Genomic DNA, 57,671 nt, shown 5'->3' on the forward strand with positions numbered 1-57,671 from the left:
GCCGCCGTTCGACCGTTCAGATTTATCTGGCAATATCCGATTCGCTGGGCATCGGCTTTCGCTGCAACGCGAGTGAGCGGGAGAGCATAGAGTTCTCTGCGGTATCGTTGAGAAGCCGCATTCAGCCCCGGCAAAATGTTTGCCAGCTCTTTCTAGGACTTGGCGTGACAAGGAAGAGCAGATATGCCTGAGAACACGACAAAGCGAGCGTTAATTACCGGGATTACCGGCCAAGACGGCAGTTATCTTGCCGAATTGCTGCTGTCGAAAGGTTATGAAGTTCACGGGGTCATTCGCCGAGCGTCTACTTTTAATACCTCGCGAATTGACCACCTTTACAGTGACCCTCACTTGGCTGGAACGAAGCTATTTTTGCATTACGGCGACTTGAGTGATGGCACGCGACTCGTTACGCTCCTCGATGCTGTAAAGCCTCATGAGGTCTACAATCTTGCCGCTCAGTCCCACGTTCGGGTTAGTTTTGATGAGCCTGAGTTCACTGGAAATACAACGGGTCTCGGCTCAATTCGGCTTCTTGAGGCAATTAGGATGGCGGGCTTCAACTCAAAATTTTATCAGGCATCTAGCTCCGAGATGTTCGGCGCAACAGCGCCGCCTCAGAACGAAGAAACTGCTTTTTACCCTCGCTCCCCTTATGGTGCCGCCAAATTGTATTCATACTGGATTACCCGCAATTATCGCGAGGGTTATGGGATGTTTGCCGTTAACGGCATTTTGTTCAACCATGAGTCTCCTCGACGCGGTGAAACTTTTGTCACACGCAAGATTACGCGGGCTGTCGCGCGGATAAAGGCGGGGGTGCAGGATTCCCTTTTCATGGGGAATCTAGATGCGGTGCGTGACTGGGGGTACGCGCCCGAATACGTTGAAGCAATGTGGCTGATGTTGCAAGTCGATCAGCCGGATGATTACGTCGTGGCGACAGGCACGGACTATACCGTGAAGGATTTTCTGAGATTCTCCTTCGAGCACGCGGGGCTGGATTGGGAAAAGTATGTCAAATTTGACGAGCGCTATCTCCGGCCAACGGAGGTTGACGCTCTTGTCGGTGACGCGACGCGTGCCCGAACCAAGCTCGGGTGGACCCCCAAGATTATGACGCCTGAACTCGCGCGAATCATGGTCGATGCTGATGTCGAGGAACTTGCAGTCACGGGGAAACCTTGGATCGACAAGGTCGTCAAACACTCGTGACAATTATTCGAAGGGTCCTCTAGATGTTTGCGGCAATCGGCAGATCCTTGAGCTTCATGTCGAAGCGAGAACGGATTGTGTTCTTCGTCCTTGTGGGGATTCGTGCATTGTCAGGCTTGCTTGACGTCTTGGGAATTGCGTTGATTGCACTACTCGCCGGGCTCGCTGCCAGCAATCTAGATTCTGCTCACCCTTTAGTGATTTTCGGTTACTCGCTTCCTGCCGTTTCGCAAGGAACTCTAGTAATTTTGGTTGTCTGCGTCTTGGCAGTTTTCGCCGTCAAAGCAGTTGTCGCCGTTTCTTTGGGACGAGCTATATCGACTTTCTTGGCGCGCATAGAAAGTGAGAAAGCTGTCGAAATTGCGCGTTATTTGTTCACCGGAAACTTGGCAAAGCTTCAACGGCTAAACAAGGGGGAGATTGTTTGGTCGGTCATGGGGTCGACGTCTTTTGCATTCTCGGGATTGCTGTCGAGCCTTTCGACATTTTTTTCTGAAGGCATTTTGCTGATTTTGGTTGCCGGTACATTTTTTGCCGTCGATCCGATTGCCACAATTTATGTTTTTCTTTACTTTGGCCTGATTATTGCAGCGATTCAACTTGTCGTTGGTCGCGCACTAAAGAAGGCGGGAAATGACTCGGCGAAGGGAAACATGCAAAGCATGGTCGTCATTGACGATGTCCTCGGTGCATTTCGCGAAGTTACAATTTTCAACAAACAGGATTTTTTCGTAGAAAAATTTGGGGTCGCTCGTTCTCGGCTTGCCTCAAGTACGGGGACGCTTAACTTTCTCGCAGGGATGCCGCGCTACGTTGTTGAAACTGCATTGATGCTCGGCGTTGTCATCTTTGTGGGCTTTCAATTCGTGTCGGGGCAACTCGGCTCGGGGCTTGTTACTGTCGGGGTATTCCTGACCGGGGGAGTTCGCATTATGGCATCCTTGCTTCCGCTTCAGAACGCGGTCGCAATGGTGACAAACCAAATTGACCAGTCGCGAATGGCGCAAGATTTGCTCATGGAGGCGAGAGCCGAAGTCCGCACACCTTCACAATCGTCGGAAGCGCACGAAACCTCCGAGGTGACTCAAGCGCAACCTAACTCAGCCAGTCCTCAAGTTGTTGGAGGGCTCGAGATTGTAATGGATGGGGTGACATTTAGCTATGCAGAGGCGAGTTCACCGGCGCTAAATGGTGTTTCTTTGCACATCACCAGTGGGCAACATGTAGCCGTTATCGGCCCGTCGGGTGCAGGTAAGACCACAATCGTTGATGTCATTCTCGGGTTGATTGAGCCAACAACCGGGAGAGTTTCGATCGTCGGACATTCTGTTGGGTCAGGTTCACTTATCGAACAGGGTCTTGTCGCTTACGTTCCACAGAGCCCAGGAATCGTCTCAGGTTCGATAGCGGAAAATGTTGCACTGGGGACGAAGGTCGAAAATATTGATGAGCAGGCTGTCCTGCGCGCACTTGACGCGGCGAATTTATCAGAATTTGTCAACGGCCTTCCGGAGGGAATGTACACATCGGTCGGAAACCAGGCCGATTCCCTAAGTGGTGGCCAAATTCAGCGGCTGGGACTCGCGCGAGCATTGTATGGAAAACCGAGACTCATCGTATTGGACGAGGCAACGAGCGCCCTCGACGCGGGATCAGAGGCGTTCATTTCTTCGAGTTTGAAGAACCTTGGAAACGAAGTCACGGTAATCGTCATTGCCCATAGGCTTTCGACGGTTCAGCACTCCGATGTGGTCTACGTTGTTGAAAATGGCCGCATAACTTCCTCAGGGTCCTTTATGCATTTGAGGAACACGGTACCCATGGTTGCGGAATATGTGAAGTTGATGTCGTTCGAGGAAACGTCGGATTAGGCGTTGGGGCGGAGAGCATTTCGGGAAGCAACCGCTATCAAAATGAGCGAGCTGATCCATAGTCTGCTGACGAAACCAATGAGGCCGTTGCCGCGTTTCTTCGCTCGTTTTTGAAGTGAGACATCGTTTTGGAGTAGGCCATCCATTCTTGCTAACGCGTTGACGTAGGGCTGGTACACCCCGTTTCGAAGCACGGAGTTCATGGGTGAGCCATAGGTGAGCTGACTAGATGTAAACCACGGTCCGACTTTGCGGAGACCATGAAAATGGAAAAAGATCAACATCTGCCCATCTGCGAACACTGACCCGCCGAGTTGGGTTGTCCTATGCCGGCGCGTGTTCCACGGTGCGAGATTGAACCCGGCAGACTCGAGTATTTTAACACCGGGAAAATTTGGGAACGAATTGAGGTAGCCTTGATCAGCGTACTTGTCGGCTTCGGGCTTATCTGAGCACCATTCCAATGTGCGATCTGAATACCAGTCGAGCACGGCTCTGCCCGCGTCGTCATCGCGAAAACCAACCCAGCCAACATTAAATCGACCATATTTTGCCAAGTTGGCTGCGACGTTGTCGGGATAACGATGTTCAATGATTCCGACAGACTCGCTGCCTAGGTCATTAATGACAAGGTTGGGGGAAGAGAAAAAGTACAAGTCTGCGTCGAGGTAGATCGCAATGGAACCAGGCGTTTCCAGCTTTTCCATGACGAATTTGATGAGCAGGGGAGTGCATGTGAAGTAGTACTCCATGTGGGAGCGTTGCGACCGCAGAGGTGCAAGACGCGGCTCGCTCTCTTCGATTTCGGTGATGCTGATGATAAATACGTTTTCAGGTGCGTGTGCCTTTAGGTACTCGCTTGTAGTTTCGTCAAGAGCGAGGACATAAATGGGTGAATTGTCTCCATGTTCCCGGAGCGATTCAATAAGTACTAGTCCACGTGAGAGGTAGCCACTATCAAAATAGGTGCAGTACACCCTTTCATTTGCCGATTCCGTCATAGCGCTACAGGCGTTCGATGTTAGAGCCGACGAACTTGCCCGTTGTGTCAAGGACCGCCGTGGCGCAGGCGCCGATTTCTGAAGCAGCGTCGATGAATTCCTTGTGAGCTTGAACCACGATGGCGATGTCGGAGCCGGACAGTGCGGCTGTCAGGTTTGGCTCTCGGGGAACGGTGAGGCCGTTGACTACCCAGGACGGAACGTGCGGATCAAAATACGAAAGTGTCGCTCCCATGTCAAGCAGACGTTGCGCTAAAGGGACAGCTGGTGATTCACGCTTGTCGGAAATGTTTGACTTGTAGGTAACACCCAAGAGGAGAACTTTCGACCCCTTTACGGCCTTTCCCTGGTTGTTGAGGAGGTCTTGAGCGCGACGGGCGACATAAGGAGGCATGCCGTGGTTTATTTCTTCGGCAAGTTCCACAAATCGGAAGGGCCTTTCAAGCTCGGCCCGAACCTTATACGCCAAGTAGTTGGGGTCAATTGGAATGCAATGGCCACCGACCCCAGCGCTAGGGGAGAACGATTGAAAACCAAACGGCTTTGTCTTGGCCAATTCGACGACATTCCAGATGTCGATGCCCATTGCGTGACAGAACTGAGCCATTTCGTTCACTAACGCAATATTGATGTGTCGGTACGTATTCTCCAGCAGTTTTGCGGTCTCGGCTTCGCGCGTGCCCTTGGCGCGAACCACCTCGTTGATAAATTTCTCGTAGAACTCAACGGCCTTATCACCGCACACCTCAGTCACCCCGCCGACAATTTTGGGGGTGTTCCGAATTCCATAGATTGAGTTGCCGGGATCAATGCGTTCGGGTGAGAATGCCAAGAAGATATTTTGCCCGATAACCCGACCGGTCGTCTCAAGCAGGGGCTTTAGAATCTCATCTGTTGTTCCCGGGTACGTTGTCGATTCAAGGACAACAAGGAGATCGTTGTGAGCGTTCGCGGCGATGTCCCGTGACGCCCCGATGACAGCCCCTAGGTCAGGTTGACCCGAAGCATCCAAAGGAGTGGGAACGCAGATAACAACGACATCGGTTGAGAAAATGCAGGAAGGGTCTGTGGTCGCAGAAAAACCCAAGCCAAGGAGTCGTGAAATATCTTGTGAATCTAGATCATCGATGTGGCTCACGCCGGAGTTGAGATTCTCGACAATCGTTGCGTTGCGGTCGAGCCCGGTGACAGTGAGGCCGGCTTCTGAAGCTGCCACAGCGAGGGGAAGCCCAACGTAGCCAAGCCCGACAATGACAACTTTCAATCCATTATCCTTAGGTTAGCCGGGTGCTCAAGAAGTAGGTTGTCTTTGAGAGCTAGCCGAGATTCAAGTCTATACAGATGGAGTTCGTTCATTGACCGAGACACCCGTGGTCGTCATCGCCTACAACCGACCGGATAAGGTTCGTCGGTTGATTACTCGGTTGAGCACATTGAAGCCTCCCACGATAATTTTTGCGGTCGACGGACCTAAGCCAGGTCGGCAAGAGGACGAACTCAAAGTTCAAGAAGTTCGTTCTCTCGTAGAGCTCATCAATTGGACCGACCGGGTGGAAACGCGTTTTCAACCAACAAATCTTGGGCTCCGGACCGCCGTCACAGATGTCGTCAGCCATGCTGTTTCATTGCACGGACAGGCAATCATCATGGAGGAGGACACACTTCCGGGCGCAAATTGGTTTCCTTACGCTCGAGAAATGCTTGAACGTCATCGTGATAACAGTCGAATCGAACATATCTCTGGATACAACCTTGTGCCGCAAAGATTTCTCAGCAATGGTTTGGAGGGTAGTCGCCTAACGCGTTACCCCGAGTCAATTGCATGGGCGACGTGGGACCGCGCCTGGGATAAGTTTGATGGTTCACTCGACTGGGCGCTCAACGCCAGTGTTGCTGAACTCGCGAGGATTGTGGGTTCTCGAGCTGGTGCCCTGCGCTGGAAGCAAAATTTTGCTGACGCAGAAGCAAATCGAATTTCAACATGGGCGTATCGATGGATTGCCAGTTTGTGGTCGCGTGACTCCTTTGTGCTTTCTCCGAACCAGAATCTTGTGACATACGCTGGGTACGATGCAGGAACCCACACACTCATGAAGGCGCCGTGGAGTGAACTTAGCCTTTATGAGGGCGACCTCAGGCAAAGCCTTAGTGGCACAGCTGACCTCGACCCACGGGCCGACGAGTGGGTTGGAAAGCGTGTTTTTGCCGAGAATCCATTTGGTGTCGCGCGAGGTGTGGCAATTACGGCAGCCCTGGCGGCGCGAAAGATGAATCGAAATCGTCGTGTTCTTGCACAGCGCGGTCTCTCCTAGTTCGAGCTCGTAATCCCCAGTGCGATGCGAATACGTCCGGCCAGAGAATTGGGCTCCACGATTTCTTTCCACATACCTTCGCAGAGGCCAGTGAGGTGCTCCTGGAGCAGAGTCGACTCCTCTTGTTCGGAGCCGGTGAGTTTCGGCCAGACCGTCGATTCTGCCAGGCTGTTTCTCTTGTGAGACATGACATCGAAGAAGACGTCCTTGCTTAGTCGAGACGTTTCGCGGTTCCTGAGGGCAAGTCGTTCCCTGACGAGTGGTCCGTAAGAAATGATTACAAACACCATTTTTCGCCAAAGCCACAGCCGGAATCCAGGTATTTTGGGGCGAATAGCAATGGGTTTTGCGTTCACAGCACCAGAAAAATCGCTCGCAATCCTGGTAAACAAGAAGGCATACCAGCGGAAAGCCTTGCGGACATTCTCGAGCGACCATCCTTCCTCAAGAGCAGCATCCAGCTTGATTACGAACTCTTCTGACGTGAAAGCTGTTCGGTTTATTTCTTGAGGGTATGTGAAGAAGTCGCGATTCGCGGGGGCGACGACGGGTATTCCAAAGGCGGCCAGCTCAGCACCTACAGACGAACGATACCCAAGAACGACATCAAGAATCTGCATGAGATCGTAGAGGCTGATGTTATCTGTGGGTAGATTTACGATGACGTTGGGAGGGGCGGTTTCGATGAGCTCCATGACACGTTCTACAACAGGGGCCACAACGCTCTCTCGTTTATTGGGAAACATTCTCGGGTGGAGGCGGAGTACGAACTTGACTTCCGGTCGAGTTCTCGCATATTGAAAAACAAATTCAATCCATTCAAATTGATTTTCAAAAAGATTTGGACGGTGGGTAGTATCAGGTAGCACGTTTGCAAGTTGTGCGGCGTTTAGCTCGTCCTCGCTGGACATGGGAATGAGGACGACCTTGGCTTCTGCAGGTATGCCGAACCGTTCTCGGAGATGCGACGGTTTACTCGCTTGAAACGCACTTGAATAAGCGAATGCACTACTTGCTTCCAGGAGGCCTTCGAAGTGTGACGCCACGAGGGAAATTTCCGAAGATCCAACGGGGGTTTCCCTATATTCCTGCCAGCTGTGGGATCCGAAAACCTGGAATTGAGTCTGACTTTCCAAGAACATCGACATCGTTTCACCACGGAGTGTGATGTGGCTGCCTCCTTGGAGGGTGTACGTCGGGATACCTCTCAATTCTGCTACGGCAAGAAAAGCATGGTTGACCCCATAAAGCCTGTTATAGGTGACAACGTAGTCGGGGCGTTCGAGGTCAAGAATGCGTTCGGCCGCCATTAAGGTCGCAGCACTGTTGCGCAATTGCTCGCGATAGATTGGGAAGAGCTCCTCGGGAATGTTGGTCCCCATAATTTTGTAGTTGAGCAGAAACTCGTAGGCCGCGTAGCGACCGATCGGCACGTTGCGCAGAACGAGAGTGGGCCAATTCTCTAGAGTCGAAGATTGAACAAGGATATCAAGTTCTTCGACGTCGCCAGGAAGCAGGAAATCGTCGGTAATGAGACTCCGGAAATTGAATTTGCTATCGACAAGTTCTCTTCGTCGAAAGCAGGCGCTGCACACTTGTCGGCGCTTGTGAAAGGTGTCCGCCGCCGTCAGCCCTGCGGCCGACATGGCCACACAAAAGCTATCGTAGAGTCCGCCACACCGAACGGTGACAATGTCAATACCTCGTTCGTGGAGACCCGCGGCAACCAAGGCTTCGGGGAAAGAATGCTCCCAGATGTTTGAAAAAGGGGAAAAGAAAAGTGCTTTCACGAGTGGTAAAGCTATCACAGGAGCCTCGGGCTATTTATCGACGGCTGAAATGGGCGTTTTGAAAAATCAAAGTTGCTAGTGTCTCTCCTTACCTTGCACCGGCCAGCTTCCGAGGAGATTTGCGTCACGTGCAATAAGGCAATGGCAATAAAACTTTATGAACTTTCATTGTTCGAAGCGTTCAACGAGCGCGTGGTTTTCCAACGTGACAAAAACTGAACGAACGACTTTTGATGAAACTCCACTCAAGTCAGAAATTGCGATGACATCATGATTTCCGTCCGCAAAGGTGAGGACATTTTTCAAATCTTTCACGATGCCTGCACTCTTCTTTGTGCTGATAGTCGGGTACAGGCCCCTTTTACCCAGTTGTGGTTCCCCCAGTGTGGTGCTCGCCCAGCGCCAATTTCCCTCGGCGAGTTCGATGGCATCCATCATCATGGAGAGCCCACCCTCTAAGCCCTCAGGAGTGACTACGGTGAGGTCATCTAACGACGTATGGTACTCGGGGTACTCGGCATATTTGGAACGCATAAGGGACGCAATGGGCAGGTCGACTCCGGGCCAGCACCACTGCCGCTCGTCCGAACCTCTGTCCAAGAAGGAGTACTCAATGTAGTCGAGCTGGCGGTCTTGGAGTATCTTCTTTGAAATTCGATCGGAGAGTGTATTGCCTAAGCGAGATGGTACGAAGGAATATGTGCGATTGTCGCCAATGCAGGTGAGAACCCAGCCGGCCTTTACGTTTTTTTTCAAGTTCTCGAGATTTTGCGAAATATAGATGATCGACCCAATAGTTTCTGGGATCAAGAGAATTCGATACGTGAAGTGACGAGATTCCAACGATTCGAGCCACCGAGAAAGCGCAATGGAAACCGCAGGGCCAGATAATTCATTGTTTGCCATTGAAGGATGGCAAACATAGGTGCTGATGAGAATTTCCTCGGATGAAAAACCAGGAATCACGAGTTCCCCGTATGTGAGGTTGCCATCGAAGAGTTCGGAATCAATTACAACGTGAAATGGCCCACTTCCAAGGTCGTCTCTCTGAATTTGGCTCAGGCAGAAGCCCCAGTTCTCAGCGTAGTAAGACGTCACGTATGGAATAGCCGAAGGTTGGTCTGGGAGTGTGTGCAAGTGAGATTCGAGTTCTGCAAGCGTCATAGTCATGTTCACTGGTGTCGAGTAGCCAACTACGTGGAGGTTCGACTCGGCGAAATCGATGACGCGCAAACCCTCTATTGTTTCGACGTAGGCCTCTCGAATACGCCACTCCTTGGGCACGATCCAGTCGGCTACTGTGGTCCCCGTCGGGACCTCCTTTATTTCGAGTGATGGCTGCAAGGCGCCGAAATACTTCAGTGTTTCTCGAACACCGTCTCCCGAAAGGCTCCGACAAATTGGCATCAAATCAGCGACCCATCCGTGCATCGTTAGCCCCGAATCAATCATGCGCTTTCCTGTTCTATTGTCGGTTCAAAATCTGAAAGGAAGAATGGCCTGCCAAGCCTCTGAAGGTGCTGCTCCGCCCAAACCCGAGACTTTTCGGTCAACATGTAAAAGGGGTCCTTGCGAAGATTCTCTGTCCATGATTCCACGAGAGCCCGGGCGGGCGCCCAAAAGACATTTTGGCCTGCTTCAATGCGTCTGATTATCCCCGCCTGCACGGCGTCCTGCTCGAGTCTTGCCATGTCGTACAAAATGACTCCACCGAGGGGTCGCACATGGTACCTAATGTGCATTTCTTGAGCGTCTAAGGAGGGGTCATTCTCCGCTAGCCCGCGAAATGATTTCGTATAACGGTATGCGGGTCCGCCCGATAAGGTCTCCGCTAGGTGATGAATGGTGGCAGACCCGTAATCAGCACCGTACCAAAGAACCGTGCCATCTCCCTCGACAAGTTGGCCAAAATCAGAATGCGGCCCGAAGGGGTCGGAGAAATCCGATCCTGCGAGGCGGAACTCAGGCCTGATACCGATACCGGCGAAGTTGAATGCCGGGCTGAGAGTCCGCCACTCAGAATGTCTTGTCCGGAAGTGTTCGTTAAGCGCTCCCACTTGAACAATAGAAGAACGAGCGCTGTACGTCTTTCCGGAGAGAAAATCGTAGTTAAACGCTGCGAACCAAATGTCACGGTTATCAGAAATCGTGTTGACGACATTGACGTGTTCTTCGAGGAGGTTCTCTCGGCCTCGAATACCTTTAACAAGCGCGTGCGTCCGGGACACATCTGAGTGAACCATCACGGGACCATCCGGTGCATCATTGGGTAACATGAGAGCGTGAAATGCCATAGTTAGCGATGCATCCTTCGAGAGTAGGACAAGCTATCCTTCACAGCTCCCCTAATGCAAAGGATATCACTGGTCGACTCGGTGAAGATTTGGCGCCCACCCGGGAACTATTTCACCACACTTTGAGAGGTGCCTCGATGGCGGACGGAAAGGCGCAATTAGCGAATCGAATGACGGTCCGGGAGGCAAATTGGGCGGACTGTGAAACTTTGTTCATGTGGCGGAATGATCCTTCGACTCGTTCAGCGTCTTTAGAGACGGGGGAAGTTTCCTGGGAATCTCACGGCTCATGGTTTCGTGCCGCGTTGAGCTCGTCAACCCGCCACATCTTTATTGTTGAGGCTACTTTTGCAGAGTCCATTTCTTCAGTAGGAATGTGTCGCTTTGACGTCGAAAATGAAACGGCAGAGGTGAGCATTAATTTGAACCCCTCCTTGCGGGGAAAGGGGCTATCGCTTGAGGTTCTCAGCGCTGCACTTGATTATTTTCGAAACGGGAGTCGATCCGAGACAACAATCATTGCACGCGTCCGCGTCGATAATCCCGCGAGCCTTCGGCTCTTTGAAAGAGCCGGATTTGAGAGAACTCACGAAGACGCCAGTGTTGCAATGTTTGAGCTAGCAAAGTCCAAAAATCCTGACGGTCCCTCGTAAGATTCAGTGACGAAAAGGTCTAACCGAATACTCACGTACAAATTGGAAAGGGAAATTACCTCGTTGGCCGAGGCACAAGGTACAGTGTCGGTGATTTTCCCTACAGCGGCTAGCCCCTTGACTGTCGGATGGTTAGACCCGCAAGCGTGAGCCCCACACCAAAAGCCAGAAGAAAAAGGTACCGACCTTCTGAGCCAAACAGTTCCGTCTCCGTCATTCCTGCAGTTTCAGCGAGAATCTGGAAAGGAATCGCGCTACCCACAACGTTTCCATACTCTCGCGAAACGAACTGAGCATCTTGGTCAAGTGACAGTGACTTGCTCACGGCGTCGACGACGGCGCGCGAACCCTGGTGAATATACCAACTGTCTATTTCATCATGCCCAAGTCCCGCTCTAGTAACCGCGCCGGCAACTGCAGATTTCACGTGTTTAACAACAAAATTGAAAACACCGGCACCATTCATCTCGAGCTCACCGAAGGGAAAATGTTCGTTTCCCCGAGTGACTGTCAGATCATCGGCATGATTGCCTTCAGAAATAACTGTCGATGACAAGATTTCCCATTTGCGGGATGGGTGACGAATGCCGGGAATGGTGAGAGCATCGGCGGTCAAAATGATTGCGCTTGCTCCGTCGGAGAAAAGAGGGGAAACTCTGAGATTTGAATCCTCATAAAGCTTTGAGTAAGTATCCGAGATCACAATCAGAATTGCCTTGGACGTTCCGGAGGCTATGAGAGAGTTGCCGAGAATAACGGATCGAACGAATCCTGTGCAGGCATCATTGATATCGAAGACGAGCGTATGGGGAGCCAACATGAGTTCGCCGTGCAAGAGGTGCCCGTTGCCGGGGGCTGCACGATCGCCTGTTGACGTGATGTAAATTACCGTGTCCACGTTTGCTCTGAGCCAATCAGTATCTACGTTGGCCAGCGCGGCTCGCGCCAGATCCAATCCAGTTTGTTCTTTCGTAACGTGAAAAACGGTCTCAAAACCAGTTCTGGTGAGAAATCCTTCGCGAACTTCCCCGTTTTCTGCTACTAGCAGGGCTACATCTCGTTTAGTGCTTCCAAGGGCACTGCCGACCGGATGAATCCAGAAGCTACTTGACAAGGTTGTTCTTTTTCATGATTTCGAGCAGGGTTTCAAAGTCCGAAAAATTATCCAATTCGTCGAGGGAGGCAACTTTGTCACCGAATTCGTCATGGAGCGCCGAGATAATTTCCAGCTTGTCCAGAGAGTCCCATTGTGGATTCTCCGGTTCAGTCTCTGGGTCCTTCTGAAGTGCGAGGACCGCCAGCAATCGAAGTTCCGATTCATTCATAGGTTTCTCCTTTTTGTTTGACTTCGTAATTTAAAACAGGTCCCAGGTGATTGGTGTTCCTGCCGGTGCGTCGGTGTTGAAAATGCGCCCCATAGTCCGATCGATCTCTTTGGGAGGTAGACCTCCACCCGGACGGACGGAGCGTACGTTCAACGGCGATGCAACGTCTCCAGCGCGAACATCGGCGGAAACATATAGTGAAGGGCGAAGGCGCAGAGATTCGTTTTCTGCTGAGGTTGCCCATGCATCTGCGGAGCCCAAGGCCCGAACGGCCATGTCGCACGCCTCAACTAGTTGTGCGAGTTCTGCTGGTTCGAGGGAGAAGGCACTATCGACACCGCCATCCGAGCGGCGAAGAGTCACGTGCTTCTCTATAACGGATGCGCCAAGGGCCGCTGCCGCCACGGATACTCCGAGACCCATCGTGTGATCAGAGAGTCCAACTTTTGTGCCAAAAATCTGAGCCATTGCCGGCATTCGAAGAAGATTTGCATCATCCGGTTGCGCGGGATATGAACTGGTGCACGCCAGCAAGGTAATGTCAGTGCATCCGCCAGCCTTCGCCGCAGCGACGGCTTCTGCAGCTTCGGCTATTGAAGCGGTTCCCACGGAGATAATCATGGGCTTGCCCGTCTGGGCAACCTGAGTGATCAGCGGTAAATCAACAATCTCGAGTGAGGCAATCTTGTAGACGGGAACGTCGAGAGTTTCTAGGAAGTCGACAGCAGTGTCGTCAAAAGGCGTGCTGAAGGCAATCATTCCCAGGTCGCGAGCAAGGTTAAAAATGGGCTCATGCCAAGCCCACGGAGTGTGGGCCTCTTCGTAGAGGTCATAGAGCTTGCGAGATGCCCAGAGTTCATGCCCGTCACTGACTCGAAATGCAGGAGAATCGACGTTCAGCGTGATGGTGTCCGCAGTGTACGTCTGGATTTTCACCGCATGCGCGCCCGTGTCAGCTATGGCCCGCACTATCTCCAGTGCGCGAGGGAGTGATCCATTGTGATTGCCGGAAATCTCAGCAACAATCAGAGGGCCCTTTTCGGGGCCGAGGGGGAGGCTACTCATTGCGGTTCTCCTATCGTGGCGGACAAAAAAGTTATGCCAAGGCCTTGCGTAAGACGTCGATAACAATCGATTGCTGATCGTGACTCAAATCCGCGTACATGGGTAACGAAATTTCTTGTTCATAATATGCTTCGGCGACGGGGCACATGCCGCGCTTGTACCCGAGGTCCTCAAAAACGGGATGCCAATAGGCCGGCAGGTAGTTCACCTGCACCAGTACCCCCGCGTTGCGCATGAAATCAAAAACTTCACGCCGCCGCCCTTCTGGAATGCGAACGGGGTAGAGGTGCCACATTGGATCGACATAGTCCCGTTTGGTCGGCAAAATAAGGCCGGCCACGTCAGAGAGTTCTTCCTTATAACGTTCAAAGATCGAGGTTCGACGAGCTTTAAACTCCGCAATTCGCTTGACTTGGTTCAGTCCAAGGGCGCTTAGAACATCAGGAAGGCGGTAGTTCAGGCCAATCTCGTGAACTTCTTGATGCCACGGCCCTTCATCGGGGTAACGCTGTTCTTCTTTATTACGAACAAGGCCATGGGAACGAAAACGGCGGGCACGTTCGACCAACGCGGCATCGGGGGAGACGACCGCCCCGCCCTCGGCCGTTGTCATGTTCTTCGTTGGAAAAAAAGAAAATGCCGTGATGTCGGCCAAAGATCCCACAGGGCGATTTTTGTACGTCGACGCGATTGAATGTGCCGCATCCTCAAGAAAATATGCACCGGTCGAATGAGCTAAAGAGGCCAGTTCGTCTGCATCAACCGGGTGGCCCGCGTAGTCGACGCCAGCGATGACCTTGGTGCGGGGTGTAATCAGCGCTGCAACAGAGCCGGGATCGATGTTCCCTGTGTCGGCAGCAACATCTGCGAAGTGAACCTTTACCCCCAGGGCCATTGCCGTGGCCGCAGTCGCTACAAAGGTCAGCGGGGACGTGATTACTTCGTCACCGTTCGACACATTGAGAGCCGCGTAGGCGCAGTGCAGTGCAGCGGTTCCGGAGGAAACGACAGTCGAGTCAGGCGTCCCCGACAAAGTAGCGATTGCGTCTTCGAAGGCAGTAACGACTGGTCCCATAGTGAGCCAGTCGGTCGTCATGACGGAGACCACGGCGTCAATATCTCCTTGAGAAATCGACTGCCGACCATAGGGGATAGTCATCTATGCAAATTTTTCGATGAGGTCGCGGAGCGCCTCGACATCGAGCCACTGGTCGTTGGTGTCTGAACGGTAGGCAAAGCCGTCTGGAACTGACTGACCAACGGGGGCGACAAATCCCCACTCGGCAATCGTGGGAAGGATGACGTAGCGATCTCCCAAGAGCAAAGTACGGCGACTGTCATCCTGAGAAATCATTTCTTCGTGAAGCTTTTCTCCGGGGCGAATCTCCACCGAGTGAGTTTTTGAACCGGGGGCGACAGCTTCGACGAGGTCGAGGATGCGCATGCTAGGGATGCGAGGAACGTAGAGTTCACCGCCAACCATTAGGTCAAAAGAATCAACGACGAACTGAACCGTCTGTGGCAGCGTAATCCAAAAGCGGGTCATGCGTTCGTCGGTAATAGGGAGGGATTCCCCTTTTGCTGCAAGCTCCTTGAAGAAAGGAATCACTGAACCGCGACTACCCATGACATTGCCGTAACGAACCACGGAGAAACGCGTCTCGTAGCCCGCGGCATAGTGATTTGCTGACTGAAAAAGCTTGTCGGCAGCCAACTTCGTTGCGCCATATAAGTTAAGGGGGCTGGAGGCTTTGTCCGTCGAAAGAGCGACAATTTTCTTCACGCCCGTGTCGATTGCTGCCTCAATGACGTTTTGCGAACCGATGATATTCGTTTGCACATATTCGAAGGGGTTGTACTCGGCCGTATCAACTTGCTTCAAGGCTGCAGCGTGAACGACATAGTCGATGTTGTGCATTGCTCGCATGAGACGGTGCTGATCGCGGATGTCTCCAATGAAGAAACGAAGCCGTGGGTCATTGTTGAACTTGAGGCGAACTTCATATTGTTTTAGCTCATCGCGCGAGAAAATCACAATCTTCTTTGGGTTCAGGTTTTCAAGGGCATACTCAATGAAGGCTTTACCAAATGAGCCCGTTCCACCGGTGATTAGGATTGACGAGCCTTCTAGAATGGACACAGCCAAACCTCCAAAAAATACGCTAAAAACTTACCTCCGTGAGCCTACCAAAGACTTGTCGACCATTACCGCAACTCAAGGACTGTCAGAATGAAAGTGCTTCTTCGAGCGGATGCTTCGCCAACTCAAGGCACCGGGCATGTCATGAGGTGCCTCACGTTGGCCGAGGAACTGATTCTCCGGAGCCATGAAGTTCTCCTGCTCACGAATGAATCCGGTGTCGACTGGCTGGAAAGCATAATTCTCGACGCGTCAATTACCGTCGTGCGCACGACACAACATTCAATGGATTTCGACGAAATTCTTGGGTTGAGCCCCGATTGGGTCATTACAGACTCGTACGAAATTGATGCCGACGAAATCTCCGCTCTCCGACCCGGGTGCCATGTCTTGGCGATAGTGGACGGAGACGATCGGGGGATAGAGGCCGACCTTTATGTCGACCATAATCTGGGGGCGGAGGATGGTCCCTGGAGAAAGTCGACAAAGGATCGCCTGCTGGCCGGCAATGAATTTGCTCTCATCCGTGACGCCATTCTTTGCCAACGCCGGGAAAAACCATGGGAGATGAAGGGGAGGATTCCTCATCTTGTCGCTTTCATGGGAGGGTCTGACCCTACGGGGACAATTGTTCTCGTAGCAGGTGCTCTCGCGAGGATTGACGAAACATTTACGACAACGCTCATTGTCCCGCCTGCCCGGCGCCAAGAGGTTGAATTTGTTATTGCAGGATTTCCCAATTTTCAGGTCGCCACACCCACGACTGAGTTGCCGGTTCTGCTGGGAGCCGCCGACATCGCCATCTCGGCCTGCGGCACGAGCGCGTGGGAGCTCTGCACGCTAGGGACTCCCTCGTTGCTCTTGGCCGTGGTCGATAACCAGCGTGAATCGCTCCACCACCTCGTCGAAAATGAACTCGTGACCGGTCTAGACCTGACCCTCGAAGTGAGTGAAGGAGAAGCCGTTGGGGCTATCGTGGAACGTGTGACCAGTCTTCTTACGGACAGGGCGAAACGAGAGAATTTATCTCGCCGGTGCCTTCTTTCGTATGACGGTTTGGGCAAGGAACGTGTTGTAGCTGCGCTAGAAGCCATAGGGGCACCATGAGAACCGACCTCCCAATCCCAACCCGCCGCTTCGATTTGGTCAGCTTGGATGCCTCGTTTGCGGGTGAGCGGTATCAAGGCTGGCTTTCAAACGAGAATGTCAATCGCTACCTTGAGACACGGTTTTTGTCCCAAGATGGAGATGCTCTCATCGCCTACGTGAATCAGATTCTGGAGTCGGTTCACTCGTATCTATTTGCGATTGTCGCTAGAGAATCTGGCGCACACATTGGAAACATCAAGATTGGCCCCATCAATCCAGTACATTCATCGGCAGCCATTGGACTCGTCATTGGCGAGCATGAGTGGTGGGGTAAAGGTGTCGCCACAGAAGTGATTGGTGCGCTGTCTGAGTGGGGTTTTGCCGAGCTCAAACTAGCAAAAATTACCGCGGGAAGTTACGCGTCGAACAGGGGCTCGATAAAAGCTTTTCTGACCTGTGGTTTCAGGCAAGAAGGACTCCAAGAGTCACAGGTAATGCTTCGCACGGGAGAACGCGACGACGTGGTTCTCCTTGGAAAGCTCAATCCTGCGGATGCTGTGGGCGGAGCGGGCGGGTGAGTCAGCTTGCGTTGGGAACGGTTCAGTTCGGACTGAACTATGGCATTACGAATGCGTCGGGTGAACTCTCAGATAATGCCGTTATCGGTATGTTGAGAGTAGCCAGGGAAGCGGGAATCTCGCTCTTTGATACCGCTGCTAACTACGGTTCTTCTCAACAACGTCTCGGAGAATTCGCTTCCAGCGAGGGTGGTAATCGATACGTCACGAAGTTCTCGCTATCCAGCGATGGAAATGTGCCTTCACCAGAGAACCTTTATGGCGCGTCAATGGAGCAATTACGCGCCGAGAGCCTTCACGCAGTGCTCTTTCACAAAATTGCCGACCTCGCTGATATCCGCTGCCAACAAGCCATTGAGATCCTTCGAGAAGCTCGATCGGCGGGAATTGTTTCTCGAATTGGCGTGAGTATCTATAACGCTTCTGATCTCGAGAATGCCCTGGACGTTTTCCCTGATCTTGATATTCTTCAACTGCCCGCCAACATTTTGGATTCGCGGCTACTAGAGTCTGAACCTATCACGCGCCTTCGAGGCGGCGGCGCTGAAATACACGTTCGAAGCGTTTTGCTGCAAGGAATTCTCCTTTCAGAACCAGCTTCGTTGCCTGCGTATTTCGATGGACTTCGGCCAGCATTGCACGCACTGCATGAATTTTCGCGAAATAAGAATATTGCCGTCCTCGCGCTTGCCTTAGGGGCGATGCGGCATCACCCTTCAGTGGATGCAGTTCTTGTTGGGGCAACAAGCGAGGCTGAGCTTGAGGGAATTGTTCGGGCATGGCAGATCGTTGAGAGTTCGCAAAAGGTGGCTTTGCCTGTTGTGCCTGCCCAGCTGCTCGACCCACGAAACTGGCCTGCCGTTAGACTTGACTCATGATTCTTGGGGTGCTTCAGGCGCGGCTCAGCTCTACTCGCTTGCCCGGCAAAGTTCTTAAGGAGGTCCACGGCGAGCCAATGATTCTTCGACAAATCGAACGGCTTCGACGAAGCGTCATGTTGGATGACCTGATTGTGGCAACGTCAACCGATTCTTCGGACGATGAGCTCGTTGCCGTCCTTGAGGCTTCGGGAGTCGGTTTTCGTAGAGGCCCTCTTGACGATGTTTTGGAGCGTTTCGGAATTGTGGTGGATGAATTTCAGCCGGAAACCGTTGTTCGACTGACGGCGGATTGTCCCGTTGCGGATGTCGCAATCATCGACGATGTCATTCGCAAACACATTTCTCGCGGGGTGTCGTACACCTCCAACGTTTTGGAACCGACGTTTCCGGATGGGCTCGACGTCGAGTGTATTCGTCGGGATGCATTTGATGCCCTTCGCGCGCAGGATTTGACGGCCGCTGAGCGGGAACATGTCACCTTAGGGATTTACTCGCATCCGGAGTTATATTCGCTCGAGTCTGTGACTCAGAAACCAAACCTCAATAGCCTGCGGTGGACCGTGGACGTTCAAGAAGATTTGGACTTCATCCGAACAATCTTCTCTAATCTTTATGATGACAATCATGCTTTTGGCCAAGCCGAAATCCTGAAGTTTCTGGAGCAGAAACCGGCACTTTCTCGAACCGACGTCGATGATGCCCGCAACGCGGGTTCTCTAAAATAAGTAGTCAAGGAGACCAACCATGTTGGAAGAGCAACACCGCTACGCGCAATCGCTCAAGCAGTTGGTGCGTGCTGAGAAGGTTATCCCTCTCGGCGCCCAAACTGTAAGCAAGTCTCGGCTAACTCTTCCTCCCGGTATCGCTCCCCTCTATGCGACTCACGCGGCGGGATGCCGAATTTGGGATGTTGATGGGAACGAATACATTGACCTTGTTTCGGGTTTGGCTGCTGTCAATATTGGCTATGGTGATCTCGAAATTGGAGCAGCGGTTGTCGCTCAAGTTTCTCAGGGAGTGACCATATCCCTTGCTCACCCCATTGAGGCAGAGGTCGCGGAACTCATCGTGGAACTCGTGCCGTCGGCGGAAATGGTGCGTTTTGGCAAGAATGGGTCGGATGCCACGAGTGCGGCCATTCGAGTCGCTCGTGGCTTCACCGGCCGGGACCATGTAATCGTCTGTGGCTATCACGGGTGGCACGACTGGTATATCGGCTCAGTCCCTTCGCGCAGCCTCGGAGTGCCCCTAGACGTCGTCGCCCTTGCTCACTCGGTTCCTTTTAATGATCTTGATGCGATGGAAGCTGAGCTAAAACGCAACTCGACCGCCGCCATCATTATGGAGGTCATGACGCTCGAGTGGCCGGCTGAGGGGTACTTGGAAGGTGTTCGCGAATTGGCGACGAAGTTCGGCGCCGTTCTTGTCTTCGACGAAATGGTCACAGGGTTCCGGTTTGCGAATGGTGGAGCTCAGGAATACTTCGGTGTAACTCCCGACCTCTCGACGTTTGGGAAGGGAATGGCCAACGGTTACCCGCTCTCGGCCATTGTCGGGCGTCGTGATCTGATGCTCGTTCTCGAGAAGGCATTTTTTACCGGTACTTTCGGGGGGGAGCTTCTATCGCTTTCGGCAGCCAAGGTCGTTCTGGAGCGGATTAAAAATACCGACGTCATCGCCAGCATTGCCAAAAAAGGTGAACGACTGACCGAGATGGTAAACGCCGTCATTGAGCGCACAGGTGCCTCGGACGTCGTGTCGTTGCAGGGTCACCCGGCCTGGATGTTCTTGGTCTGGAACCCGGATTTAGGCGACGCAATGTCTGACCTAAAGATCCTTTTTATGCAAGAGATGAGCAAGCGTGGCGTTCTCATGATTGCGACCCACAACGTCATGGATGCTCACGACGATGATGCTTTGGATGCCATTGCGCTGGCCTACGAGGAGACGCTCCCCATTATCTTGGGCGCAATTGCAAAAGGTAACGCTCACGAACTTCTCCAAGCAGTTGTTGGCGAGATGGGGCCGCGAGTCCGATAACGCCTATCGCGCTAGGCGCGATTTCAGCGCAGATTTGTTAAACGAGGCCCTCCGGTGGCGCCATACGTCAAATGTTGCCGTCAACGCGTCTCGGATAGAAGGTGCTCCTCCGCTCACAAACAGCGCGGCTATTTTCACAGGGAGCGGGGGATGTGCGTTGTCCCAACTTATCCATGGTCTTGTTAGCTCTGGCATTTGGTCGTCTCTCAGCACGAGGTAGGCGATGAATCGCTTTGCACCTTCGGTGACGACGTTCCAGGGCATCAGGGAACTTTCGGCAAGGTTCTCGGGCCCGAGAAGTTCTCTTACATCTGCTACGAGTCCATAGCGAGACGTGGCGCAGGTCCAGGTAGGGATTCCACTCGCGCTCGTTTCCAGACCGACAGTTGAATCCCAGACAACGACTGAATTAGTATTCTCGAGGAGGGAATAGGAGCTGGTGGGGTCGTCGTGCCAGATAACAACCAAGTTGGGATGGCGTCGCGCGAGTTCCCAGCTTCCTTCCCGTTCACGAAGAAAGCACTCGTGGGCCTTCGTTGCAAGGTTCGGGTGGACCCGAAGATAACAGACGTAACCTTCCTGTTCAAAGCGTGACATCAGGAGGTCGAACGCCTCTACTTGGCTTTCCCAGGTGTGAAGTTGCCACTCAGGTCCCAGAAACTGAAACTCGTCCTGTGACGAGGTGAAGAAACCCGCGACTTTGTGGCCGGCCATCCGGCTGACGAATTCAGCAGGTAGCCCTTCTGTCCAACCCGCGGCGAATTCATTGCGTGATTCTTTCGATGGCGCTCGACGGGCAAGCCACTTATCGGCAATCACCTCAATCTCGCTCGGTGTCAAAGCAGACAGGAGGGGATTTACTGCACCTTGGGACGCCAGACGATCTTGCGGTGCATAGGGCTGAACATAGGCCCCGTTCGGGGTTTCGCCCTTTTCATAATGAATGGTCGGTGTCTGTTGCGCGCGGGCAGCCAACGTGGCCATTTTCTGACAGGGAAAACGCCCGTTCGGGAGATAAGCCTCAACAAAGTTTCCCTGCCGCAGGAGTGCTGTCACAGCACTGTATGTCTGTTCCCCTTCGCGGCGAAGACGTTGAGCTGTCTTTGCGATGCGGCGAATATTTCTATCGGGAGCGTCGGTTCGGTAATACGTGATCAAAGCGGATTGAATGGATATTTCGAGGATGTCGCTTTCTTCGGCCGTCATCCCAAAGGAAGGGGAAGAAGCCAAAACGTCATCGATTCGCAAGTACTTTGCGCCGGCAGTTTCGAGCCTTTGTTGGATGTCGTGGCCGGGATGAGGAATCCCAAAGAGGTGAAGGGTTTCACGGTGGAAACTATCGACGGGAGTTGCCGCTGCCATCGTAATGTCCAGGACAACGGGGCTCCAGCCTTGTCCGGCAGCTTTTCTTACTAAATGTTCGTAGACTCGAAGGTATCCTGGGTCATATCCGGGAATTAGAATGAGCGACTGAGGTTTCATTGGTTTCGATTTCAGGATTTTTGGGAGCACGGCTAGACCAGTTTACGGTCTCCCACGTTCGCTTGAGCCTCGTTCCTTCTCTATTCTTATAAAGAGGCCTTCGTATCGGGCCGTCCAACCTTTGACAGCCCTGGATGTGAATGCACAACAATTCGAAAATTCCCTTTAACGATTTGGGGCGCGGGACACGAGCGATTCGCGGTCAACTCGATGGTGTAATTGCCCGGGTTGTCTCCAACGGTTGGTTCGTGATGGGACCGGAGCATGATGCATTGGAACGAGAGTTGGCCTCGTACGTAGGCGTTAAACACGCCATCAACGTTGGAAATGGAACCGACGCGTTGGAGCTCGCGCTGGCTGCGGCCGGAGTCACCCGGGGCGGCACAGTTGTGACCGTCGCGAACGCTGGTGCGTACACGACCATTGCAGCGCGACTATTAGGGGCAGAGCCCGTTTATTGCGACGTGGATGCAACGACGTTGCTCATGTCGGCAGCAACCCTCAACGAAACGTTGCGCTTGCTCCCCGAAAAGCCTCACGCAATCGTGGTGACTCATCTCTATGGAGCACTTGCCCCCATCGAAGAACTTGTGATCGTTGCTCGCGAGCACGGTATTCGGATCATTGAGGATTGTGCGCAGTCAATGGGAGCGTCTGAAAGTGGTCGACGCGGAGGGAGCTTCGCGGACCTTTCGACCACGAGCTTCTACCCCACGAAGAATTTGGGAGCCCTTGGCGATGGGGGGGCCGTCTTCACCAACGATGATGACCTCGCCGATACCGTTCGGCGGATGCGGCAGTACGGTTGGGCATCAAAGTACAGCATTGAATATGCGCACGGCAGGAATAGTCGTCTCGATGAGATTCAGGCTGCCATTCTCAGAATCAAACTTCCGTTCCTTGATCAACAAAATGAGAAACGACGGGTCATTCATTCTGCGTATGAAAAAACGGCACACGATGGCATGCGCATCCTGAATCGCTCATCAGAATCATTCAACGGACACCTCGCGGTTATCGTGATTGAGAATCGCGATAAAGTGCGGGCTGACTTTGCCGCTGCAGGAATTACAACGGACGTGCACTACCCCATCCCGGACCACCAACAGAAATACGCCGATTTCATGCCACGAGCGATGCCTCTGGAAGTAACGGAGTGGGCTGTGCGTAATATTCTTTCTGTTCCCCTCTTTCCGGAGCTCTCGACTGAGGAAGTTTCTCGCATTTCCCGCGCACTCAAGCTTGTCTAATGGCTGAGGAACGTTCGACACATGACCCCCGCCGGATCGAACTGACGGGGTTCAATGACCAGCGGGGTAGCTTGGTTGTCGGAGAATACCCGGTGTCACTTCCCTTTAGCGTTCAGAGATTTTTTTACGTTTCGAACGTGCCCGAGGGAGAGCCTCGAGGAATTCACGCGCACAAGGAATGTCACCAATTTCTCGTCTGTGTTTCCGGTTCGGTGAAGGCAATGGTTGATGACGGACAGCATCGCGAAGTGATATCGCTGTCAAGTAATGGCCAAGGTCTGCACATGCCTCCGCTCACGTGGGGCGCACAGTATGACTATTCGCCGGACGCTGTGCTCTTGGTCCTCGCGTCGCATCCTTACGACGCAGAAGATTACATTCACGAATATGAAGAATTTCTTCGTGCCGTGGCTTCTGCCGCCAAGGTATCGCGGGAATCATAGATGGTGCCCCCAGCAGGATTCGAACCTGCGGCCTTCTGCGTCGGAGGCAGACACTCTATCCGCTGAGCTATGGGGGCTCAGTACGTACCAACGGTATCACTCAGCAGCTGCTGGGGAGTAAGCCAAGAGACTGCAGGCCCAAAGATAGACTTGACTCTTGTGACTCCTCAAGACTTATCGCGCCAGTTATTCGAACTCATCCTCGTCGTGGTTGCCCGGCACGCCCCCGCGCAACCTCTACAGCTTTCTGTCGATGACGTTGTGTTGGAGCGCCCCAAGAACCGTGATCACGGGGATTGGGCCACCAGCATCGCGCTCAAGATCTCGAAGCCTCTTGGGCTGAACCCACGTGAGTTCGCTGCAGAGTTGGCGACGGAACTTGGCGGTTTTGAGGGCGTGGCCGGTGTCGAGGTTGCCGGGCCCGGCTTCATTAACGTTCGCCTGGATGCCGGCGCTGCCGGTGTTCTGGCTCAGAGAATTGTGGAGGCCGGGGACTCCTACGGCAACGGTGATCTTTACCGTGGCGTTCAGATGAACCTTGAGTTTGTCTCCGCCAACCCGACCGGCCCCATTCACATGGGTGGTACGCGGTGGGCGGCTGTAGGGGATTCGCTGGCACGCATCCTGAAATCTCAAGGTGGAGATGTCACGCGGGAGTACTACTTCAACGATCACGGAGCCCAGATTGACCGGTTCTCTCGAAGTTTGATCGCGGCTCACCTCGGCGAAGTCACCCCCGAGGACGGTTATGGCGGAGCCTACATTCATGACATTGCTGTGCGTGTTGTCGCGGCCTACGGTCAGGATATGTCGGTGCTCCCGCGCGAAGAGATGCAGGAGGTCTTTCGCTCTATCGGTGTCGAGCTGATGTTCGGTGAGATCAAAGCGTCACTGCATGACTTCGGGGTCGACTTCGATGTGTACTTCCACGAGGACTCGTTGCATGAGTCCCGCGCTGTTGAACGTGCGCTTCAGCGACTGCGCGAGCTGGGTCACGTCTTCGAAAATGACGGCGCGACGTGGCTGCGGACTTCAGATTTTGGCGATGACAAGGACCGCGTCATCATCAAGAGCGATGGTGAAGCGGCCTACATTGCCGGTGACCTGGCCTACTATCTCGACAAGCGGGAGCGCGGGTTTGAACGCAACATCATCATGTTGGGGGCCGATCACCACGGGTATGTGGCGCGCATGATGGCCATGTGTGCGGCTTTTGGGGACACCCCCACGGTCAACCTTGAAATCATGATCGGCCAGATGGTCAACCTCGTTCGCGACGGAGTGCCGATGCGCATGAGCAAGCGAGCCGGCACCATTGTCACACTCGAAGACCTCGTTGAGGCTGTCGGTGTTGACGCGGGGCGTTATGCGCTCGTGCGTTCCTCCAGCGATTCTCAACTTGATATCGATTTGGATGTCTTAGGCAAGCGCACCAACGACAACCCTGTGTTCTATGTTCAGTACGCGCATGCCCGTACCTGTGCCGTCGCGCGTAATGCCGAAATCTCAGGGGTGAATCGGGTCGATGGGTTCGTCCCCGAACTTCTCATTCACGAATCAGAGTCTCAGCTGCTGGGTGTCTTGCAGGAGTTCCCGCGCATCGTTGCCCAGGCCGCCCAACTGCGCGAGCCGCACCGGGTGGCTCGCTACATCGAAGAGGTCGCCGGCTACTACCACCGCTGGTATGACAAGTGCCGAGTTATTCCGCAGGGCGAAGACGCCGTTGAAGACGTGCACCGCACGCGCCTATGGCTCAATGACGCGACCGGTCAGGTCATTCGTAATGGTCTGGCCCTTGTCGGAGTCTCCGCGCCGGAGCGCATGTAACAACAGGCGCACGGTTGGTTATCGACCTCCAATAGAATTGAAAAGTGCCACAATCCGTTTCACGGATGAGACGTGGCCCGTTTTATGGCTTCAGGGACCAATCCGGGTCCGCTCGCCCCACATCCGTTATTTATTGTGAGGTTTCTGTGGCTGCCAACCTGCTCGGAGGGAGCCCGCTGGAGTCGAACCCTCTTGCTCCTGACTGGCTCGACGCATCCGTCGACGCCAATGCGTTGTGGCCGGGCCTGTGGTCGGCGAACACTGTGCGCGCTACGGATGGGGAGCTCGTTGTGGCCGGCGTCGCGGCATCGCAATTGGTCGAGCAGTTCGGGACTCCTCTCTACGTCGTAGATGAAGCCCACGCGAGAAACCGAGCTGTCGAGGTGCGCGAGGCATTTGAGCGCGAGCTCGGTCGCGTCGGCGGTCGGGCATCCGTCTATTACGCGGGTAAAGCTTTTTTGTGCACGGAGGTTGCGCGCTGGGTCACCGAGGCTGGGCTGAACATTGACGTTGCCAGTGGAGGAGAACTTGCGGTGGCGCTCGCCGCTGGGGTCGCCCCCGCGCGCCTCGGTTTTCACGGCAACAATAAGTCTCAGACCGAGATTGATCGTGCCGTTGGGGTGGGGGTCGGCACCATCGTGATGGATTCGCTGTGGGAAATCGAGCGGGTTGCTGAATCTGCCGCGCGCCAAGGTGTCACGCAGCGCGTGCGGTTGCGGGTTAATAGCGGCGTGCATGCCCACACGCACAGCTTTTTGGCCACCGCCCATGAGGACCAAAAGTTCGGTGTCACCATTACGGATGCTCCGGCTCTCGTCGCCCGCATTCGCGAGCACTCCGCGCTCAACTTTGTGGGCATTCACTGCCACATCGGGTCGCAAATCTTCGGCACCGCTGGTTTTGCCGAGTCTGCCTCGCGCCTACTGGCACTGCACTCCGAGCTGCTTGCTGGCGGCCCTGTGCCCGAGCTCAACCTCGGCGGCGGCTTCGGCATCGCCTACACTCCTGCCGATGAGCCGACTCCCATTGGCGCCATTGCCGCCGAGATTGCCGACATGGTGGCGGCCGAGTGCGCGCGCCTTGGCATCGAGATTCCCCTCATCGCGCTGGAACCTGGTCGCGCCGTCATCGGCACCTCTACCGCCACGCTCTACACGGTGGGCACCACCAAGGACGTGACGGTTGAGTTCGATGGGACCAACGCGATCCGCCGGTATGTCAGTGTCGATGGTGGCATGAGCGATAACGCGCGCCCCGCCTTGTATGAGGCGGACTATTCGGTGCGTATCGCGAATCGGGTGTCGGATGCCCCACAGCAGTTGGTGCGTATCGCGGGCAAGCACTGCGAGTCCGGTGACATTGTCGTCTACGCCGACTACCTGCCCGGGGATGTTCAGCCCGGTGACATCGTGGCGACTCCCGCCACCGGCGCCTACTGCTTCTCCCTCTCTAGCAACTACAACTACCTTGCACGGCCACCCGTTGTGGCAGTGCGTGACGGTGTCGCACGCGTGATTGTGCGCGGCGAAACCGAACAAGATCTTTTGGCGCGCGACATGGGCGTCAATCTAAAGCAACCAAATGATGGAGCACCGCAATGATCGAGTACCGCAACGTGCGCGTAGCCCTGCTGGGTGGCGGCACCGTGGGAGCCCAAGTGGCACGCCTCCTCTTGGAGCACGCCGATGAGTTTGCCGCGCGCGTGGGGGCCAGCCTCGAGCTGACCGGCATTGCCGTGCGAAATCTTGATGCTCCTCGCAGTGCCGACCTTCCCAAGGAACTTTTCACAACGGATGCGGAATCCCTGATTCTGGGGGCCGACATTGTGATCGAGGTGATGGGCGGCATCGAGCCGGCCCGATCCTATATCTTGCAGGCCATTAACTCCGGCGCCGATGTTGTCACCGCGAACAAGGCTCTCCTCGCGACCCACGGAACAGAGCTTTTCGCGGCCGCCGAGCAGGTCGGCGCACAGGTTTACTATGAGGCCGCCGTTGCCGGGGCTATTCCGATTATTCGCCCACTGCGGGATTCCCTCGCTGGTGACCGCGTGAAACGTATTTTGGGAATCGTGAATGGCACCACCAATTTCATTCTCGACATGATGGACACGGACGGCGCTTCACTGGAACACGCCCTCGCTGTGGCAACCGAGCTCGGGTACGCCGAGGCTGATCCCACCGCTGACATTGACGGGTACGACGCTGCTCAGAAGGCGTCTCTCCTCGCAAGCTTGGCGTTTCATACCAACGTTCCCCTGGAATCCGTGCACCGTGAGGGTATTCGTGGCGTCACGAGCCAAACGGTGGAGTTGGCGCGCAAGGCTGGCTACGTCGTGAAGTTGCTCGCCATCTGCGAGCGCCTCACGGATCTGGTCACGGGCGAAGAGGGCGTCTCCACACGCGTCTATCCCGCACTCATCTCGCGTGATCATCCGCTCGCCGCCGTGCACAAGGCCAACAACGCTGTGTTCGTCGAGGCCGAGGCCGCCGGAAGCCTCATGTTTTACGGTGCCGGTGCCGGTGGCCCGGAAACAGCCTCGGCAGTGCTCGGCGACCTCGTCTCTGCGGCCCGTCGTCACGTGATTGGGGGCCCCGGGATGGGCGAATCCACGCATGCCAACATGGCAATTTTGCCCATGAGTTTCGTCACGACCCGGTACCACGTGACCCTTTCCGTTCTGGATGAGCCGGGCGTGCTGGCATCCGTTGCCGGAGTGTTCAAGGACCACGGCGTTTCGGTCGAATTGGTCGAGCAGGGACTGTATGGAAACGGCGGCGGAGTGCACGGGGAGAGTCGCCCCACGGCTACGCTAGTCATAGGTACGCATGCGGCTCTTGAGTCAGATTTAGCGGCCACCGTTTCCGCCCTTGCGCAGCTGGATGCCGTGAGTTCAGTGGTCTCGGTTCTACGAGTTGAAGGAGCCTAATGGCCAAGCAATGGCGCGGACTTCTGCATGAATATGCAGACCGTCTCAATATTTCTGAGGCAACGCCCATCATCACGTTGGGGGAGGGCGGCACGCCTCTCATCGAAGCCAAGACTCTCTCGGCGCGAACGGGTGCCCGCGTCTTTGTGAAGTACGAGGGAATGAACCCCACTGGGTCCTTCAAGGATCGTGGCATGACGATGGCCATCTCCAAGGCCGTCGAGCATGGAGCGAAGGCAGTCATTTGCGCTTCGACCGGCAACACGAGTGCCTCGGCCGCCGCCTACGCTACGCACGCGGGAATCACCGCCGCTGTTCTGGTTCCCGAGGGCAAGATTGCCATGGGCAAGCTGAGCCAGGCCGTTGCTCACAACGCGCAGCTGCTGCAGGTTCAGGGAAACTTCGATGACTGCCTCGACATTGCTCGCGAGTTGTCGGCCAACTACCCCGTGCACCTGGTCAACTCGGTGAACCCCGACCGCATTGAGGGTCAGAAGACGGCCGCCTTTGAGATCGTTGAAGTTCTCGAAGATGCCCCTGACTTCCACTTCCTGCCTGTCGGCAATGCCGGTAACTATTCGGCCTACTTTAAGGGCTACAGCGAAGAGCTGGAGCGCGGTGCCACGACCAAGCTTCCTCGCATGTTCGGGTTCCAAGCTGCGGGAAGCGCCCCTTTCGTTTTGGGTCACCCGGTCAAGAACCCCGAAACTATTGCCAGCGCGATTCGCATTGGTAATCCAGCTTCGTGGGACTTGGCGATCAACGCTCACAAGGTGAGCGATGGCTACTTTGGGGCCATCGAGGACGCCGGTATTCTTGCCGCTCAGCGCATTCTCTCCGCTGAGGTTGGGATCTTCGTTGAGCCGGCATCCGCCATCAGCGTTGCTGGTCTACTTGAGCGTGCCGATGCGGGAATGATTCCTGCCGGTTCCGTTGTAGTGCTCACTGTGACCGGTCACGGCTTGAAGGACCCTCAGTGGGCGCTTCGATTGCCCGATGGCACCGATGTTGTGCCCACCGTCGTTCCCGTGGACGTTCCCGAGATTGCCGACGTTCTTGGCCTCGTCAAGGGCGGATCGCACTAATGGCCTCGGCCGATGCATCACTTTCGGGGCGTTCGGTAACCGTTCGCGTTCCGGCAACATCGGCCAACCTTGGTCCGGGTTTCGATACTCTCGGCCTTGCTTTGGGCTATTACGACGAACTGGTCGTCAGTGTTCGCCCGGAACCCGGTGTTTTCGTTGATGTCATTGGTGAAGGTTCCGCCGACTCGTCGGCGCCCGTCTCCACCGACGAGACCAACCTCGTTGTGCAGTCGATTGCGCGCGGGTTCACACACGCTGGAATCGCAATGCCGGGGCTTTCGCTGCGAGCCCACAATACGATTCCCCACAGTCGCGGAATGGGTTCATCCAGTGCCGCCATTGTGTCGGGGCTGATGGCCGCCAAGGGTTTGCTCGATGGAATCTTTAGCTTCGATGACGAAACCATGCTTGATCTCGCGACGGAGATGGAAGGGCACCCCGATAACGTGGCTCCCGCACTCTTCGGCGGTCTCACCATTGCCTGGACCACGGAGAAGGGGCCCCGTCAGAAGAAGCTAATGGTGCACCGCGGTGTCTCACCCATTGTTTTTGTGCCCTCGTTCACCATGTCGACCAAGCTGGCACGTTCTCTGCAACCGACAAGTGTTCCCCATGAGGATGCGATCTTCAACGTCTCACGTTCCTCACTGCTGGTCGCCGCACTGACCCAGAGCCCCGAGCTGTTATTCGAAGCCACGGAAGACAAACTTCACCAGGATTACCGTGCCGAGGCGATGCCTCAGACGAACACCCTCATCAAGATGCTGCGCGAGCACGGCTTCGCTGCTGTTGTTTCGGGTGCCGGGCCCTCCGTGCTGGTGTTGTGCAGCGATCCCGCTCAGCGTCTTGTTGCCGCTGAGCTCGTGGCAAAGCACCAGGAGACTCCGTGGCAGGCTCTCATGCTGGCTGTGGACTTCAAGGGTGCGACGGTTACGACAAACGACGTCGCGGCTTAGTTCAAGCGGTCGTGCTCAAGCGGTCGTGCCGTTACTTTTGTCGGGCTAGTTTGACGCGCGCGGTGAGCGCTAACCTCAGGAGCCAGCGGAGCGGTGCCAAGAAGGCGCCCGGATATTTCTTGGCGAGGAAGCGGTAGGCGCTGTCGTGGTGCACGCGGAGCATGGCCTTGGAATGCGCTGCCGTGGAGACTCCGCCGATGTGCGTCACCTCTGCGGCCGGGACGAACAGGTTGGTGAAGCCGAGCTTGCCCAGCCGGTATCCGAGATCGACATCTTCGAAATACATGAAGTAGCCTTCGTCGAAGCCTCCGACGCTCTCGAAGGCGCTTCGCCGCACACAAAGGCAGGAGCCCGATAGCCAACCGACGGCCGCTTGCGTGCTGTGCGTCGTGACGTCGGAGTGGTACGCCTGCGTCCAGGGATTGCGCGGCCATACGTTGGCGAAGAGGGCATGGCCGATGCCGATTCGCAGAGAGGGGATGGCGCGGGCCGAAGGATACGCCGAGCCGTCGACGTTCAGAACGTGAGGGCCCGTTGCTGCAACCCCGGGATCAGCCTCGGCGGCAGCGACAAGGTGGGCCACGGCATCCGGTTGGAAGACAAGATCGGGGTTGGCCACCACAATGAAATCGATGGTGTTATCGAGGGTTGCTGCTCCGGCGTTGACGGCACCGCCGTACCCACGGTTTTCGGAAAGCTCGAGAAGCATCACACCATGCTGTTCCGTGAGGGACCGTGTGGTCTCGATATCGCTCGAGGCGTTGTCGACGACAAGAATTTGCGTGGCTTCGGCGACCGTAGTGACGGCGCTGGCCAGAAAATCGTCGAGCTGAGAACTGGAGTTATAAGAAACCGTAATAACGGCGACGTTAGCGGGTCGCTTCTCTGATTTCTTCACGTCATTCACTCTGGAGTTCATTCTATAAGCACCCATTGTCGTGGTTTTCGAACACGCCTGAGCGACGCACAGAAAACGGGCGGGGAAGGATGCTAGGGTGTTGTTGCACCCGGTTGAAGCCGCGCAATTACGCGGGAGCCCTCCCGGAGCATTCACCGGCCACTCGGCCATAGCAACTCTTCGCACTACTTCCTCATGTGCCGCCCTTGAACTTCAGGGAAAAAGGCATGGAACAGCTCTGGTGCACACACAATTACTTAGTAAGGAAACCTCGTGGACGAGATCACCGAGAACAACACTCCCGCTGCAGAAGCAGCACCCCTCAAGCGCGCCTCACGCCGCGTCTCGACGAAGGCAGCCGCTGCCTCTGCCGAAGACGCTGTGAGCGCCGTAACCCCCAGCACCTCCTCCGTGAGTGCTGTCAACCATGTCAATGCCGGCGATACTGCTGGCCTCCCCGCCGTATCTGGTGATGCCCCCGTGGAGGCTCCTCGTCGTCGAGGACGTCCGGCAAAGGCAACAGCAGAGGCTGTCACCGCTTCGGAGCCTTCCGTTTCTGTCGCATCCAGTTCAGATTCTTCTAACACGGATGTTTCCGGCTCGGAGACGTCAATTTCTGACGCGTCTGCAGAGGCCGTTGCCCCCGCTCGCGCTCGCCGCGGTCGCCCCGTTCGCGGTGCGGCTGCCGCTGTTGCTGCTGAAGACACCCAGGTTGCGCAGGTTTCCGCGGAGGCCCAAGCCGCATCCGATGCTATTTCTGCTCAGAACGATGCCTCATGGGGCGAGATGGAGAAGAGCGATTCTTCTTCCTCTGCCAACGCTACATCTTCGGGCACCGAGGGTGAGCGCGCCGAAGGTGACCGTACCTCGCGTAGCCGCAGCCGTGGCCGCAATGGTCGCACTCCCCGTGGCGAGAGCACCGAAGGCTCGGGTGAAAATGAAAACGAGGCTGGGGCTGAGAACGGTGCCGAGAACGGTCGCCTAAACGGTCGTCAGAACCAGCGCGAAAACTCACGCCAGAACAACCCGCGCGAAAACAACCGTCAGAACCCCCGCGAAAACACGCGCGACAATGCTCGTGACAATGTTCGCGACAACAACAACCGTGATGGCGGACGCCAGAACAACAACGGCCCCGAAATCGAAGGTGACGACCGCTATGGTCGTGACAGCGCTCGTGGGCGTCAGCGTGACCGTCGTCGTGGCGGCCGTATTGGCGGAGATGACATCGAGCCCGAGATTCTCGATGACGATGTCCTGATCCCCATTGCGGGCATCCTGGATGTTCTCGACAACTACGCCTTCGTGCGCACCGCCGGCTACTTGCCTGGCAACAATGACGTGTATGTCTCTCTGGGACAGGTCAAGAAGTACAACCTGCGCAAGGGTGACGCCGTTATCGGTGCCATCAAGCAGCCTCGCGAGAATGAGGGCTTCGGTCGCCAGAAGTACAACGCGCTGGTCAAGGTAGATTCCATCAACGGTCAGACTGTTGAAGAGGCCGCCACTCGCGTCGACTTCCACGACCTCACGCCTTTGTACCCTCAGGAACGTCTGCGCCTCGAGACGGATTCCATCAAGTTGACCGCTCGCATCATCGACTTGGTCGCCCCCATTGGTAAGGGACAGCGCGGCTTGATCGTGGCGCCCCCCAAGGCGGGCAAGACCATCATCATGCAGCAGATTGCGAACTCCATTGCGGAGAACAACCCCGAGGTTCACCTCATGGTCGTGCTCGTTGATGAGCGTCCCGAAGAAGTAACCGACATGCAGCGCACCGTCAAGGGCGAGGTCATTGCCTCCACCTTCGACCGTCCCGCTGAAGATCACACCATGGTTGCCGAATTGGCTATCGAGCGCGCCAAGCGTCTCGTTGAGCTCGGTCAAGATGTCGTCGTTCTCCTTGATTCGATCACACGCCTGGGTCGTGCCTACAATCTGGCAACTCCCGCATCCGGTCGTATCCTCTCAGGCGGCGTCGACGCTGCGGCGCTGTATCCCCCCAAGAAATTCTTCGGTGCTGCGCGCAATATCGAGAACGGTGGATCGCTCACCATCATCGCTTCGGCTCTCGTTGAGACCGGCTCCAAGATGGATGAAGTTATCTTTGAGGAGTTCAAGGGCACCGGCAACATGGAATTGCGCCTTTCTCGTCAACTCGCTGACAAGCGCATCTTCCCCGCGGTTGACATCAATGCCTCCGGTACGCGTCGCGAAGAGATGTTGCTCGGTGCCGATGAGGTCAAGGTCACCTGGAAGCTTCGCCGCGCCCTCGCTGGTCTCGACCAGCAGCAGGCTCTGGAATCCGTTCTGGGCAAGCTCAAAGATACCTCCAGCAATGTCGAGTTCTTGATGCAAATGCAGAAGACCGGCGCCTCGACCAAGGATAACTAATCCGTGTTTGAGTCCGTCAAGACACTGCTCGACGAGTACGAAGACCTGCAGGTTCAGCTTTCTGACCCTGCCGTTCATGCGGATGCGTCGCGGGCAAAAAAGATCAATCGTCGCTATGCGGAGCTCAGCCATATCAAGGCGGCCTATGACACGTGGACTCAGTTGAATGATGACCTCGCTGCGGCGCGCGAATTAGCCACCGAGGATGCGGCGTTCGCCGAGGAGATTCCCCCGCTGGAAGAAGCAATTCCTCCCGCGGAGGAAAAGCTGCGTCGACTGTTGATTCCTCGTGACCCCGACGATGGCCGCGATGTCATCATGGAAATCAAGGGCGGTGAGGGTGGAGCCGAAAGCCAGCTCTTCGTTGCTGATCTCTTGCGCATGTACCTGCACTACGCAGAGTCCAAGGGCTGGAAGACCGAGGTGCTTGACCGCACCGAGTCCGACCTTGGCGGTTACAAGGATGTTCAACTCGCGCTCAAGGGAAACTCCTCTGATCCGTCGCAGGGCGTGTGGGCGCACCTCAAATACGAGGGTGGGGTGCACCGCGTCCAGCGTGTTCCCGCCACCGAGTCACAGGGACGGATTCACACCTCCGCTGCCGGCGTTCTGGTCTTTCCCGAGGTTGACGAGCCCGAAGAAGTTGACATCAACCAAAACGACTTGAAGATTGACGTTTATCGCTCATCCGGGCCCGGTGGTCAGTCAGTCAACACAACCGACTCTGCTGTGCGCATTACCCACCTTCCGACCGGCATCGTTGTTTCGATGCAGAACGAAAAGAGCCAGCTGCAAAACCGTGAGGCCGGCATGCGCGTTCTTCGTGCCCGCATTTTGGCGCGTCAGCAGGAGGAGGCGATGGCCGAAGCGAGTGCTGCGCGCAAGACGCAGATTCGCACGGTTGACCGCTCGGAGCGCATCCGCACGTATAACTTTCCGGAGAACCGCATTGCGGATCACCGCACGGGATACAAGGCCTACAACCTTGACCAGGTCATGGATGGTGCCGTTGGCCCCGTCATTGAATCCTGCATCGCGGCCGACGAAGAAGCGCGCCTAGCCGCCATCGGCGACGAGGGCTAGCGGCGAAGTAGAATTGACCCATGGCTGTGGGTGGTGACGTGAACGAACCGATACTCTTTTCGCGGCCCTTTCGGTCGCCGCTTGAAAAGGCAAATCTCGCCGCCGTCATTGACTCTGATCATGTTCACGGTGACGGCTCTTTTACGGCTTCGGCTTCCGCCAAGATTGCCGCTCTCAGTGACGTCGAGCACGTCCTGCTGACGACATCCGGAACGCACGCCCTTGAAATGGCGGTTCGCCTGCTCGATGTTGGCGCCGGCGATGAAGTCATCGTTCCGAGCTTCACTTTTACTTCGGGAGCCAACTCCATTGTGGCCACCGGGGGAGTTCCGGTCTTCGTGGACATTGAGGGCAACACAGGCAACATTGATCCTTCTCTTGTTGAAGCGGCAATCACTCCTAAGACCAAGGCAATCTCCGTCATGCACTACGGCGGGGTTCCGGTCGATATGCCGGCAATTCTCGACATTGCACGGCGTCACGGTCTCACCGTCATCGAAGACAACGCGCACGGCCTGGGAGTGAAGACGCCGTTTGGCACCCTCGGGTCCGTCGGTGACATCGCCATTCAGAGTTTTCACGACACCAAGAATGTGCACTCCGGTGAGGGCGGAGCCGTTCTGATCAGCAACCCGAAGCTTCGGGAGCGCGCCGAGATCATGCGCGAAAAGGGCACCAATCGCTCCAAGTTCCTGCGCGGTCAGGTCGACAAGTATTCGTGGGTCGACTGGGGATCCAGCTATCTGCCGTCCGAACTCAACGCCGCGGTTTTGGATTCTCAACTCGATTCTTTTGACGCCATTCAGGCCAGGCGCCACGAGATCTGGAACGCCTATCAGGAGGGGCTCGGCGAGTGGGCCGCGTCGGCCGAGGTCTCCCTCATGACGCCTCCCGGGGGCATCCATGCTGCCCATGTTTTCTTCATGGTCATGCCGAGTGAGGTGGCGCGCGATGCGGCTCTCACGCACACTCGCGCTCACGGTGTTGTCTCGACCTTCCATTACGTTCCGTTGCACACCAGCGCGGCCGGCCAAAAGTTTGGGCGCACGGCTGGTTCGCTAGCCAAGACGGATGCCTTCTCCGGACGCCTCCTGCGATTGCCGCTCTGGACAGGGATGTCTGAGGCCCAGGTGACGAAGGTCATCGACACGATGAAGAGGTTCCCTTTCCCCACTCATTAGGTCGAGGAGTTTTTCAGCCCCTCAGCAAAGGTTTTTCAGTGTCTGTTTTCTCACGAACGTTCGACATGCTCAAATACGAGGGGTGCGCTCGACCGCGTGGCACGGGCAAAGTGGCTGACATCGCGTAGCAACCCGTTCACCGACGCCCCCTTATCATCCGTTTTCAAGCAGGATGTTCTCGCCGTCGACTGGACAATCAAGCGTGATTTTCGCGCCGAGCCCCTGGTGTCGAGCACAGGCAGACCCCAGATTGCGTGGGTAATTTCGCCACCCAGCCGTTCCAGCGGCGGGCACCAAAACGCATACCTGTTCATGAAATATCTTGAAGATGCCGGGTATGACCTCACCATTTTCCTTTACTCAACCGGTAAGTATCCTCGAGTAAGCATGGCCGGCATCAAGAACATGCTGGCCGGCAACGGAGGTTACGCACAGCTGGATGCTGCCTACGAAATGTATGACCCGGCAACGGGCATCCAAGGTGATTTCGACATTGTTGTCGCGACAGACTGGGCGACCGCGTATGCCTCCTCTCGTTATGAAAAGAATGTTCCGCGGGTCTACTGGGTGCAAGATTTCGAGCCGTTCTTCTTCCCGGCCGGACCCGACTACGTCGTCGCCGAGAATTCGTACCGTCTCGGTCTTCACGGAATCACGATTGGCCCATGGCTGGCGGGCAAACTCGAGAATGACTACGAGATGCCGTGTGACTTCTATGAGTACGCGGTCAACTCCGCGCGCTACACACGCACCAAGGACGCACCCCGAAACGAAATTCTCTTCTACGCGCGCCCGACCACGCCGCGACGCGGAACAGAGTTCGGGCTGCTCGTGCTGGAAGAAGTGCATCGTCGACGCCCCGATGTCGTGATCAACATTGCCGGTTGGGACATGTCGAAGGCCGGTCTCGATTTTCCTTTCGTCAATCACGGCACTCTCGATGTCGCCGAGCTCCCCGCCCTTTACAACAAATGTGCGGCGGCTCTCGTGCTCTCGCTCACCTGCATGTCATTGTTGCCACTCGAAGTCATGGCCTGCGGAGTCGTGCCGGTCGTCAACGATGGCGAAAACACTCGGGTCACGTTGCGCAATGACCCCCGCATCGAATTCGTCCCCATGTCGCCTTCTCTGATGGCCGATCGCATTATTGCCGTGGTCGAGAGGCCGGATGCCGTCGAGTACTCTCGCTCTCTCGCCACATCCTCTGAAGGGGGATCGTGGGCCGAGGCCGGCGAGCAGGTCGTCGCGGTCTTTGACCGCTTGGTGAACCGGACGGCCTGAATGACGCTGGTTCAGCCAACATTTGTTGGCACAGTGGATGTCACAGTCTTCATTCCCACTTTCAACGGGGAGAAATACCTTGAGCGCCTGCTGACCGCGGTCGAGTCCCAGGACTTCGCGGATACCTTTGAGATTCTGGTCATCGATTCTGGTTCCACGGATGCGACCCTAGCGATCATGGCCCAGCATCCAATGGTTCGCCTGGTGCAGATTCCTTCCCGCGAATTTGGTCATGGCAAGACCCGCAACCTTGCGGCGACGTTGGCGCGCGGAACGAACATTGCGTTCCTCAGCCATGATGCTGTTCCTGTCGGAGAACAGTGGCTGTCGGCCCTCGTGGAACCTCTTGACTCCGCTGGTCTGAACTGTGTGGCCGTTGTCGGCAAGCAAGAGGCACGAGCTAACTGTTTCCCCTTGCTCAAGTATGAAATCGAGGGTGTCTTCGCGCGGTGTGGTTCCGACGGCACGGTGACCGTAGTCGACGGCAGCACGGTTCCTGCAGAAACCCTGGGGGAGGGTGATCTCTTCTACTCGGATGTGAACTCGGCCACGCGCCGCGATTTTCTGCTGAAGGTGATCCCGTATCGCGACGTGAACTACTCGGAGGACATGGCCTTTGCCCGTGACCTTTTGGTTGCCGGATACCGCAAGGCCTACCAACCGGATGCGTTGGTTGAGCACTCCAACGACGTCACACTCGCCGAGTACGGCAAACGCATCTTCGATGAAAATCTCGGCATGCGCCGTTTGGGGGAGGGGCGAACCGGCCTTTCTTGGCCTCAAGCGAAGCTGCGGGCAGTGCGGGATGTTGCGCGTTCGGCCATTCGCATCCTGCGCGACGGGGATTACAAGGCGGGCGAGAAAGCTAAGTGGCTTCTCGAGAACCCGGCCTATGCGTGGAGTAAGTGGACCAACATCCACCGCGCGCTCAATGTAGATCTCAGCGATACCCAGGCAATTGCGCGCTATTCGCTCGAGCATAGTCGCGCGAAGGTCTAACTAAATAAAGACCGCGGGGTCAACCCAGGTGATGTCGCCAGCGGCCACAACGGGGTCGGCAACGAGGCCAGCCTTGGGACGGGCAACGCCCGGAATGCCCACGACGATCGAATTGGCCGGCACGTCGCGCACGACAACCGCATTCGCGCCAACAGCGCTGTTCTCGCCGATGATGAGCGGCCCCAGAATCTTGGCACCCGCACCGACGACGACACCATTGCCGAGCGTGGGATGGCGTTTGCCGACTTCGAGTGAGCGCCCGCCAAGAGTGACGCCGTGGTACAGCATGACGTCATCGCCAATTTCGGCGGTTTCGCCAATGACCACGCCCATGCCGTGGTCGATAAAGAAGCGTCGGCCGATGGTGGCTCCCGGATGAATCTCCACGCCGGTCAGGGTGCGCACAACTTGGGCGCCGACCCGGGCCGGGAACTTGGCGTGATGGGTCCACAGCCAGTGGTGCCAGCGATACGCCCAAATTGCGTGCAATCCCGAGGCAACAACGAAGGTCTCAAAGGCGCTGCGAGCAGCGGGGTCGTGAGACTGGGCATTGCGGATGTCTTCTCGAATGTTGCACACAATTGTTAAGGGTATCGAGTGTTGGCCCACGGCATCCTTCGTTACGCCGTGGGCGGAGTGGGCGACGACTTAGTCGCGGAAGTTCTCCCACAGCACGGTCGAAATGTAGCGCTCGCCGAAGTCGCACACGATGGCGACGATAGTCTTGCCGGCGTTCTCGGGGCGCTTGGCCACCTCAACGGCGGCGTGGAAGATGGCACCGGTCGAAATACCGGCGAGGATTCCCTCTTCGGCTGCGAGACGACGGGCCATCACGAGCGACTGCTCGAGGTTGACATCGAAGATCTCGGTGTAGGCCTCGCGGTCGAGAATGGCGGGAATGAAGTTGGCGCCGAGGCCCTGAATCTTGTGGGGGCCGGGGGCGCCGCCGTTCAGGATGGGCGACTCGGCTGGCTCGACACCGATGATCTGCACGCCGGGCTTGCGTTCTTTGAGAACCTGGCCGACACCGGAGATGGTTCCACCGGTTCCAATCCCCGCAATAAAGATGTCGACTTTGCCGCCGGTGTCAGCCCAAATCTCCTCGGCTGTCGTTGCCCGGTGAATGGCCACGTTTGCCTGGTTCTCGAACTGCTTGGCCAAGATAGCGCCGGGGGTGGCCGCAGCGATTTCTTCCGCCTTGTTCACCGTGCCTTTCATGCCCTCGGAACCGGGAGTCAGCACGATCTCGGCACCGTAGGCCCGAAGCAACACGCGACGCTCGACGCTCATGCTGTCGGGCATCGTGAGGATCACCTTGTAACCGCGAGCTGCCCCGATGAGGGCGAGGGCGATACCGGTGTTACCACTGGTGCCCTCAACAATCGTGCCACCGGGCTTCAGCGCACCGGACTTCTCGGCGGCATCAACGATGGCCTTGCCGAGACGGTCCTTGACGCTGTTGCTGGGGTTGTAAAACTCAAGCTTGGCCAAGATCGTCGCAGCGGCACCGTCGTTCACGCGGTTGATGCGCACGAGAGGGGTGTTGCCGGTCAGATCGGAGATGTTGTCGTAAATACGAGCAGCCACGAGGAAGCCTTTTCTCTTGAGGAAAGTTGTGTGCGAGCATCCGCCAGATAAGGAAGACCCACGTCTAGGGTATGAGATTCTCGTCTCGGTGTGGCATTCTGTTACGTTCAGAGACGACTATGACGAATTCACTTGCCCTTGACACCGTACGTTTACAGGTAATGGCGACCCTTTCCGCTGCTGGCATAACTGATTCTGACGTGGATGCCGAACTCCTCATCGGGCACGTGCTGGGCCTAGGACGGGGGGAAGTTCACGCTCGCCTCGTCTTAAACGATCTCGTCAGTGACGAGAACGCGCACCTGATTCGCGCGCTCACCAGCCGCCGGGCTGCTCGCGAACCTCTCCAGCACATCCTTGGCGTGGCGTGGTTTCGTTCCCTCACGCTTCTGGTGGGACCAGGGGTCTTCGTGCCGCGCCCCGAAACTGAGCAACTCGCGCAAATGGCCATTGATGCCTTGCGGTCTCTTGCCGAGCCGTCGCCCATCGGCGTGGATTTGGGCACGGGCAGCGGTGCAATCGCTTTGGCCATGGCCATGGAGGTGCCGCATGCGCGCGTCTTTGCGGTCGAGAAAAGCCCCGAGGCCATGCCCTGGACGACCAAAAACTTTGTCAACCTCGGCGCAGATAACGCGACGCTCATTCAGGGTGACTTGGCCGATGCTTTTCCCGAGTTGAACGGCACTGTCTCGGTGGTCGTCTCCAACCCGCCCTACATTCCCAACGACGCTATTCCGCGCGATCCTGAGGTTCAGTTACACGACCCCCATCTGGCACTCTATGGCGGCGAAGATGGCCTCGACATCGTGCGCCTCGTTTCGCAAACGGGACTGCGTTTAGCCCGTTCCGGGGGGGCTCTTCTGATGGAACACGGCGAGTTGCAGGGCGAAGATATCCGCAATATTTTGATGACGAATGGCTGGCGCGCTACGGCTACCCACCGCGATCTTCTGGGGCGTGACCGTTACACCAGCGCGACCCGCCCGTAGTCGCGTCGTTGCTCCCGTAAACTGACAATCGCTATGGATGCCATCTACGACACCTCGGTCAATGCCGAGCTCCTGACCGGTATGCGTCTCGCGCGCCAAGCCATCGTTCGTGGGCAGCTCGTTGTGATGCCCACCGACACGGTCTATGGGATTGCCGCGGATGCCTTCAATATTGAAGCTGTGGCACGCCTTCTGGCCGCCAAGGGCCGTGACCGTCAGGCACCGCCTCCCGTACTCATTCCCAACGTGGCCACCCTTGATGCCTTGGCTGCCTCAGTGCCGGATGCCGTTCGGGCGTTGGCCGCGGAGTTTTGGCCCGGCGGCCTCACCATCATTTTGGATGCCCAGCCATCCCTCGCCTGGGACCTAGGAGAGACGCGCGGCACTGTTGCGCTCCGCGTTCCAAACAACCCCATTGCACTTGAACTTCTGGCCGAGACGGGTCCCTTGGCCGTCTCGTCGGCGAATCTCACGGGAGCTGCTGCGGCCCGCACTGCGGCCAACGCGCACGAGCAACTCGGCGATTCGGTAGCCGTGTACCTCAACGGGGGCGAGGTTGGGAGCGAACCTTCCACCATCATCGATGCGACCGCATTGGCGCGCGGTACCGGTGGTATCCGCATTCTGCGGGAAGGTGTCATCTCGGCTGCGGCACTGCGCGACGTTGTCGGCGACCTACTTGAGCCGGCCACCGAGATCCTTGGGGCTTCACCTGCGAGCCCCGATGTGAGCGAGGCCTAAGCGATGCTGACGCTCATCCTGATGGCTCTGGTTGCGGCCGTTGTCACCTTCGGTTTCTCCTTCATCATTCGCCGCCTGAGTCACAAGTACCGTCTGTATCCGAAAATTCGCGAGCGTGACGTGCACACGAAGCCCACACCGCGGCTGGGCGGAATTGCGATGTTCCTGGGAGTTGTTGCGGCATTTTTCGTGGCCAGCCAACTCCCGTTCTTTGAGATAGTTTTTGCCAACCCGGGCCCCACATTTGCCATCTTGGGGGCTGCATTCCTCATCGTTATCGTCGGGGTCGCCGACGACATTTGGGACCTCGACTGGACCATCAAACTTGCTGCCCAACTTCTCGTTGCCGGCCTCGTTGCATGGCAAGGCGTGCAGATTCTGTCTCTTCCGATCGGTGGACTCACGGTGGGGTCGCCCGCGATGTCGTTCATCTTGACGATCTTGACGATCGTTCTCGTCATGAACGCCGTCAACTTCATTGACGGTCTCGACGGCTTGGTCGCCGGTGTCGCCCTCATCTCCAACGGTGTTTTTCTGATCTACAGCTACCTGCTGGCGCGCGAGACGAGCCCGTCCAACTACTTCAACCTGGCCTCCCTCATCGCCGCCATCATTGTCGGGGCATGTGCCGGGTTCCTGCCCTTCAATTGGCACCGAGCTCGCCTCTTCATGGGCGATGCCGGGTCGATGCTGATCGGACTCTTGATGGCCACAGGCGCCATTGCCGTAACGGGGCAGATTGATCCGGCCACGTTGAGTCGTTCAGAACTTCTCCCGGCCTTCCTGCCGATCATCCTTCCCTTCGCCATTTTGTTGCTGCCCTTGGCCGACTTCACTCTGGCGGTGCTTCGCCGTCTGCGCGCCGGCAAGTCGCCCTTCACCGCCGATCGTCAACATCTGCATCACCGCCTCCTCGACATGGGCCACTCTCATCTGCAAGCCGTCCTGATTCTCTACTCGTGGACGGGCGTTGTGTCCGTGGGGTTCCTGCTCTTCTTCATTCTCAAGCCCTACGGCATCGCCGTCATTTTCCTCGTGGTCGGTACGATTTTGTGCACGTTCTTGACCTTGGCGCCGCTGACCCGCCGTCAGCGAAGGGAACACAGGGTTCAAGAAACACCCGGTGACGATGTTTTTGCCGAGTTCGATCCCCTTGATGCGGCCAGTAACACGTTTACCGATGACATCCCCCTTCCCAGCGAAAAGGACATTCCGTGAGTAATTCACAGCCCCAGCCGAGCTCCGTACCGATTTTGAAGCGCACGTTGGTCTTCGGTTTTCTCTATGCTGCTGCCATCGCCGTTATCGGCGGCGGCGTTGCATGGTTGAGTGTCGGTGCTATAGGAGCCCTCAGCGTCGTCATTGGTGCCGTGATGGCAGCGGTTTTCCTAGGCATCACCGCGTTGAGCATTTTGATTGCCATTAAATATGACATTGTGGCTTTTTTTGCCATCGTTTTGGGTGCCTGGTTGCTCAAGTTTGTGGTGTTTCTCATCCTCGCGGTTGCTCTGCGTGATCAGCCGTGGATCAACACGACGTCACTCTTTTTGGCCCTGATTGCTGGGGTTATTGGCTCGTTGGTAGTGGATGTCGTGGTTGTCATGAAGACCCGGATGCCCTACATCAGCGACCCCAACGGATAGCAGATTCCACTAGTCGGGAATCGCTGGGGGGATTAGTTGAGACCTCAATGACCCTGTAAAGTAAAGGTAATTCCACGGTAACAACGAGTTTCAACTGCACGCGCTTCGACAATGTAGCCAAGCCGGTCTGAATCTCACGTGGATCCATTTGTTCGTCGTCGCAAGAGCTGATGCTCGAAGCCCCGAATCAGGAGATAGCGCTGCTAGTAAACGCTGTAACCTCGCTAGTCGTCACGTCCACTGAGGGCGGCGGCTTCACCGGGCCATCCATTAACGAGTTCTTCCCCCCTGTGATCTTCTTCGCGGGGACACTCTTCGAGATGAACCGAATCGTTCTGATTCGTTTCCTCCTCGCCGCCGTCATCATTGTTTTGTTCTGGCTGGGAACGCGCAACTTGCGCCTCATCCCGACCAAGGCTCAGAGCTTGGTTGAGATGAGCTTGGATGTCGTTCGCGTCAACATCGCCGAAGACCTCCTGGGTAAGAAAGATGGCAAGCGCTTTCTGCCGCTCTTGACCGCCATCTTCTTCACCGTTTTGGCGTTCAACCTGCCCGGTATCATCCCCGGATTGAACATCGCGGCGAGCTCAACCTTCGGCTTCCCCCTCGTGCTAGCAGTGATTGCCTACGTCGCTTTCATCTATGCAGGCCTCAAGAAGCACCCCGGTACGTTCCTGAGGTCTTCGTTATTTCCCCCCGGAGTTCCCTGGCCGATTTACTTCATCGTCACGCCTATTGAATTCCTTTCCATCTTCATCCTGCGCCCGATTACTCTGGCCCTTCGTCTTCTGATGAACATGGTTGCCGGCCACCTGCTCCTGGTGCTCTGCTTCTCGGCAACGGACTTCTTCTTCTTCAGCGCTTCGTTGGAGGGATCAGAATGGGCACGTTTCTTCGGAATCGGAACCTTCGCTTTTGGATTCGTTTTCACCGCATTTGAAATTGTGGTCTCTGTACTTCAGGCCTACATTTTCACACTGCTCACCACTGTCTACATCCAGCTCGCGCTGGCTGAGGAACACTAACGAGACTGGCAACCGCCATTCTCGCCAACACGGAAGGAAACACTCGTGGACGCAACATCGGTTCTCGCCGAAATTAACGGCAACATCGCCACCGTCGGCTACGGCCTTGCTGCGATTGGTCCCGCCATTGGCGTGGGTATCGTCGTAGGAAAGACGATCGAATCCGTCGCGCGCCAGCCTGAACTTGCTGGCCGTCTTCAGGTTCTCATGTACTTGGGTATCGCGTTCACCGAGGCTCTTGCCTTCATCGGTATCGCAACGTACTTCATCTTCACTAAATAGTCCCCTTTTCGCGTTCGACTCGGAGGCATCATGCTTCACGCAATATTTGCGGCCAGCACGGCGGCTGAATCAGTGAACCCACTGGTTCCCGCGCCGTACGACATGATCTGGTCGACGGTGGTGTTCGCCATCATCCTCGTCTTCTTCTGGAAGAAGATTTTGCCGAACGTTTCAGCCCTGCTCGAAGCACGCTCGGCTGCCATCGAAGGCAACATTGAGAAGGCTGACGTTGCTCAGCGTGAAGCTGAGGCCGCATTGGCTCAGTACACCGCTCAGCTTGCTGAAGCTCGTGCGGAAGCTGGCAAAATTCGCGAGGTTGCTCGCGTTGACGGTCAAAAGATTGTGACCGACGCTAAAGACGTCGCCACGACTGAGGCTTTGCGCATCACCCAGACGGCTCACGCCCAGATCGAGGCCGAGCGTCAGTCCGCTCTCGTTTCTTTGCGTGGCGAGGTGGGTTCGCTTGCTCTCGACTTGGCTACCGGCGTCATCGGTCAGGCACTCACCGACGACGCAAAGTCGAAGGCGCTTGTTGACCGTTTCCTTGCCGACCTCGAGTCGTCGGAGAAGGCGGCTAAGTAATGGGAAGCGCAACGAGGCAAGCATCGACCGGCACAAAGGCCGCTTTGGCATCTTTGGGTAACACGGTCGACCTCGCCACGGCAGAGCAATTGTTTGCTGCCGGGCGAGTTATTGCCGAGTCCTCTCAGTTGCGCGCCATGCTTGCCGATCCCGCAATTAACGTTTCGGCAAAGCAAGGCCTCCTCGGCAAAGTCTTTGGCACCAAGCTGGGCAAGGGTGCAACCGAACTCCTTCTGGCCGTCGTCGCCAGTGAATGGTCATCTCAAGATGACCTCCTCATGGGGATTGAGGATCTTGCGTTACGGGTGACGGCGCTTTCGGCTCCCGCAGCACTCTCTATTGACGCGGAGCTCTTTGCCTTTTCCCGCGTTGTCGCCAGCGACAACGAATTGGAACTGGCGTTGGGAACCAAGCTCGGAGATTCTTCCGCTAAGGGGACGCTCATTGCGTCTCTTCTCGGAGGTAAGGCATCACAGCAGACCATCGCCATTGTGAGTGCCCTCGTTCGCCAACCCCTGGGCCGTCGCGTTGGCGCTCTCTTAGCTCATGCTGCATCCGTTGTGGCTGACCAGAGCGGTCAAACAATTGCCACGGTTACCAGCGCTGCCCCGATTGCGGCTTCGCAGTTAGACAGCCTCACAAAAAGCTTGACCAAGATGTACGGTCGCGAACTGCGACTCAACATTGAGATTGACCCCAGCATCATTGGTGGCCTGCGTGTGCAGGTCGGCGATGACGTGATTGACGGTTCCATTTCTTCTCGCATCAACGATTTGCGACTTCAGTTCGCTGGCTAACGCCGGCATCCCACACACCATCGGAGCCACTCGGCTCCACTCAGATAGGAACGCATAATGGCAGAACTTACGATCAGCCCGGACGAGATCCGCGATGCTCTCAAGGACTTCGTTTCCTCGTACAAGCCCGACGCGGCTTCGAAGACCGAGGTTGGCTACGTTATTGATGCCGCTGACGGTATCGCTCACGTGCGCGGCCTGCCGGGCGTCATGGCGAACGAGCTCATCCGCTTCGCTGATGGCACGTTTGGCTTGGCCTTGAACCTTGACGAGAACGAGATCGGTGTCGTCGTGCTTGGCGAGTTCGCCGGCATTGTCGAAGGACTGGAAGTAACGCGAACGGGTGAGGTTCTCTCCGTTCCCGTCGGCGAGGGATACCTTGGCCGCGTTGTCGACCCCCTCGGTGCTCCCATCGACGGTTTGGGCGATATCGCCACTGAAGGCCGTCGCGCACTCGAGCTTCAGGCTCCCGGCGTAATGGACCGCAAGTCCGTTCACGAGCCCATGCAGACCGGCATCAAGGCCATCGACGCCATGATCCCCATCGGTCGCGGCCAGCGTCAGCTCATCATTGGTGACCGCCAGACGGGGAAAACCGCCATCGCGATCGACACCATAATTAACCAGAAGGCCAACTGGGAGTCGGGCGACACCAACAAGCAAGTTCGCTGCATCTACGTTGCCATCGGCCAAAAGGGTTCAACGATTGCTGCCGTCAAGGGCGCCCTCGAAGATGCCGGAGCAATGGAGTACACGACAATCGTTGCGGCTCCCGCCTCGGACCCGGCCGGCTTCAAGTACCTTGCTCCCTACACCGGTAGCGCCATTGGCCAGCACTGGATGTACGCCGGCAAGCACGTTCTCATCATCTTCGATGACCTCTCCAAGCAGGCCGAGGCGTACCGTTCGGTCTCATTGCTTCTTCGTCGCCCACCAGGACGCGAGGCGTACCCCGGGGACGTCTTCTACCTACACTCCCGTCTTCTGGAGCGTTGTGCAAAGCTCTCCGATGCGCTCGGTGCCGGCTCGATGACGGGTCTTCCCATCATCGAGACCAAGGCAAACGACGTTTCGGCGTACATCCCCACCAACGTGATCTCGATCACCGACGGCCAGATCTTCCTGCAGTCCGACCTCTTCAACGCTAACCAGCGCCCCGCGGTCGACGTCGGTATCTCCGTCTCTCGTGTGGGTGGTGACGCTCAGGTCAAGAGCATCAAGAAGGTCTCCGGAACCTTGAAGCTCGAACTGGCGCAGTACCGCTCGCTCGAAGCTTTCGCAATGTTTGCCTCGGACCTTGACGCGACCAGCCGTCGTCAGCTGGCACGTGGTGCACGTCTTACCGAGCTTCTCAAGCAGCCTCAGTACACGCCGTTCCCGGTTGAGGACCAGGTTGTCTCCATCTGGGCCGGTACCACGGGCAGGCTCGACGAGGTTCCTGTTGCCGACATCCTGCGTTTCGAGGGTGAGTTCCTGGACTACCTGCGTCGCAACACCAAGGTTCTCACCACGTTGCGCGACACCAACGTTCTTGATGACGCTACGGTTTCGGCGCTGGAAGCAGGAATTGTGAGCTTCAAGCTCGAGTTCCAGACCGGTGAAGGAACCCAGCTTGCTTCGGTTGCGGGAGAGCACGTTGTTCCCCTCGCCGTCGAAGACGTCAACCAGGAAAAGATCGTCGTAAAGAAGCGTAAGTAGCCTCACGGCCGCTTGCCTGACGATTATTCACACGAAACCACAGGAGAGACATGGGATCGCAACTTCGGGTCTACCGGCAGAAGATTCGTTCTGCCCAGACGACTAAGAAGATCACGCGAGCAATGGAGCTGATTTCTGCCTCGCGCATTCAAAAAGCGCAGGCACGAGTCGCTGCATCCGCACCCTACTCGCGCGCCATAACGCGGGCAGTTTCGGCCGTTGCAACGTATTCCAACATTGCGCACGTCCTGACCACCGAGCCCGCGAAAATTGAGCGTGCCGCTGTCGTCGTGTTCGCCTCTGACCGTGGTCTGGCAGGAGCATTCAGCTCCAACGTTCTTCGTGAATCTGAGCAACTAGCCAAGCTTTTGCGCGAGCAGGGCAAAGAGGTCGTTTTCTTCCTCGTCGGTCGTAAGGCAAATGCATTCTTCGCCTTCCGCCGTCAGGCAGCCGAGCGGGTTTGGGCTGGCGGTACCGACCTTCCCGAGTTCGAAACCGCAAAGCAAATCGGCGAGGCCGTTCTCGAAGTATTCCTTCGGGATGCCAAAGACGGTGGAGTAGACGAAATTCACGTTGTCTTCAACCGTTTCGTGAACATGGTGAACCAGGTTCCCGAAGTCATCCGTTTGCTGCCTCTCGAGGTAGTCGAGGGTGTCGAAGCTCCCGGCGACGCAGAGATTATGCCTCTCTACGAATTTGAGCCCGAAGCCGAAGCCGTTCTGGATGCACTGCTCCCCGTGTACATCGAGAGCCGTATTTTCAACGCCATGTTGCAGTCAGCGGCGTCCGAGCATGCCAGCCGCCAGCGTGCAATGAAGTCGGCCAGCGACAACGCAGACACGCTCATCCGTGACTTCACCAGATTGTCGAACAACGCTCGCCAGTCCGAGATCACGCAACAGATTTCCGAAATTGTTGGTGGGGCAGACGCCCTGTCCTCCGCCAAGTAAATACTTCACGAACCAAGGTAAGAGAGAAGAAGATCATGACTGCAACGGCAATCAAGACCGCAGTGGGCCGCATCGCCCGCGTCAACGGCCCCGTCGTCGACATCGAGTACCCTCACGACTCGATTCCGGGAATTTACAACGCTCTAGAGACGACCATCACCATTGGTGATGTGACGAGCAAGCTCGTTCTCGAGGTTGCTCAGCACCTCGGTGATGACCTCGTTCGTGCCATCGCTCTGAAGCCCACCGACGGCCTCGTTCGCGGCCAAGAGGTTCGAGACACGGGTGGTCCCATCACTGTTCCCGTTGGTGACATTACCAAGGGCAAAGTTTTCAACGTCACCGGTGACATCCTCAACGGTAAAGATGGCGAAACCTTCGAGATCACGGAGCGCTGGCCAATCCACCGCAAGCCACCCGCATTCGACCAGCTGGAGTCCAAGACTCAGTTGTTCGAAACTGGTATCAAGGTCATCGACCTTCTGACCCCCTACGTTCAGGGTGGAAAAATTGGTCTCTTCGGTGGTGCCGGCGTGGGCAAGACCGTTCTGATTCAAGAAATGATTCAGCGTGTGGCTCTCAACCACGGTGGTGTGTCGGTATTCGCTGGCGTCGGTGAGCGTACCCGTGAGGGTAACGACCTCATCATGGAGATGGAAGAGGCAGGCGTCTTTGACAAGACCGCCCTTGTCTTCGGCCAGATGGATGAGCCACCCGGAACGCGTCTACGCGTAGCACTTTCTGCTCTCACGATGGCGGAGTATTTCCGCGACGTGCAGAAGCAGGACGTTCTGCTCTTCATTGACAACATCTTCCGCTTTACGCAGGCCGGATCCGAGGTGTCGACCCTTCTGGGCCGCATGCCTTCCGCTGTGGGTTACCAGCCCAACCTTGCCGACGAGATGGGTATCCTCCAGGAGCGCATCACCTCGACCCGCGGTCACTCGATCACGTCGCTTCAGGCCATCTACGTGCCTGCAGATGACTACACCGACCCCGCACCCGCAACGACCTTCGCCCACCTCGATGCAACGACCGAGCTTTCTCGTGAAATCGCATCGAAGGGTCTGTATCCGGCCGTTGACCCCCTCACCTCCACCAGCCGCATCATGGACCCGCGGTACTTAGGCCAGGACCACTACCGCGTTGCCACCACGGTGAAGGCCATCCTCCAGAAGAACAAGGAACTCCAGGAGATCATCGCGATCCTCGGTGTTGACGAGCTCTCTGAAGAAGACAAGATCACTGTTTCGCGCGCTCGTCGCATTCAGCAGTTCCTTTCGCAGAACACCTACATGGCGAAGAAGTTCACCGGTGTTGAAGGCTCGACGGTTCCCCTCAAGGACACCATCGAATCCTTCGACGCTATCGCCAAGGGTGAATTCGACCACGTGGCTGAGCAGGCCTTCTTCAACGTTGGTAGCATTTCCGACGTCGAAGAGCAGTGGGCACGCATCCAGAAGGAGAACGGCTAACCATGGCAAGCCCCCTACTGCAGGTCAGCGTTGTCGCTGCCGACAGAGAAGTGTGGTCAGGCTCGGCCAATATGGTCGTTGCCAAAACCACCGAGGGCGAGATTGGAATCCTTCCCGGCCACCAGCCCATGCTGGCGATCTTGGCCAGTGGTGAAGTTCGCGTAACGCTGGCGGATGGCAGCAAAATCGTTGCCAACGCCGAAGGGGGATTCCTCTCCGTAGAGCACAACACCGTTCAGGTTGTTGCGTCGGCCGCGGAGCTTGTTTCCTAACACCACAACATTTCATAACGGATGCCCGCAATCACGTCTTCTCGTGGTCCGCGGGCATTCGCGCTTAACCAGGAGCCCCCATGCTGATTCTGCTGCCACCTTCGGAGACACCATGCTAATTCTGCTGCCACCTTCCGAAACAAAGCGTGACGGGGGAGAGGGTGCGCCCTTGGACTTGGCGACGCTCAGCTTTTCCTCCGCCCTCACCGGCACCCGCAAGCGGATTCTCTCGGCAACCGTGGCGCTGGCAAAGCATCCCACGGAATCGGCAAAGGTGCTGAAGCTCAGCGCGAAACAAATGTTTGAGGTTGAGCGTAATCGCACACTGATGACGTCGCCCACGATGCCCGCAATTGACCGTTACACCGGGGTGCTCTTTGAGGCGCTCGGCGCGGGGACTCTTCCGCATGCCAGCCGAGCATTTCTCGGGTCCCACACCTTCATTCAGTCGGCGCTACTGGGCCCAATTGGTGGCCTTGACATGATCCCGGCCTACCGCCTGTCTTTCGACTCGCGCCTGCCCAAACTTGAAGGTAGCCCGTTGAAGAAGGTCTGGGCGGTGCCCGCGGGCAAGGCCCTCAGCGAGGCGATCGGTGTTCGCTCTGGCCGCCACCTCGTGCTCGATCTGCGGTCAGAAGGCTACGCAGATCTCGCACCGCTACCCGCGGTCGGCAACGTGTTCTACGTGAGGGTCGTGACCCGCGGTGCCGACGGCGCCGTTCGTGCGCTCAACCACTTCAACAAGAAGGGAAAGGGCGAGTTTCTCCGGACCCTTGCCATCGATGCGGCCGTCACCGCAGGGATCTCTTCGCTTGAGGAACTGTTCGTTTGGGCGGCCACCGCGGGAGTCATCCTAGAGCTTGGTCTTCCCGGGGTGCCCGCCGCGGGCAAGAGTCCAGCAAAACCCGGCGAGCTGAATCTTGTGGTTTCTGGACTGCTCTAGTTTCCGGCGCCCTCTAGTTTCGGTCGAACTAACCGTCACGACGGACTCCAAGCCGCAGCCCACGCCTGCCGAGTCACCACGAAATCTGACTTCGTCAGCAACCTCGCCGCCGAGATTGCACGTTGTCCGACTTCTTCTCGGGCGGATTCTTGCGGTCAGCGCAACAGTAGTTCCGTCATCATCTCATTCGGGGTTGCGAAGTCCAATCGTTTGCGGGGGCGTTCGTTCATTTCAAAAGCAACACGGTCAAGGTCATCCTGAGAATAAATATTCAGGTCAGTGCCCTTGGGAAAATATTGTCGAAGTAACCCGTTAGTGTTTTCGTTCGTAGGGCGCTGCCAAGGCGAGTGAGGGTCACAGAAGTAGATATCGATATCGGCGGCGATACTGACTTCCTTGTGGCGGTGCATTTCTTTTCCTTGGTCCCAGGTCAGGGTGCGCCGTATCTGATCAGGGAGAGCACCCATCTTTTCGATAAGCCCGTCACGGACGGATTCAACCCGGTTTTGGCCCGGGGGTAGATGAACAAGGATCACAGAGCCGGAGCGACGTTCAACGACGGTGCCGATAGCACTCTTCATGTCTTTGCCAACGATGAGATCGCCTTCCCAATGCCCGGGAACAGCCCGATCAGCGGCTTCAGGCGGGCGGTCAACAATCATGATCATGTCCGGGATTTTTCCTCGACGCTCGCCCGGTCGCCTATTGGGTTGACGCGTGGTCCGCCCCGTTCGCAACTGGGTTACCAGCTCGCGTTTAAGGCCCCCGCGGGCCAGTAAATACAAGGATTGGTAAATCGTTTCGTGTGACACCTGCATCTCCGCATCGTTTGGGAAGTCTCGTCGCAGGCGGCCAGAGATCTGCTCCGGGGAGAAACATTGTTTCAAGTCCGCCTGAACGCGTTCACGGAGAGCTTCATTCGTGGTGAGCTTAGCGACCTTGGGACGCCGAGCATTCTCGAAAGCCCGCGCATGAGCCGTTGTTGCCCGACGACTGGAATACGCGGCAGCGTGTCGCTTCAACTCCCGCGAGACCGTTGACGGTGAACGACCCAACTCGCGGGCAATCGCTCGAATGCCCTGCGTCGCGTGCAACGCCAAAATCGTTTGGCGTTCTCCCATCGTCAAAGATCGGCCCTTCAGATTGCGCCCCCATCGGGGGCGCATGCCACCGTTCTCCTTCACGTGTTTGCGCACGGTCGAGGCATTCCAACCGATAAGAGGACCTATGTCTTCAGCTGAAAGCCCGGCCTGTTTCAAGTCCCATAACTTGTGGACAACGTTTCCGAGCATCCGCTCAGAATATGGATCCGCGATATCAATCAACACCCTTCAATTCTCAGGTGTTGCATTGACCGCTTGGACCCGCGTCGTGACAACCCGGATCTGGTGGTATTTCGACGAAGCGTCCGGGAACAACGGGCAAGAGCGGCAAATTCCGAGGCCAGTGTCGCTAGATTGCTCGATGGCACCCAACGACGTGGTCGTCGACGAGGCCGGCGGACTGCATGAGCGCGTACATCGTGGTGGGGCCGACAAAACGAAGCCCAAGTTTTCGCAGAGTTTTACTGAGGGCCTCGGACTCGGGGGTGATGTCGGGCACGTCGTTCATGACGGGACAACGAGCGCGACCAGGAGTCGGCTGGTGACTCCAGATGATATCGGTGAGGGCGCCGGGAGAGTCAGCGACGAGACCGAGCGTGATGCGCGCGTTCTCAATGGTGGCGTTGATCTTCAGGCGATTGCGAATGATGCCGGTATCCAGCATGAGGCGCTCGACGTCAACCTCGGTCATGGCAGCGACGGCGGCGATATCGAACCCGGCAAACGCCGAACGAAAACCCGGGCGACGCTTCAGGATCGTAATCCAACTGAGGCCAGCCTGAAAGCCCTCAAGGCACAGGTGTTCAAACAGTAGCTGGTCGTCCCGAACGGGAACGCCCCATTCTTCGTCGTGGTAGCGCCGGTACTCGGCGTCTTTACCAACCCAGCCGCAGCGATCGAGTCCGTCCTCCCCGGTCACAATCGACACGTAGTTGAGCGGCATTACCGAGACTCAATTCCCTCGAGGGTGAGCAAGTACTGTTTGGTAATGATGCCGCGACCGCCGCTGTAGCCCGTGATGCGGCCGTCGCGGGCCAGCACGCGGTGGCAGCCAACGATGAGGGGAACGGGGTTCGCGCCGACGGCGCCTCCCACGGCACGGAAGGCGCCGGGCTTGCCAATGGCTTCGGCGATGTCGGCATAGGAGAGGTGCTCGCCCCAGCCAATGCCCTGAAGCTGAGCCCAAACGGATTGCTGAAAGGGAGTGCCCGAAAGCTCGACGGGAACCGTGAACTCGCGACGCTCTCCTGCGAAGTACTCGCCCAGCTCGGCGATGGCCTGCGCGAGGACCGCATCCGGAGCATTGGCCGCATTGCCACTAGTGCCATTCGCGCCACCGTAGCGAAGCGTGCCGTGCGCGGAGTTCTCATCGCCCTCGATACTCAGCCACGTGAGAGCGTGACCATTACTCTCCAGCTCGATACGCCCGAGGGGGCTGTCAATGGTGGCAAAAGTGAGCCCAGCGACAGGATTGGCCGCAGAAGTGGCGGCAACGGTGTGAAGTGTTTTCGTCATGAGTTCAATCTAAAGAAAAAACAGAGGGTATCACCAAGAATATTGGCGACACCCTCTGTTGGTGAAATGTGAATCTCTGTTGAGGAGAGGACCTACAGGAGGTTGGAACCCTCTGTGAGAACGCCATCCAGAATCTGACGGATTTCGGCGAACTCCTTGGGCCCAATGGTCAGCGGTGGTGCGAGCTGTACAACAGGGTCTCCGCGGTCATCTGCTCGGCAGTACAGTCCTGCTTCGTAGAGGGCCTTCGAGAGGAAGCCACGGAGCAAGCGCTCGGCCTCTTCGTCGTTGAAGGTTTCCTTGGTCTTCTTATCCTTGACGAGCTCGATGGCGAAGAAATATCCATCGCCACGAACGTCGCCGACGATGGGGATGCTCTTCAGCTTCTCGAGTTCGGCACGGAACAGGGGAGAGTTCGTGCGAACGTTCTCGTTGAGCTTCTCCTCCTCGAAGATGTTGAGGTTCTCCAGGGCCACGGCGGCCGACACGGGGTGACCCGCGAAGGTGTAACCGTGGGGGAAGGAGACGTGACCGTGTTTGAAGGGCTCGTAGACGCGGTCGCTAATGATCGTGGCACCAATGGGCGAGTAACCGCTGGTCATGGCCTTGGCACACGTGATCATGTCGGGCACGTAGTTGTACGTGTCGCACGCGAAGTAGTTTCCGATGCGCCCAAACGCACAGATTACTTCATCGCTCACGAGAAGCACGTCGTGCTTGTCGCAAATCTCGCGCACACGCTGGAAGTATCCGGGAGGGGGCGGGAAGGCTCCACCGGAGTTCTGCACGGGCTCGAGGAAGACGGCCGCAACGGTATCGGGGCCCTCGAACTCAATCATTTCTTCGATGCGGTTCGCTGCCCACTGGCCGAAGGCCTCGAGGTCATCGCCGTGCTCAGGAGCGCGGTAGAAGTTCGTGTTGGGAACGCGGAAACCACCGGGAACCAGAGGCTCAAACATCTGCTTCATGCCGGGAAGGCCCGTGATGGCCAAAGCGCCCTGAGGGGTGCCATGGTACGCAACCGCGCGGGAGATGACCTTCGTCTTCATGGGCTTGCCCATGAGCTTCCAGTACTGCTTGGCTAGCTTAAACGCTGTCTCAACAGCCTCGCCACCACCGGTGGAGAAGAAGACGCGGTTCAGGTCTCCGGGAGCCAAATCGGCAAGGCGGTCGGCCAGTTCAATGGCGGCCGGATGCGCGTACGACCAGATGGGGAAGAATGCGAGCTCTTCGGCCTGCTTGGCAGCAGCAGCAGCCAGGCGCTTGCGGCCGTGGCCAGCATTGACAACGAAGAGGCCAGAAAGGCCATCGATGTACTTCTTGCCGTGGGAGTCAAAGATGTGGTGACCCTCGCCCTTGACGATGACGGGAACACCATGCTCCTCCATGACCGACTGGCGCGCAAAGTGCATCCAGAGGTGATCTTTGGCCTTCTTCTGAAGGTCTGCGTTATCGAAACCCAGTGCGTTGACGCCGGAGTCACCGATACCGGGGGAGTCGTCGTGGGTGTCGGAGATGGGGTCCAACGCAACGGGAGCCGTTACGTGCGTATCGGCAACGACATGCTCACTCTGTGTGGCGTGCGTCTCGGTGGCCTTCTCGCCAGCTTTTGGTTTAAATAGAGCCATGTATATCGAGTCCTATCGCGTTCCCCAGTTATACAACTGTTTATGAAGCTTGAGATAGACGAACGTCTCGGTTGAGACGACGCCCTCAAGACTGCGGATCTCCGAGTTCAGAAGAGTAATAAGATCTTCATCTGACTCGCAGACAACTTCAGCCATGATGTCGAACGACCCGGCGGTAAGAACCACGTAGTCGACCGCGGGCATGGCAGCCAATTTGTCGGCAATGAGCCGGGTGTCGCCAGTGCAGCGAAGCCCAATCATGGCTTGACGGAAAAACCCCAACTGCATTGGATCGGTGACGGCAACAATTTGCATCACACCGGTGTCTGTCAGCTTCTGCACGCGTTGGCGCACGGCCGCTTCGGAGAGCCCGACGGCCTTGCCAATTTCGGCGTAGGAGCGCCGACCATCGGCCTGCAACTGCTCGATGATCGCCTTGGAGACGTCATCAAGGTGCACGGCAGCACGGGTCTTGGGATTCATATGTCGATTCTCGCAGTAGAAATGGTCCAAATCAAGTGAAACCGCACATTTTTGGAGATAAATCTACGAAATCAAGGGCATATTCCCCCGGACGCAGAGGAAGTGAGGTTCTAAGATAGGTAAAAACCAAGGAGCAGGGCACCCATGAGCATTCACGAACTGAAAAACTTTATCAACGGCGCCTACGTCGAATCAACAGGCGACGAGCGGCTAGAGATCATCGATCCCTCGACGGCTCAGGGGTATGCCAGTAGCCCTGTTTCCTCCGCGGTCGATGTCGCTGGTGCCTACGGTGCCGCGGCTACCGCGTTTGAGACATGGGGGGAATCAACCCCGAGCGAGCGTCAGCTAGCCCTGTTCCGCATCGCGGATGCGATGGAAGCCCGCGCAGAGGAGTTCGCTGACGTTGAATCTCGGGATACTGGAAAACCGCGCGACACGCTCGTCGAATACGAGATCATGCCGTCGGTTGACCAGATTCGTTTCTTTGCTGGCGCCGCCCGCAACCTCGAGGGCAAATCCGCCGGGGAGTATCTCAAAGATCACACCTCCATGATTCGCCGCGAGCCCATTGGGGTTATTGGGCAGGTGACGCCGTGGAACTACCCGCTGAACATGGCCGTGTGGAAGTTCGCCCCGGCGCTCGCCGCGGGAAACACGATTGTGTTGAAGCCCTCGGACACCACTCCCGCATCCACACTGTTGCTCGCGGAGGTTGCCGCCGAATTTTTGCCCGCGGGCGTTTTCAATGTCGTCACCGGTAACCGCGACACCGGTCGCGCGATGATCGAAAACAAGATTCCGTCGATGGTTGCCATCACCGGCAGTGTGCGCGCCGGCATGGAGGTTGCGAAGACGGCTGCTCTTGATCTCAAGCGCGTTCACCTTGAGCTCGGTGGCAAGGCTCCCGTCATCGTTTTTGATGACGCGGATGTCGCGCTCGCCGTCGAAGGCATTGTCGCTGCCGGCTTCTTTAACGCCGGCCAAGACTGCACGGCCGCCACGCGCCTGATCGTGCAAGAGGGTGTCTACGATGAGTTTCTTGCAGCCCTGGTCGCCTACGCTGCTGCCCACGCCATCACGGGGATGCCGTCAACCCCGGGCAACCTCTTCGGCCCGGTCAACAACGTGAACCAGCTCGCGCAGGTGACGGGCTTCATCGAGCGTCTTCCCGATAACGCCACCATTGAGCTCGGCGGTCATGCCATCGGTGACGCCGGTTACTTCCATGAGGCAACGATTGTGTCTGGATTGAAGCAAACGGATGAGGTCATCCAGAATGAAATTTTTGGACCAGTCATGACGGTGCAAAAGTTCACAACCGAAGCCGAGGCACTTCTGTGGGCCAACGATGTCGACTTTGCCCTCGCTTCTTCGGTGTGGACGCAGAACCACGGGCGCGCGATGCGCATGGCCAAGCGCCTGGACTTTGGGTGTGTGTGGATTAACACCCACATCCCGATTGTGGCCGAAATGCCGCACGGTGGTTTCAAGCACTCGGGGTACGGAAAGGATCTTTCCTCGTACGGATTTGAGGACTACACGCGTCTCAAACATGTAATGAGCTTCATCGGCGAGTAAATTTGTTGACATGGGTGGCAAACACGAGCGTGGCGAGGACACGGTGATTTCGGCGGAAGAAACGGTCATCGCCGAAGATCAAACCGTGATTTCTGTGGATGACACCATCATGACCGTTCCCGAGCCTGTTGCGAGCCCGGAACTCAGACGTCGCATCACGGATGGCGCGGCCGAGGCCCCTCACATTCCGCGCTCCACGGTGGTCTTTTTTCTGCGAACGGTGACGGGAGAACGGTATTCGCTTTCTACAGCTGTTGTCTTTGGACGGGCTCCGCGGGTCGCTCGGATACCGGGGGGCGACGTCGTGCAGTTGGT

56 protein-coding genes and 1 tRNA gene (2 of these 57 running past the window's edge) are annotated in these 57,671 nt (G+C 56.6%); 37 read left to right on the forward strand and 20 right to left on the reverse strand.

The window, feature by feature from the left end:
- From FB555_RS06630 to FB555_RS06640, 3 genes are all read left to right on the forward strand, one after another.
- Positions 1-90, forward strand: the final stretch of a protein-coding gene (locus FB555_RS06630; RefSeq protein WP_182484693.1) for a glycosyltransferase. It extends 687 nt beyond the left edge of the window; the window shows 90 of its 777 coding nt (coding positions 688-777); its start codon lies beyond the left edge, outside the window; its stop codon occupies positions 88-90.
- 93 nt (positions 91-183) lie between these two features.
- Positions 184-1,215 carry a GDP-mannose 4,6-dehydratase gene (gene gmd, locus FB555_RS06635; protein ID WP_182484694.1) on the forward strand — a complete coding sequence of 344 codons (1,032 nt, stop codon included), beginning with the start codon at positions 184-186 and terminating at the stop codon, positions 1,213-1,215.
- 23 nt (positions 1,216-1,238) lie between these two features.
- Positions 1,239-3,086: an ABC transporter ATP-binding protein gene (locus tag FB555_RS06640; RefSeq protein WP_182484695.1), complete on the forward strand. Its 1,848-nt coding sequence runs from the start codon at positions 1,239-1,241 to the stop codon at positions 3,084-3,086.
- Here FB555_RS06640 and FB555_RS06645 read toward each other — a convergent pair.
- Both FB555_RS06645 and FB555_RS06650 read right to left on the reverse strand, forming a co-directional pair.
- Entirely contained in the window at positions 3,083-3,793 is a 711-nt protein-coding gene (locus tag FB555_RS06645) for a hypothetical protein (RefSeq protein WP_182484696.1), read from the reverse strand. The genes FB555_RS06640 and FB555_RS06645 overlap by 4 nt on opposite strands.
- Before the next feature lie 298 nt (positions 3,794-4,091).
- Positions 4,092-5,351 (reverse strand): nucleotide sugar dehydrogenase, encoded by a 1,260-nt coding sequence (locus tag FB555_RS06650; protein ID WP_182484697.1) that lies wholly within the window; start codon positions 5,349-5,351, stop codon positions 4,092-4,094.
- A 91-nt stretch (positions 5,352-5,442) separates the two neighbouring features.
- Between FB555_RS06650 and FB555_RS06655 the strand changes: the two genes are divergently transcribed.
- Entirely contained in the window at positions 5,443-6,399 is a 957-nt protein-coding gene (locus FB555_RS06655) for a glycosyltransferase family protein (RefSeq protein ID WP_182484698.1), read from the forward strand.
- On the opposite strand, the gene FB555_RS06660 is transcribed toward FB555_RS06655, so the two are convergent.
- From FB555_RS06660 to FB555_RS06670, 3 genes are all read right to left on the reverse strand, one after another.
- Positions 6,396-8,189 (reverse strand): hypothetical protein, encoded by a 1,794-nt coding sequence (locus FB555_RS06660; RefSeq protein ID WP_182484699.1) that lies wholly within the window; start codon positions 8,187-8,189, stop codon positions 6,396-6,398. The two genes, FB555_RS06655 and FB555_RS06660, sit on opposite strands and share 4 nt — an antisense overlap.
- 165 nt (positions 8,190-8,354) lie before the next feature.
- Complete coding sequence (locus tag FB555_RS06665) at positions 8,355-9,641, reverse strand: DUF4910 domain-containing protein (protein WP_220475879.1); 1,287 nt, start codon at positions 9,639-9,641, stop codon at positions 8,355-8,357.
- Positions 9,638-10,483 (reverse strand): AAC(3) family N-acetyltransferase, encoded by an 846-nt coding sequence (locus tag FB555_RS06670; RefSeq protein WP_182484700.1) that lies wholly within the window; start codon positions 10,481-10,483, stop codon positions 9,638-9,640. The genes FB555_RS06665 and FB555_RS06670 overlap by 4 nt, the downstream gene beginning before the upstream one ends.
- A gap of 170 nt (positions 10,484-10,653) precedes the next feature.
- Between FB555_RS06670 and FB555_RS11150 the strand changes: the two genes are divergently transcribed.
- Positions 10,654-11,136 (forward strand): GNAT family N-acetyltransferase, encoded by a 483-nt coding sequence (locus tag FB555_RS11150; RefSeq protein WP_425485603.1) that lies wholly within the window; start codon positions 10,654-10,656, stop codon positions 11,134-11,136.
- Between the two features lie 109 nt (positions 11,137-11,245).
- On the opposite strand, the gene FB555_RS06680 is transcribed toward FB555_RS11150, so the two are convergent.
- Genes FB555_RS06680 through pseB form a run of 5 tightly spaced genes read right to left on the reverse strand, consistent with a single transcriptional unit; the run spans position 11,246 to position 15,666 of the window.
- Positions 11,246-12,250 (reverse strand): 3-oxoacyl-ACP synthase III family protein, encoded by a 1,005-nt coding sequence (locus FB555_RS06680; RefSeq protein WP_182484702.1) that lies wholly within the window; start codon positions 12,248-12,250, stop codon positions 11,246-11,248.
- Positions 12,240-12,461 carry an acyl carrier protein gene (locus FB555_RS06685; RefSeq protein ID WP_182484703.1) on the reverse strand — a complete coding sequence of 74 codons (222 nt, stop codon included), beginning with the start codon at positions 12,459-12,461 and terminating at the stop codon, positions 12,240-12,242. The genes FB555_RS06680 and FB555_RS06685 overlap by 11 nt, the downstream gene beginning before the upstream one ends.
- Positions 12,462-12,491: 30 nt before the next feature.
- The gene (gene pseI, locus FB555_RS06690) at positions 12,492-13,526 is read right to left on the reverse strand and encodes a pseudaminic acid synthase (protein WP_182484704.1); all 1,035 of its coding nucleotides are present in this window, start codon (positions 13,524-13,526) and stop codon (positions 12,492-12,494) included.
- 31 nt (positions 13,527-13,557) lie between these two features.
- Entirely contained in the window at positions 13,558-14,685 is a 1,128-nt protein-coding gene (locus tag FB555_RS06695; RefSeq protein ID WP_182484705.1) for a DegT/DnrJ/EryC1/StrS family aminotransferase, read from the reverse strand.
- A complete protein-coding gene (gene pseB, locus FB555_RS06700) occupies positions 14,686-15,666 on the reverse strand; it encodes a UDP-N-acetylglucosamine 4,6-dehydratase (inverting) (RefSeq protein WP_182484706.1) in 981 nt (326 codons plus the stop codon).
- A 90-nt stretch (positions 15,667-15,756) separates the two neighbouring features.
- Between pseB and pseG the strand changes: the two genes are divergently transcribed.
- From pseG to FB555_RS06725, 5 genes are read left to right on the forward strand one after another with little or no spacing between them, the layout of a single operon-like run.
- On the forward strand, positions 15,757-16,773 hold the full coding sequence (pseG, locus tag FB555_RS06705; RefSeq protein WP_182484707.1) for a UDP-2,4-diacetamido-2,4,6-trideoxy-beta-L-altropyranose hydrolase: 1,017 nt from the start codon (positions 15,757-15,759) through the stop codon (positions 16,771-16,773).
- Complete coding sequence (locus FB555_RS06710) at positions 16,770-17,333, forward strand: GNAT family N-acetyltransferase (protein WP_182484708.1); 564 nt, start codon at positions 16,770-16,772, stop codon at positions 17,331-17,333. Before pseG ends, FB555_RS06710 begins: the two co-directional genes overlap by 4 nt.
- The gene (locus tag FB555_RS06715; protein WP_182484709.1) at positions 17,330-18,211 is read left to right on the forward strand and encodes an aldo/keto reductase; all 882 of its coding nucleotides are present in this window, start codon (positions 17,330-17,332) and stop codon (positions 18,209-18,211) included. Before FB555_RS06710 ends, FB555_RS06715 begins: the two co-directional genes overlap by 4 nt.
- Positions 18,208-18,939 carry a cytidylyltransferase domain-containing protein gene (locus FB555_RS06720; RefSeq protein WP_182484710.1) on the forward strand — a complete coding sequence of 244 codons (732 nt, stop codon included), beginning with the start codon at positions 18,208-18,210 and terminating at the stop codon, positions 18,937-18,939. The genes FB555_RS06715 and FB555_RS06720 overlap by 4 nt, the downstream gene beginning before the upstream one ends.
- 19 nt (positions 18,940-18,958) lie before the next feature.
- Positions 18,959-20,254, forward strand: a complete 1,296-nt coding sequence (locus FB555_RS06725; RefSeq protein ID WP_182484711.1) for an aminotransferase class III-fold pyridoxal phosphate-dependent enzyme — start codon at positions 18,959-18,961, stop codon at positions 20,252-20,254.
- A gap of 3 nt (positions 20,255-20,257) precedes the next feature.
- Here FB555_RS06725 and FB555_RS06730 read toward each other — a convergent pair whose 3' ends face one another.
- On the reverse strand, positions 20,258-21,616 hold the full coding sequence (locus FB555_RS06730) for a hypothetical protein (RefSeq protein ID WP_182484712.1): 1,359 nt from the start codon (positions 21,614-21,616) through the stop codon (positions 20,258-20,260).
- A gap of 260 nt (positions 21,617-21,876) precedes the next feature.
- Between FB555_RS06730 and FB555_RS06735 the strand changes: the two genes are divergently transcribed.
- Together FB555_RS06735 and FB555_RS06740 are read left to right on the forward strand one after the other, a co-directional pair.
- Positions 21,877-22,986 carry a DegT/DnrJ/EryC1/StrS family aminotransferase gene (locus FB555_RS06735; RefSeq protein ID WP_182484713.1) on the forward strand — a complete coding sequence of 370 codons (1,110 nt, stop codon included), beginning with the start codon at positions 21,877-21,879 and terminating at the stop codon, positions 22,984-22,986.
- Positions 22,986-23,429: a sugar 3,4-ketoisomerase gene (locus FB555_RS06740; RefSeq protein ID WP_182484714.1), complete on the forward strand. Its 444-nt coding sequence runs from the start codon at positions 22,986-22,988 to the stop codon at positions 23,427-23,429. The genes FB555_RS06735 and FB555_RS06740 overlap by 1 nt, the downstream gene beginning before the upstream one ends.
- Position 23,430: 1 nt before the next feature.
- On the opposite strand, the gene FB555_RS06745 is transcribed toward FB555_RS06740, so the two are convergent.
- Positions 23,431-23,506, reverse strand: a tRNA-Arg gene (locus tag FB555_RS06745).
- 82 nt (positions 23,507-23,588) lie between these two features.
- Between FB555_RS06745 and argS the strand changes: the two genes are divergently transcribed.
- From argS to thrB, 5 genes are all read left to right on the forward strand, one after another.
- On the forward strand, positions 23,589-25,256 hold the full coding sequence (argS, locus tag FB555_RS06750) for an arginine--tRNA ligase (protein ID WP_182484715.1): 1,668 nt from the start codon (positions 23,589-23,591) through the stop codon (positions 25,254-25,256).
- Between the two features lie 176 nt (positions 25,257-25,432).
- Positions 25,433-26,857 (forward strand): diaminopimelate decarboxylase, encoded by a 1,425-nt coding sequence (gene lysA, locus FB555_RS06755; RefSeq protein ID WP_246323643.1) that lies wholly within the window; start codon positions 25,433-25,435, stop codon positions 26,855-26,857.
- A complete protein-coding gene (locus FB555_RS06760) occupies positions 26,854-28,185 on the forward strand; it encodes a homoserine dehydrogenase (RefSeq protein ID WP_182484716.1) in 1,332 nt (443 codons plus the stop codon). The genes lysA and FB555_RS06760 overlap by 4 nt, the downstream gene beginning before the upstream one ends.
- Positions 28,185-29,270, forward strand: coding sequence for a threonine synthase (gene thrC / locus FB555_RS06765; protein WP_182484717.1), 1,086 nt, complete (start codon positions 28,185-28,187; stop codon positions 29,268-29,270). Before FB555_RS06760 ends, thrC begins: the two co-directional genes overlap by 1 nt.
- Positions 29,270-30,226: a homoserine kinase gene (thrB, locus tag FB555_RS06770; protein WP_182484718.1), complete on the forward strand. Its 957-nt coding sequence runs from the start codon at positions 29,270-29,272 to the stop codon at positions 30,224-30,226. Before thrC ends, thrB begins: the two co-directional genes overlap by 1 nt.
- 31 nt (positions 30,227-30,257) lie before the next feature.
- Here the strand turns inward: thrB and FB555_RS06775 are convergent, their stop codons facing one another.
- Positions 30,258-31,124, reverse strand: coding sequence for a glycosyltransferase (locus FB555_RS06775; RefSeq protein WP_182484719.1), 867 nt, complete (start codon positions 31,122-31,124; stop codon positions 30,258-30,260).
- A gap of 273 nt (positions 31,125-31,397) precedes the next feature.
- Between FB555_RS06775 and rho the strand changes: the two genes are divergently transcribed.
- From rho to FB555_RS06800, 5 genes are all read left to right on the forward strand, one after another.
- Positions 31,398-33,518, forward strand: a complete 2,121-nt coding sequence (rho, locus tag FB555_RS11095) for a transcription termination factor Rho (RefSeq protein WP_182484720.1) — start codon at positions 31,398-31,400, stop codon at positions 33,516-33,518.
- Positions 33,519-33,521: 3 nt separating this feature from the next.
- Entirely contained in the window at positions 33,522-34,601 is a 1,080-nt protein-coding gene (prfA, locus tag FB555_RS06785; protein WP_182484721.1) for a peptide chain release factor 1, read from the forward strand.
- A gap of 20 nt (positions 34,602-34,621) precedes the next feature.
- Positions 34,622-35,782 carry a dTDP-4-amino-4,6-dideoxygalactose transaminase gene (gene rffA, locus FB555_RS06790; RefSeq protein WP_182484722.1) on the forward strand — a complete coding sequence of 387 codons (1,161 nt, stop codon included), beginning with the start codon at positions 34,622-34,624 and terminating at the stop codon, positions 35,780-35,782.
- Positions 35,783-35,878: 96 nt separating this feature from the next.
- Positions 35,879-37,063, forward strand: coding sequence for a glycosyltransferase family 4 protein (locus tag FB555_RS06795; protein WP_182484723.1), 1,185 nt, complete (start codon positions 35,879-35,881; stop codon positions 37,061-37,063).
- The gene (locus FB555_RS06800; protein WP_220475882.1) at positions 37,064-38,062 is read left to right on the forward strand and encodes a glycosyltransferase family 2 protein; all 999 of its coding nucleotides are present in this window, start codon (positions 37,064-37,066) and stop codon (positions 38,060-38,062) included.
- Here the strand turns inward: FB555_RS06800 and epsC are convergent, their stop codons facing one another.
- Both epsC and cysK read right to left on the reverse strand, forming a co-directional pair.
- Positions 38,063-38,644, reverse strand: coding sequence for a serine O-acetyltransferase EpsC (gene epsC, locus FB555_RS06805; RefSeq protein WP_425485604.1), 582 nt, complete (start codon positions 38,642-38,644; stop codon positions 38,063-38,065). It abuts the gene before it with no gap.
- Between the two features lie 66 nt (positions 38,645-38,710).
- Positions 38,711-39,649, reverse strand: a complete 939-nt coding sequence (gene cysK, locus FB555_RS06810) for a cysteine synthase A (RefSeq protein WP_182484724.1) — start codon at positions 39,647-39,649, stop codon at positions 38,711-38,713.
- Between the two features lie 119 nt (positions 39,650-39,768).
- On the opposite strand from cysK, the gene prmC reads away from it, so the two are divergent.
- From prmC to FB555_RS06875, 13 genes are all read left to right on the forward strand, one after another.
- On the forward strand, positions 39,769-40,638 hold the full coding sequence (gene prmC, locus FB555_RS06815; RefSeq protein WP_182484725.1) for a peptide chain release factor N(5)-glutamine methyltransferase: 870 nt from the start codon (positions 39,769-39,771) through the stop codon (positions 40,636-40,638).
- Between the two features lie 33 nt (positions 40,639-40,671).
- A complete protein-coding gene (locus FB555_RS06820) occupies positions 40,672-41,379 on the forward strand; it encodes an L-threonylcarbamoyladenylate synthase (RefSeq protein WP_182484726.1) in 708 nt (235 codons plus the stop codon).
- Positions 41,380-41,382: 3 nt separating this feature from the next.
- Complete coding sequence (locus FB555_RS06825) at positions 41,383-42,597, forward strand: MraY family glycosyltransferase (RefSeq protein WP_182484727.1); 1,215 nt, start codon at positions 41,383-41,385, stop codon at positions 42,595-42,597.
- On the forward strand, positions 42,594-43,022 hold the full coding sequence (locus FB555_RS06830; RefSeq protein WP_182484728.1) for a Cg1360 family ATP-synthase-associated protein: 429 nt from the start codon (positions 42,594-42,596) through the stop codon (positions 43,020-43,022). The genes FB555_RS06825 and FB555_RS06830 overlap by 4 nt, the downstream gene beginning before the upstream one ends.
- A 170-nt stretch (positions 43,023-43,192) precedes the next feature.
- The gene (gene atpB / locus FB555_RS06835) at positions 43,193-44,047 is read left to right on the forward strand and encodes a F0F1 ATP synthase subunit A (protein WP_182484729.1); all 855 of its coding nucleotides are present in this window, start codon (positions 43,193-43,195) and stop codon (positions 44,045-44,047) included.
- A gap of 45 nt (positions 44,048-44,092) precedes the next feature.
- Positions 44,093-44,329 (forward strand): ATP synthase F0 subunit C, encoded by a 237-nt coding sequence (atpE, locus tag FB555_RS06840; RefSeq protein WP_182484730.1) that lies wholly within the window; start codon positions 44,093-44,095, stop codon positions 44,327-44,329.
- 30 nt (positions 44,330-44,359) lie between these two features.
- Entirely contained in the window at positions 44,360-44,911 is a 552-nt protein-coding gene (locus FB555_RS06845) for a F0F1 ATP synthase subunit B (RefSeq protein ID WP_182484731.1), read from the forward strand.
- Positions 44,911-45,708, forward strand: coding sequence for a F0F1 ATP synthase subunit delta (locus FB555_RS06850; protein ID WP_182484732.1), 798 nt, complete (start codon positions 44,911-44,913; stop codon positions 45,706-45,708). The genes FB555_RS06845 and FB555_RS06850 overlap by 1 nt, the downstream gene beginning before the upstream one ends.
- 57 nt (positions 45,709-45,765) lie before the next feature.
- A complete protein-coding gene (gene atpA, locus FB555_RS06855) occupies positions 45,766-47,406 on the forward strand; it encodes a F0F1 ATP synthase subunit alpha (protein ID WP_182484733.1) in 1,641 nt (546 codons plus the stop codon).
- A 50-nt stretch (positions 47,407-47,456) separates the two neighbouring features.
- Complete coding sequence (locus FB555_RS06860) at positions 47,457-48,356, forward strand: F0F1 ATP synthase subunit gamma (RefSeq protein WP_182484734.1); 900 nt, start codon at positions 47,457-47,459, stop codon at positions 48,354-48,356.
- 35 nt (positions 48,357-48,391) lie between these two features.
- A complete protein-coding gene (gene atpD / locus FB555_RS06865; RefSeq protein WP_182484735.1) occupies positions 48,392-49,831 on the forward strand; it encodes a F0F1 ATP synthase subunit beta in 1,440 nt (479 codons plus the stop codon).
- Between the two features lie 2 nt (positions 49,832-49,833).
- Positions 49,834-50,103 carry a F0F1 ATP synthase subunit epsilon gene (locus tag FB555_RS06870; protein WP_182484736.1) on the forward strand — a complete coding sequence of 90 codons (270 nt, stop codon included), beginning with the start codon at positions 49,834-49,836 and terminating at the stop codon, positions 50,101-50,103.
- A 112-nt stretch (positions 50,104-50,215) separates the two neighbouring features.
- Positions 50,216-51,046 carry a YaaA family protein gene (locus FB555_RS06875; protein WP_182484737.1) on the forward strand — a complete coding sequence of 277 codons (831 nt, stop codon included), beginning with the start codon at positions 50,216-50,218 and terminating at the stop codon, positions 51,044-51,046.
- A gap of 155 nt (positions 51,047-51,201) precedes the next feature.
- Here FB555_RS06875 and FB555_RS06880 read toward each other — a convergent pair whose 3' ends face one another.
- The 5 genes from FB555_RS06880 to FB555_RS06900 all read right to left on the reverse strand — a co-directional run bounded on the left by FB555_RS06880 (position 51,202) and on the right by FB555_RS06900 (position 55,775).
- Positions 51,202-52,212, reverse strand: coding sequence for an IS30 family transposase (locus FB555_RS06880; RefSeq protein WP_182484242.1), 1,011 nt, complete (start codon positions 52,210-52,212; stop codon positions 51,202-51,204).
- Positions 52,213-52,498: 286 nt separating this feature from the next.
- Positions 52,499-53,092, reverse strand: a complete 594-nt coding sequence (locus tag FB555_RS06885; RefSeq protein ID WP_182484738.1) for a DNA-3-methyladenine glycosylase I — start codon at positions 53,090-53,092, stop codon at positions 52,499-52,501.
- Positions 53,092-53,664, reverse strand: a complete 573-nt coding sequence (locus FB555_RS06890; RefSeq protein WP_182484739.1) for a methylated-DNA--[protein]-cysteine S-methyltransferase — start codon at positions 53,662-53,664, stop codon at positions 53,092-53,094. Before FB555_RS06890 ends, FB555_RS06885 begins: the two co-directional genes overlap by 1 nt.
- 92 nt (positions 53,665-53,756) lie before the next feature.
- Positions 53,757-55,127 (reverse strand): aspartate aminotransferase family protein, encoded by a 1,371-nt coding sequence (locus tag FB555_RS06895; RefSeq protein WP_281362573.1) that lies wholly within the window; start codon positions 55,125-55,127, stop codon positions 53,757-53,759.
- A 177-nt stretch (positions 55,128-55,304) separates the two neighbouring features.
- Positions 55,305-55,775: an Lrp/AsnC family transcriptional regulator gene (locus FB555_RS06900; protein ID WP_182484741.1), complete on the reverse strand. Its 471-nt coding sequence runs from the start codon at positions 55,773-55,775 to the stop codon at positions 55,305-55,307.
- A gap of 144 nt (positions 55,776-55,919) precedes the next feature.
- Between FB555_RS06900 and FB555_RS06905 the strand changes: the two genes are divergently transcribed.
- Positions 55,920-57,356, forward strand: a complete 1,437-nt coding sequence (locus FB555_RS06905) for an aminobutyraldehyde dehydrogenase (RefSeq protein WP_182484742.1) — start codon at positions 55,920-55,922, stop codon at positions 57,354-57,356.
- Positions 57,357-57,366: 10 nt separating this feature from the next.
- Positions 57,367-57,671, forward strand: partial view of an FHA domain-containing protein gene (locus FB555_RS06910; protein WP_182484743.1) — the 5' portion only. The gene runs 256 nt beyond the window's last position; 305 of the gene's 561 nt are visible here — the first part of the coding sequence; it begins with the start codon at positions 57,367-57,369; its stop codon lies off the right edge, out of view.

It is taken from the genome of Alpinimonas psychrophila (assembly GCF_014137865.1).
GTDB lineage: Bacteria > Actinomycetota > Actinomycetes > Actinomycetales > Microbacteriaceae > Alpinimonas > Alpinimonas psychrophila.

Bases quoted from the DNA above. Each gene is read 5' to 3' on its own strand.
- thrB (WP_182484718.1), top strand. From the start codon at position 29,270: ATGGCCTCGGCCGATGCATCACTTTCGGGGCGTTCGGTAACCGTTCGC.
- FB555_RS06825 (WP_182484727.1), top strand. From the start codon at position 41,383: ATGCTGACGCTCATCCTGATGGCTCTGGTTGCGGCCGTTGTCACCTTC.
- FB555_RS06905 (WP_182484742.1), top strand. From the start codon at position 55,920: ATGAGCATTCACGAACTGAAAAACTTTATCAACGGCGCCTACGTCGAA.
- FB555_RS06640 (WP_182484695.1), top strand. From the start codon at position 1,239: ATGTTTGCGGCAATCGGCAGATCCTTGAGCTTCATGTCGAAGCGAGAA.
- FB555_RS06695 (WP_182484705.1), bottom strand. From the start codon at position 14,685: ATGACTATCCCCTATGGTCGGCAGTCGATTTCTCAAGGAGATATTGAC.
- FB555_RS06885 (WP_182484738.1), bottom strand. From the start codon at position 53,092: ATGCCGCTCAACTACGTGTCGATTGTGACCGGGGAGGACGGACTCGAT.
- FB555_RS06875 (WP_182484737.1), top strand. From the start codon at position 50,216: ATGCTAATTCTGCTGCCACCTTCCGAAACAAAGCGTGACGGGGGAGAG.
- FB555_RS06870 (WP_182484736.1), top strand. From the start codon at position 49,834: ATGGCAAGCCCCCTACTGCAGGTCAGCGTTGTCGCTGCCGACAGAGAA.
- FB555_RS06760 (WP_182484716.1), top strand. From the start codon at position 26,854: ATGATCGAGTACCGCAACGTGCGCGTAGCCCTGCTGGGTGGCGGCACC.
- FB555_RS06820 (WP_182484726.1), top strand. From the start codon at position 40,672: ATGGATGCCATCTACGACACCTCGGTCAATGCCGAGCTCCTGACCGGT.
- atpB (WP_182484729.1), top strand. From the start codon at position 43,193: ATGCTCGAAGCCCCGAATCAGGAGATAGCGCTGCTAGTAAACGCTGTA.
- gmd (WP_182484694.1), top strand. From the start codon at position 184: ATGCCTGAGAACACGACAAAGCGAGCGTTAATTACCGGGATTACCGGC.
- FB555_RS06890 (WP_182484739.1), bottom strand. From the start codon at position 53,664: ATGACGAAAACACTTCACACCGTTGCCGCCACTTCTGCGGCCAATCCT.
- FB555_RS06670 (WP_182484700.1), bottom strand. From the start codon at position 10,483: ATGGCATTTCACGCTCTCATGTTACCCAATGATGCACCGGATGGTCCC.
- FB555_RS06665 (WP_220475879.1), bottom strand. From the start codon at position 9,641: ATGATTGATTCGGGGCTAACGATGCACGGATGGGTCGCTGATTTGATG.
- FB555_RS06850 (WP_182484732.1), top strand. From the start codon at position 44,911: ATGGGAAGCGCAACGAGGCAAGCATCGACCGGCACAAAGGCCGCTTTG.
- prmC (WP_182484725.1), top strand. From the start codon at position 39,769: ATGACGAATTCACTTGCCCTTGACACCGTACGTTTACAGGTAATGGCG.
- FB555_RS06645 (WP_182484696.1), bottom strand. From the start codon at position 3,793: ATGGAAAAGCTGGAAACGCCTGGTTCCATTGCGATCTACCTCGACGCA.
- FB555_RS06900 (WP_182484741.1), bottom strand. From the start codon at position 55,775: ATGAATCCCAAGACCCGTGCTGCCGTGCACCTTGATGACGTCTCCAAG.
- FB555_RS06685 (WP_182484703.1), bottom strand. From the start codon at position 12,461: ATGAATGAATCGGAACTTCGATTGCTGGCGGTCCTCGCACTTCAGAAG.
- FB555_RS06860 (WP_182484734.1), top strand. From the start codon at position 47,457: ATGGGATCGCAACTTCGGGTCTACCGGCAGAAGATTCGTTCTGCCCAG.
- FB555_RS06720 (WP_182484710.1), top strand. From the start codon at position 18,208: ATGATTCTTGGGGTGCTTCAGGCGCGGCTCAGCTCTACTCGCTTGCCC.
- pseI (WP_182484704.1), bottom strand. From the start codon at position 13,526: ATGAGTAGCCTCCCCCTCGGCCCCGAAAAGGGCCCTCTGATTGTTGCT.
- rffA (WP_182484722.1), top strand. From the start codon at position 34,622: ATGGCTGTGGGTGGTGACGTGAACGAACCGATACTCTTTTCGCGGCCC.
- thrC (WP_182484717.1), top strand. From the start codon at position 28,185: ATGGCCAAGCAATGGCGCGGACTTCTGCATGAATATGCAGACCGTCTC.
- FB555_RS06725 (WP_182484711.1), top strand. From the start codon at position 18,959: ATGTTGGAAGAGCAACACCGCTACGCGCAATCGCTCAAGCAGTTGGTG.
- atpD (WP_182484735.1), top strand. From the start codon at position 48,392: ATGACTGCAACGGCAATCAAGACCGCAGTGGGCCGCATCGCCCGCGTC.
- FB555_RS06730 (WP_182484712.1), bottom strand. From the start codon at position 21,616: ATGGCAGCGGCAACTCCCGTCGATAGTTTCCACCGTGAAACCCTTCAC.
- FB555_RS06845 (WP_182484731.1), top strand. From the start codon at position 44,360: ATGCTTCACGCAATATTTGCGGCCAGCACGGCGGCTGAATCAGTGAAC.
- FB555_RS06710 (WP_182484708.1), top strand. From the start codon at position 16,770: ATGAGAACCGACCTCCCAATCCCAACCCGCCGCTTCGATTTGGTCAGC.
- FB555_RS06800 (WP_220475882.1), top strand. From the start codon at position 37,064: ATGACGCTGGTTCAGCCAACATTTGTTGGCACAGTGGATGTCACAGTC.
- FB555_RS06735 (WP_182484713.1), top strand. From the start codon at position 21,877: ATGCACAACAATTCGAAAATTCCCTTTAACGATTTGGGGCGCGGGACA.
- FB555_RS06740 (WP_182484714.1), top strand. From the start codon at position 22,986: ATGGCTGAGGAACGTTCGACACATGACCCCCGCCGGATCGAACTGACG.
- pseG (WP_182484707.1), top strand. From the start codon at position 15,757: ATGAAAGTGCTTCTTCGAGCGGATGCTTCGCCAACTCAAGGCACCGGG.
- atpA (WP_182484733.1), top strand. From the start codon at position 45,766: ATGGCAGAACTTACGATCAGCCCGGACGAGATCCGCGATGCTCTCAAG.
- FB555_RS11150 (WP_425485603.1), top strand. From the start codon at position 10,654: ATGACGGTCCGGGAGGCAAATTGGGCGGACTGTGAAACTTTGTTCATG.
- FB555_RS06880 (WP_182484242.1), bottom strand. From the start codon at position 52,212: ATGCGCCCCCGATGGGGGCGCAATCTGAAGGGCCGATCTTTGACGATG.